This window comes from Streptomyces sp. NPDC001194, from assembly GCF_042896985.1.
Classification (GTDB): Bacteria; Actinomycetota; Actinomycetes; order Streptomycetales; family Streptomycetaceae; genus Streptomyces.
Map to the genome: position 1 here is coordinate 115,343 of NZ_JBIAXU010000006.1, position 57,671 is coordinate 173,013.

Below are 57,671 nucleotides of genomic sequence, written 5' to 3' on the forward strand. Positions count from 1 at the left end.
CATTCCCGGGGACACAGCCGTGAACGAGATGCGCAGCGCCCGTTCCGAAGCTCTTCTCGCCGCAGTCGTCGAGCAGGCCGAGGGGTTGCAGGCCAGCCTCGACAGCGACCGGAACGTAGACCGGCTCTACGAGCAGCTCCTCCAGGCGGGCGCGCCGGTCCCGGTAACCCACAGCCGCGACCAGGAGGGCGAGGACGACGGCTACGCCCTCGTTGCGCACACGGGCTCAAGCGTGAAGATTCGGGCCGCGTCGCCGCCCCGTGGAGCAGCGCTGACCACCATCGCCACGCATGACGTTCTACGCGTCGGCGACCCCTTCGTGCTGGTCCGCGATGGCCGAGAACCATGGGCGCGGACGTCCTCTCCGCGGGCCCGGCGGCGGGTGCGAAGAGGACGTCCGGGCGCAGCGGTCGTGCGGTGGCGCCGGCCGTGCCGGGGTCAGCAGCCGCCGCAGTTGTAGAAGGTCACGTCCCAGTGGCTCCCCTCATCGGCGTAGACGTTTCCGGCGCCGGACTTCCACTGCGGGGCGCCGTCGCCCCGCAGTCCGATGTAGCTGAAGGTGTTCTTGATGTAGGTGCCGAGGCAGGTGTACTTGCTGAAGTCCAGCTTGTAGCCGTTCCAGTGCGAATAGGTACCTGACGCGTGGCCGGTCTCCGTGCCTCCGGTGATGTTCACTGCGCAGCCGCTGGCGCTCTTGAGGGTCTGCGCGCCTTGTGCGGTCGCGAGGTTGAGTTGCTCAAAGGAGGTGCAGGTCGCGTTGTTGCGGTTCGAGCAGCCGCCGGACGACGACCAGGTGATGGCGGAATTGCGGAACATCGAGGTCGCGGTGGCATGGCTGATCTTGGTGGCCGCGTGCGCGGCTGTGGCGCCGCCCAGGACGCCCACTCCGGGCGCGAGCAGCGCGCCCAGGACGACGGTGAGCGCGGTGAGGACCGAACGGAGCTTCATCGAGATTGCCTCCTGCTGGTGGCCGTAACGGATGGAACGGCGGTGCGGAGAGGGCAGGCGTGTGCTGATGGAGCAAGGAGATGGTGGCGCAGTTCTACGCACGTCCGCCAGAGGACGACGGAACGCTTCCGCACATCTCCTGCCCCCACCGGGGCACACGCCACCCGGAGAGCCTCAGCCTGCAGGCCCGGAAGGCGCGCCTGCGGAGTCTGGAGATCCTCGCCCGTGCGGCAGCTGCTCCCGCAGGCGCACCGCACGCTCACCGGTCACTGGGGTCGTGAGCTACTCCGGAAGCATGCCCCAGCGACGCCTCGACGGCATGGGCCCCATACTCTCTTCCGAACCACCCGCGGATCCGGCTCCCCCGCTGCGCCCGAGCCGTGCGGTCAGCGGGCGGTCGGTCCGCTGCTCACGGCTGTCCAACTGCCGCCGCGGACCGCGTACACCGTCAGCTTGCGGGTGAGCGTATCGCCGTTCCCGTCGAAGCCGACGCGACCGGTGACTCCGTCGAAACCCAGCCGTGCCACGGCGGACGGCAGTTCGGCCCGGGCATCACCGGGAAGGGTGCCGCCGTGGGCTTCCACGACCGCCTTCACCGCCTCGATGAGAGCCCAGGTCGCGTCGTACGCGTACGGCCCGTACCAGCCGGCCGCATCCGTGTAGCCGGCCTTCCGGTACCGGGCGAGGAAGTCCTGCCCAGCTGCGGACTCCTCGGCCGCCACGCCGATGTTGGTGGCGAGGTCGCCCTCGGCCTTGGGGTTCGTCGTGAGGTACTGCTGGTCGAAGATGCCGTCACCCCCCATCAGGGGGACGTTCACCCCCGCCTGATCGAGCTGCTGGGAAAGGGGCGCAGCCGTGTCGTAGTAGCCGCCGAAGTAGACGGCGTCGGCTGCCGAGGACCGCACCCTTTCGGCGAGGCCCTCGAAGGCGCGCTCCGCGGGATCGACCTGCTCGGTACCGACGACGGTCCCGCCGAGCTTCGTGAACTCGGCCGTGAGACCGGCGGTGAGAGCGGTGCCGTGGGCGCTCGCGTCGTCCACCACGTACAGCTTGGTCTTCTTCGCCTCGCCGTGCAGGTACCGGGCGGCGAACGGCCCCTGGTCGACGTCCGTGGCGACGGTGCGGAAATAGGTGGAGTGGGGACGCGACGGGGTGCCGGCGGCCCAGGTGGAGCCCAGTGTCAGTACGGGATCGGTGTTGCCCGGTGACACGACGGCCATGTTCGCCCGCGCGAGGGGCGCCACGAAGGTCTTGGCGACACCCGAGTTGAGGGGGCCGACGACTCCCAGCACCTTCCCGTCGGCCACAAACCGGGCGGCGTTGGAAGAGCCCTTGGCGGGGTCGGCCCCGTCGTCGAGCGCCTTGATCTCGAAGGTCACCCCGGGGACGGACTTGGTTTCGTTGGCGGTCCTCACCGCCAACTCAGCCGAGTTTCTGATGCCGATGCCCATGGATGACAGGGCGCCGCTCAGCGGTGCGTCCACCCCGATCACCACGTTGACGAAGGACGCCTCCGACCCACTGCCGGCCGCCCCGCCGCCGCGCGTCGCGCCCTTGTCCCCGGTGAGGGTCCAGGTGAGGACGGAGCCGGTGGCGAGCGTGGCCAGCACCGTGGCCACGACGACGGACCGCCGGGTCAGGCGCCGGTGGCCGGTAGGAGTCCGTTCGCCGGTGCTCATCCCGTACGTACGCGCTTCGGGCAGGGGCGTGGTGGTCGGCCGGTCCGGCACGGGGCGCTGCTGGGCGTCCGCACCGGAAGCGGAGTCCAGGACCGTCGGGGTGCGGGGGGACGGCGGCGGTGAGGTGGGCCGCTCAGGCACTGCCCGGCCGGCAGTGGGCGGCGTGGCATCCGGCGCGGGCACGGGAGTGGTGGCATCCGGCGCGGGTACGGGAGTCGCCCGCGGGTCCGGCTTAGGCGGGGAGGACGGCTCCTGCTCGCTCCCCTCGCAGTCGGGTACGTGGGGCGCAGGCTTGGAGGACCGCAGTACCGATGCCAGCATCTCGGCCGCTTCGCCGGCGCCCACGCGCTGCGCCGGGTCCTTGGTGAGGAGCGCGTCCAGGATGGGCGCGAGCGGGCCGGCGTGGACCGCGGGCCGGTGCGGGCGGGTGAAGACGGCCACGGCGAGGGCGTGGAGCCCCTCCGCGTCGAACGGGGGGCGCCCCTCGACGGCGTGGTAGAGGGTGGCGCCCAGCGCCCACAGGTCATTGGCGGCGGTCGGGCGCTTGCCCTCCAGCTGCTCGGGCGCCATGTAGTGCGGGGTGCCGATGACGATCCCGCTGTGACTCAGCTTGGTCGTGGCGTCCGCGAGGTGGGCGATGCCGAAGTCGGTCAGGACGACGCGGTCCTTGGCCAGCAGCACGTTGTCCGGCTTGATGTCACGGTGGACGATCCGCGCCCTGTGCGCCTCGGCCAGCGCGTCGAGCATCGCGGCGCCGATCTCGGCCACGCGGCGCACGGGCAACCGCCCGCCGCTGCGGATGGCGGCGGCCAGGGACTGCCCGCGCACCAGCTCCATCACGAGGACGGGGGCGCCCTCGTGCTCCACGACGTCATGGATGGTGATGATGCCGGGGTGGCTGAGCGTGACCGCGGCGCGCGCCTCTGCGATGAACCGCCGGACGAGCGCCGCGCGGTCGCCGTCGTCCATGCCTGGCGGAAAAAGGATCTCCTTGATGGCGATCTCACGCCCGAAGAGGTGCTGGTCGAGGCCACGCCACACCCGGCCCATACCGCCTTGGCCAATGCGTTCGACCAGCTGGTACCGGCCGGCGATGAGTTCGGGATTCTGCTCGGTCACGCGGACACTCTAGGTCCTGCTGAGCCGAGCAGGAGCCGGAAGCATGGCTCGATACCGCCCCCCTCGGTGGATAGACCGGGGATGGATTCGATCCCACGCCTGGATCTCGCCTTTGCAGCAGTTCGCGGTCGCCGTGAGAGTGACGACGGGCGGTCCGGGCCGTCTCCGGATCGGGAAAGCGGAACTCCGGCCCGTGCTTCGGTGGCCGACCGCCCCCGGCGGCCACGGACACCAGGCCGCTTCGGCAAGCGCATCACCCGATCACCCCGGACACGACCCGCCAACTCGACGGCAAGGTCCCAAAGGCACGTTTCGTGCGCTCCACATCGCATGATGGAGACATGGGCGACCGCGAGGACTTCCTGACGTGGATCAAGACCGACCTCCACCGGGCGGAGGCCGCGCTGCACGACGGCGACCCGGAGCCCAGACGGGCGCTCTGGTCGCACGAAGAGCCGGTCAGCGTGCTGGGCGCCTGGCACAACGCCCGCGGCCTGGCGGAAGTCGACGCCCTCTTCACCGCCCTCGGCCAGTCCTTCTCACACTGCACCTCCTACGCGTTCGAGCTACTGGCGTATGACGTCGTGGGCAACATGGCCTACACAGCCGGCCTGGAGCACGTCAGCACCTCCGTAGACGGGGAGCCGCGCACCTACACACTGCGGGCCACCCAGGTGTACCGCCGCGAGAACACGGCGTGGCGAGCGGCCCACCGCCACGCAGACTCAGTCACCCCGTGACGCCGGCGCCGCTACATCCGGGCCGCAGCCCAGTGCCCTGCGGCCCGCCGCAGCCTCACGACACCTCGGCCAACAGCCATTGCGTCCCCAAGGCCAGAACCGGTCGACGGCGGGGGGCCGGCGGGGGTGCCGCCGGCCCAGCGCATCTACTTGCCCGATCTGTTGTGCCGGGAGATCGCGAAGCGGGCAGTTCCTTCGGCGTCTTCGGCCGTGGTGGTGTACCGCTCGAAGCCGGCTTTCTCCAGGACGCGGACGGAGGCCGGGTTCGAGACTTCCACGCCGGCGGCCACGGTGTGGACGGCGGGCGCGGTGAGGGCGAAGGCGGCGAGTGCCCGGGTGGCCTCGGTGGCGTAGTCCCGGCCGCGGCGGGAGGCGACGACCCCGTACCCGAGCTCGAGGACCCCATCGGTGGGGGGCCAGAACAGGCCGATCGAGCCGATGACGAGACTGCTTTCTCGTTCGATGATCAGCCGATGGCCGTAGGTGCCGAACCATGCGGGGTTGTCGCCGAGGAGGCTCGCGATGACGCTGTCGCCTTCGGAGGGGAAGTCCCCCGCCCAGTCGGCCGGCCGGGTGCCGACCGCGCAGTCGAGGACGGCCGCGGCTTCGGCCGCGGTCCAGGTACGCAGGACGAGCCGCTCGGTGGTCAGCTCGGTGAGGTCCTTGGAATGGGAGTAATGCACGTGTGACTCCTGGTCGTGGGAACGACCCGGACCGCGTCGCGTCACTTCAGCGCGCGGACCGGAAAAGGGCATGATGAGAAAGGCCACTGACGGCCATATTCATCAACCTCCCTGCACCAGAGTCGTGTTCGCGCGCTTTCCGCGCCGAGCGACCGTAACAGACCAAGCGGAGAGCTCCGAGCGCAGGCCGGAGCGCGTCAGCCCCGGCCGTGCCGGGCGGGGCTTCCCAGCCCCGCCCGGAATGGCTTCGACTCCGAAGACGGTCGAGCCGCTACCGGCGCCCGTCTAGCCACGCCATCGGCGTCACTTCGGCGCTCGGTACGGAGCTTCATGTCCGCCGGTGTGGAGGGTGCTTCAAGGGCCCACGCCTCGGGGCCGGCGCCGCGCCTGCCGGCGTGCCGGCATCTCACCCAGATCTACGTCCTGCCTGCACCGCAGGCCAAGGCCTCAGGCGGCGAACGGGTTGGTGTGGCCGGGCAACTGCTGCCCCGGGCGCAGGAACCGCTGCCCGCCTTGTCCGTCGGGCACCGCGAGGAACCCGGCGTCCGTCAGCCGCTGTGTGATCCTCCTGCGCCGGATCGCGCCCACCTTGAACGCCACGGTGACGAGCAGCGCGACCGCCCCGCCGGAAACAACCGCTTCGACCGGCGACCGGTCGATGAGCAGGATGACGGTCAGGACCGCGCAGCCGAGGTAGCACATCACCTTCTGGCCCCGGTCGGCGACGTACTGCGCCATGACGTCGAAGGTGATGAGATCCTTCAGCACGGCCACGGCGGCGACCGCTTCGGGGAGCGGCTTCAGCGAGCCCTGCTCCAGCCCCGGCACCGTCCCGCCGTTGCCCGCCTGCGGATGGGCGGTGATGGTGGCCGCCTCGCGGACGCGGGCGTCGGGCCGCGGATCCCGGTACATCCGGACCTGGACGAGCGAATTCTTGAACCCGGTCCTGTACGCCATGCCGTAGGTGTAGCCGTACTGCTCCGCCACGTGCGCCAGGGCGGCCGCCTTCGGCGTGGAGCCCTGGGGGGCGATCTCGACGATGTCCTGCTGACGGGCGATCTGTTGGAGCGTCCCCGCTATGTGACGTTCTACGGACATCCTGTTCCCCGCTCTCTGGGACCCCGCCCGCGCTTGGGGCCGACCGGCGCACAGACTAGGGGCTGCGCCACCGATCGGAACACGCGAGGTCCCCCGGCCATGGATCAAGAGACTTCCCGTCCGGCGGTGTCGGGGCCCTGCGGCAGACCCTTGGGCGGACCCGCGAGCGCCTGTGCGGTGTCGGCGAGGGTGTACCTCGGCTGGAGATGGACCACCGGACGGTGGTCGATGCCGTCGTCCGGCTCGGGCTTCCGGCAAACCGCCCCCGGTCCACGGGTGCCCGGGCTCGGCAGCGGCCAGATGCTCGCCGAGCGGGCGGCCGCCTCGGCGCGGCGGCGGATCTTCGCCGGGCCCCGCTGCCGTGGTGGCTGGTCCGGCCGGCCTTGCTCCCCGCCGTGCCCGGCATCCGCGGCCGCACGGTCCGCGTTCTCCGCCGCTTGGCGACTCCACACGTCCCGGCCGTCATGGGGCTGTGGACGCAGTGCTGCGGCTGCCGCCTTTCGACGCCGGCCGGGCACGCGAAAAGCTGGCCGGATCCCGCGCCACACTTCCATGGAGGCGCTGCAGGTTCGCGCATCGGGCCGCTGCCTCACAGCGGCCCGAACAGCGCCTGGCAGGTCGAGATCGGTACGACCGGAGAGGGGCCCGGCCCCCTCAGTCGGCGGCCCGGCGCCTGCCGCGCCGACGGCGCGCGTACGGCAAGAGCCGCGGCGAGCGCTTGGCCGCCACGTCCTCCACCCAGCCGAAGAGCAACAGCAGCAGGCCGAGCAGCGGCATCGCCACCAGCAGCGTGAACCATTGACTGGCCAGCAGCCACTGGAGGTTCGCGTAGAAGAAGTGGACGCTCCAGAGGGGGTCGACCAGCGGAACAGCGGCCACCAGCGCGGTCTCGTGCCACAGGTAGACGCTGACAGCGCGTGCGTTGAGCAGGCTGACCAGGCCGTCCCAGCGTTCCAGCGACCTGGGCCACCGCTCCCAGGACGGGCTGACGTGGAGCAGGATGGCAACGAAGCCGAGGGACCACAGGGCCTGGGCGATCGGCCAGGACTCGATGTCGGTCGCTTCGGTCGGATCGACCGGCCGGGTCCGCAGGTACCAGAGGCCGGCCACCATGATCAGCGGCGCGATGGACGGCAGCACGTACTGCGGGATCTTCTTGAGCAGCCCCTCCTGGTGGGCCATTCCGAGGATCCAGCAGGAGCCGAACATCGCGAAGTCGTTGGCGGTCTCCCAGACCCGGTAGTAGATGAATTCCTGGTCGGGAAAGAACGTGTTCATGACGATCGTCAGCGCCAGCGGAGCGAACAGCGTCACCACCGGGAATCGCCGCAGTGCCCGGAGCATCAGCGGTGAGAGCAGCACGTACCAGAGGTAGGCGCGGAGGTACCAGAGCGGGACGATGACCTGCGCGGCCCAGCTGTGTTCCACGAGATGGTGGAAACCGGGCAGTTCGTCCGCGTACGGCGGGGTGCTCAGCGGCAGGAGCCAGAAGCCCAGCTTGGCCCACCACCAGGTGGGGTGGCCTTCGGATTCGGGGCCCCAGCCGTCGAGTATCTGGAGGGCGACCATGACGGCGCCGAACAGCCACATCGGCGGCAGCAGCCGGCGCAGTCGGCCGCGGATCACCCCGAGGGCGGGACGACTGAGCGAGCGGGCCATCAGCGAGCCGGCCAGCGCGAACATCACGCCCATCGACGGGAAGACAAGGGGCAGCCAGAACCAGCCGAACTGGTGGTAGAACACCACGCGGACCAGCGCCAGCGCGCGCAGCAGGTCGAGATAGCGGTCCCGGCCGCCCTTGCGCGTGGACGGTGCCTCGACCCCCGACTCCGGCTCCGGCTCCGGCTCCGGCTCCGGCTCCGGCTCCGGCTCCGGCTCCGGCCGCGAAGCAGTCAGGACTCTCAACTGGAGGGTGTCCCGGGCGCGCCCGAGGTCGATGGATGCGGTCACGGTCGGGCCTCCACCGGTACAGCGACCTCGCCGGTGCGCCGGAGCTTCTGCCAGCGCAGTCGGCCACCGGTCATCGCCGTGATCGCGGACTGCAGCAGGACGATGTACATCAGCTGCCGGTAGACGAGCTGCTGGATCGGCAGGCTGATCAGGTGCCAGGGTTTCTCGCGGTCGAGCCGGAAGGCGTACCAGGACAGTGCGGCCTGGAGCAGGATGAAGCCGCCCCAGCTGGTGAGGGTGATCGGGGCGTCCCCGAACAGCACGCCGTACAGCAGGAACATGTCGACAAGCGGCGCGAGCAGCGGGGCGACCACGCCGAACAGCACGATGAGCGGAAGCCCGAGCCGGCCGAAGCGACCGGCCGGGCCGCGGGAGGTCACCGCGCCGCGGTGCTTCCACATCGCCTGCATGCTGCCGTAGCTCCAGCGGTACCGCTGGGACCAGAGCTGCTGGAGGCTGGCGGGAGCCTCGGTCCACGCGCGGGCGTACTCGGCGTAGACGATCCGCCAGCCGTCGCAGAGCACCGCGATGGTGATGTCGGTGTCCTCGGCGAGGGTGTCGTCGCTCATCCCGCCGACCCGCTGCAGGGCCTCCCTGCGGAAGGCGCCGACCGCGCCGGGGATGGTCGGGATGACGCCGAGCATGTCGTACATCCGGCGGTCCAGGTTGTGGCCGAGGACGTACTCGATGTGCTGCCAGGCGCCGATCAGGCTGTCGCGGTTGCCGACCTTGGCGTTGCCCGCGACCGCGCCGATCCCCGGGTCGCCGAAGGGCTGGACCAGCTCCCGCACGGTGGACGGCTCGAAGACGGTGTCGCCGTCCATCATCACGATGATGTCGTGCGAGGCGGCCGCGACGCCGGCGTTGAGCGCGCTGGGCTTGCCTCCGTTGACCTTGCGGATCAGCCGGACGAACGGCAGGTCCATCTCCTCGACGATGTCCGCGGTGCCGTCCGTGGAGCCGTCGTCGATGACGATCACTTCGATCGGGTAGTCGCTGGCGGCCAGGGAGTTGAGGGTGTTGGCTATGCACTCGCGCTCGTTGTAGGCCGGGACCAGTACGGTGACCGGCTCGGTGACGGGCGGTCCCCAGGCGTCCCGCCGCTTGGAGCGGCGGGCGTGGATCGGCGCGAGGACGAGCATCAGCGCGAACCGTCCGAAGTTGAGGAAGCCGACGAGGGCCAGCAGCCAGACCAGCACCGGCAGGGTGAGCACGGCGACCTGGGTGGCCCAGATGTATCCCTTGCCCGCCCACAGCTGGAATCCGTGCACCGGCACGGTGGCGCCGGAGGCGCCGAGCGCGTCGGAGATGGTGGTGAAGCGGTATCCCTGGGCCTGCAGCCTCTCGATGATCTGCCCGAGCGCGGTGATGGTCTGGGTACGGTCGCCACCCGCGTCGTGCAGGAGGATCAGCTCACCCGCACCGGGCTTGGACGGCATGGCCGCCTTGACGATCGCTTCGACTCCGGGACGCTTCCAGTCGTCGGTGTCACGGTCGATGAACGCGGTGAGGTAGCCGCGCGCGCCCACGTACTTGATCACCGGGTAGTTCCAGTCGTCCAGCGCCGAGGCGTCGGAGGAGTATGGCGGGCGGAACAGCGCGCTGTGGACGCCCGCGACGCCGGCCAGCGCCAGCTGCGTCTGCGCCATCTCCCAGCTGATGCGGGCGTGGGACTGGTACACGAGGTCGGGGTGGGTGAAGGTGTGCACGCCGAGTTCGTGGCCGCCCGCGACGATCTGCCGGATCAGCTCCGGGTTGCGCGTCGTCATCGCGCCCGTCACGAAGAAGTCCGCCCGGATGTTGCGGGCCGCGAGCACTTCCAGGATCTTCGGAGTCCACTCCGGCGAGGGACCGTCGTCGAAGCTCAGGACCACGGTGCGGTCCGGGATGTGATAGCTCACGGGGTGGTCGTTCTTGGTGCCCCGCGAGTCGATGATCGGGCCGCCCTTGAGCAGGTTGTCCGGCACGGTCGTCTTGTCGACGGAGATCGCGATCCGGGAGTCGTGGAACGCCTCGTTGGTGGCGAGGCCGCGCAGGACGAGGAGCGCGAGCAGGCAAGCCAGCAGGGACAGCGGCATGAAGAAGCGCAGCGGCGGCGCGGCCAGTCGGCGCGGCCGCAGCAGGGACTGTCGGCGGCGCTGGTGGCGGGACAATGACGCTCCTGGAGATGGTGGTACGGGCGATCAGGGGTGCTTGGCCGGTCGCCCCGATGGCCTGGCACCCTGCGGCGCGGTGGTCGAGGCCCTCGAGGTGGTGGCCGAGGGTTCCGATGTGGTGGCCGCGGTCTTCGATGTGGTGGCCGCGGTCTTCGTCCGAGCTGTGGCAGACGGCCTGGCCGTCCGGAGTGAGGGCTGGAAGGGCGACACGGAGGACGCGACGGGCGACAGCGACCGCACGGGTGAGGGCGGCGGGGCGGGCGACCGCGAGGGCTGCGCGGGGATCCCCATCGCCGGGGCGTCCGCCTGCACACCGATCAGGCTGCTCCCCATGGCGACCGCCAGGATCGCGCCGACCACGGAGACCGGCCAGCCGAAGCCCCGCAACAGACGGCCGCGCACACCCGACTGGTCGACGAACACCGGCGCGGGAGCGAACTCGTCAAACCTCGACTCGAACATGTCAGGTTGCGCCTGGCGCGCCGATCCGCGTTCGATGGAAATGCCGACTGGGCGCACCTTGCGGGGCCTTTCATTGCAGGGTACGTAGACCGCGGGACCGCAGTGCGAACGCTAGTGCACCGGGCTGAGGCGACTTGGGTTCGATATGACCATTTGGCACGATCCGTTCAGGGGTCGTGATCGGATCGAAATGGAATTGGTGATACCGGTTAGTAGGCCCGCCGTTTCACCGGGACCGCGGTGGCCGGGGCGCCGAGGTCACCTCTGCGGTCATCTCGGTGGCCATCTCGGTGGCCACCGAGATGGCCATCTCGAACCTAGGATGACCCCCGCATGTGATCAGCAATTGATCTATTCACATAAAGGGCGCGTCCCGGTACCGCCTCTACGCCCCAAGGAGCCCGCGTGAGCCAGCCCCGCCGCACTTCTCGTCGCCGTGCGTGGACCGCGCCCACGCTGACCGCCCTCCTGTCCGTACTCGCCGCGTGTTCCAGCAGCCCCGGTGACGATGCCGCCGCGCCCGCCCCCAGTGCCTCGCCGGCCCCTGCCGGTCCGCCGGGAACCCTGTTCGACGGCTTCCACTACAGCGGCCCCGACGACCCCTCGCTCGCTGCCCACGGCTGGGAGGTCCGTACCGGTGGGGGCGGCCCGGGGATCAAGGACAGCTGGTCCACCGCCCGTGCCGGCTTCCCAGCCGACACGAGCGCCCAGGGGGGCAGGGTCCTGCAGCTGCAGGCCTCCACCGACGGCACCAGGCAGGGCACCGAGCAGGTCGAGGTGCAGAGCACCGGCACCCCGCTCTTCACGGGGACCTACGCCGCCCGGGTCTACTTCGGCGACAAGCCCACGAGCGGTCGCAACGGCGACCACGTCGTCCAGACCTTCTTTCCGATCTCCGCCTCGGACTCCTCGCCGAACTACAGCGAACTCGATTACGAGTACATGGCGAACGGCGGTTGGGGTTCGGTGGGTCCTCAACTCGACACCACGAGCTGGTACCAGGCCGATCCGCCGGACCGGGTCACCCACGCGCTCAAGCGACACATTGAGGGCTGGCACATAATGATGATCACCGCCGTGAACCAAAAGGTCACCTATTCCCTGGACGGCAAGGACCTGTTCACCAGTTCCGGCAAGTACGTCCCGCGCGAGAAGATGGATGTCCACTTCAGCAACTGGTTCATCGACCTTCCCTTCGCCGGTGGTCTGCGCACATGGGACATGAAGGTCAACTGGTTCTACTACAAGGCGGCTGAGGCTGTTTCTCTGGCGGATGTCCAGAAAACGGTGGACGGTTTCTACAGCGCAGGTACCGACTACATCAACACCGTGCCGAAGTCCTGACCGGGTCGGGGCGCGTCGTTCAGCCGCATGCGGGAGTCGCGGGCTCGACGAGCAGCCTTCGGCCACCGCCGCCTCGTCACGCTCGACGGCACGGCGGGCCGGCACTTGGTGACGCGGCCCCACGGCCGGAAGCCTTGCCGGCAACGAGGCAGTCCGGTCGGCGGTGTTTCACGACATCACACAGACCCCGGGACCGTCAGCCCGCCTTCCATACGACCTCGGGCGCGGTGCCGGTCTCCAGAGTCGGGTCGCGGTAGTCCCGGTCACCCTGGAAGCCCACGAACACGGGCTGTACGTTCTCGGGAACGAGGAACATCTCGCAGGTGGCGACGGACTTGCCCTCGGTCAGGTGCGGGTCGGAGCCGGAAGCCTCCTGGCAGGGCTCGAACTTGGCCCCCGGGAGGACGTGGAGTAGTACGCGAGCTGCTGACCGGTGCCGTGCAGCAGCAGCTCGTGGTTGGCAGGCCCCACACACGTGGTTGTCGATCGCGGCAATCAAGTCCTGAGCCGCTGCCTGCACGGCGGGATCCCCGTCACCGGCCAACCTGTCTGCCAACCCTCTGCCCTCGAGCACGGCCCAGTCGGTCGCGCGCTGCTACGGTCGGGCGCTATGAGCTGGCTTCCCAATGACTTCGTCCATCCCGTCCTGGTACCGCTGCCGACCAGTGGTCATCACTTGCGGCCGATCCGGGAGGCGGACGCCCCCCTCGACTATCCGGCTGTGATGGGTTCGCGCGAGCGGCTGTGGACCATCTTCGGCCCAGCCTGGGGCTGGCCCGCGGCCGACATGACCTACGAGGCCGACCAGGCCGATCTGCTGCGGCACGAGAAGGAGATCGCCGCACACCAGTCTTTCAACTACGCGCTGTTCGACGCGGAGGAGACAGCTCTGCTCGGCTGCGTCTACATCGACCCACCGGAGAAGGCCGGCGCGGACGGAGAGATCTCCTGGTGGGTGGTGGACGAACTGGTGGACAGCAAGGTCGAGCAAGCCCTCGACGAGCTGGTGCCGCAGTGGATCGCCGCCGACTGGCCGTTCGAGCAGCCGCGCTTCCTAGGCCGCGAGATCTCCTGGTCAGACTGGCTCGCCCTGCCGGAACACCCCGACGCGTAATCAGCTTTTGTCCTGAACGCTCGTGGGGCTTGGTCCTCGAACGGCCGTCTCGCTTGGGTGGGCGTCAGGTGCTCGGTGCATACGAGGAGGGCCTCCTGAACGGCTCGCTGGTGTCGAATCACCGACCATCAGGAGGCCTTGACGTCGCAGCCTTGCGTGCCGGCGGGGGGAGAGATACACGGCCCGCTTCATGTTCTTGACCCGGCGGCCTGCAAGTGCTTCGTGGGGTGGCGGCTCCGACTACTGCTGATGACGGTCTCGCTCGGCGGAGCCGTCTCCGGCTGCTGCGCGGGCCCGTACCTCTTCCGTGGTGAGGTAGTGGTCCGTGTACTCGAAGTCGCGCAGCGTCCCCGGCTTGTACGTTTGGAAGCCGGTACGGACGAAGTCGTCGCCGGCCACGGCGTTCAGGAGCCAGTTCGTCATCACCCGGGTCTTCGCGGCCCCGGTGCGCAGGGCCGCCCAGTGGTAGCCGCGGGCCACTGCCTGGGCGGGCATCCCGCGCAGGTCGATGCCGAGCGGCCGGGAGACGCCGTCGCGGCCGCCGAGGTCCACGACGAGTCCGAGGTCCTTGTGGACGTACGGACGCAGCGGCGTGCCCCGCAGCGTGGCTGCGACGTTGTCGGCGGCGACCTTGCCCTGGCGCTCGGCGTGCTGTGCGGTGGGCGGGCACACCGTACCGTCCCCGCCGGCGGCGAGGTCGGGCACGGCGGCTGCGTCACCGAGCGCGAACACGCCCTCCAACCCTGGCACCCGCAGGTCCGCGGCGACGACGAGCCGGCCGCTCTTCCCGGTCTCGGCGCCCAGTGTGGCGATGAGCGGGCTCGCGGCGACGCCGGCCGTCCAGATGAGGGTGCGGCAGGGCAGCACGCGCCCGTCCGTGAGGGTGACGTCCTCGAGGCCCGCCTTGGCGACTGAGGTGCCGAGGGAGACCTCGATGCCTCGGCGGCGCAGCACGTCCAGGGCTGCGCGGCCGAGCCGGTCGCCGAGCTCGGGCATCAGCTTCGGGGCCACGTCCACGAGGTGCCAGCTGATCTCGCGGCGGTCCAGCCGGGGGTAGCGGCCGACGGCGTTCGTGGTGAGCCTCTCCAGGGAGGCGGCCGTCTCCGTGCCTGCGTAACCGCCGCCCACCACGACGAAGCCCAGGCGTGAGGCCCGTTCCGCCGAGCCCGGTGCGGCGGCATCGGCCAGGTCGAGCTGCGCGATCACGTGGTCGCGCAGGTGTGCCGCCTCGGCCAGCGTCTTCATGCCGCGGCCGTGCTCCGCCAAGCCCGGGATGTCGAAGGTGCGGGTCACGCTGCCCGGTGCGAGCACCAGGTGGTCGTAGGGCTGGTCCACCAGCTCCCCGGTGATCTTCCGGATGACGCAGACCTTGGCCCGGGTGTCCACGCCCACGGCCCCGCCGGGCACGATCCGGGTCCGATGGCGGCGGCTGCGGCGCAGCGACACCGCCACCGACTGAGGGGTGAGCACCCCGGAGGCCACCTGCGGCAGCAGGGGCAGGTAGAGCTGGTAGGAGAACGGAGTGACCAGCAGGATCTCCGCCTCCCCCGGTGACAGCGTCCGCTCCAGGCGGCGTACGCAGGCGACGCCGGCGAAGCCTGCGCCGATGACCACGATCCTCGGTCGCACCATGGTGTCCGTCCCTTCTCGGCTGTACGGGTCACCGGCACGCCTTCCCCGGCAGGCCCTTCCATGCACGCGGAAAACAGGGCGGACTGGATCCGGAGGACGTTGACGGCCACCGAACCCACGTCATGGGCGACCCCTGCTCGGCGCGCACGGTCTTGTTGCCGTGGTTGCACGCACGCGAAGCAAGCGGTCGCCGTCATTGGCGATATGAGAGACAAGCGCCAAGAGCCGGGCAAGGGCCGCGGGAAGCAGCATGTCCCCAAGCAGTGCAGCCCTCTCCGAAGCCGAGCAGCCCGCCCGGCCGGTGAAGCGGCTCCGCCGGATTCCAATGACCCTCGGATCCCCCCTCTTCAGTCTTGCGCAGTTCAGAGCACCATGGTGGAACCTGGTCCGGCGGCCGCCGCCTCGAACGCGTGGGCGGTGCGGTTCAGGTGTGCAGTCGCAGGCCGCAGCGAGGCCCGTGGTGCTCGCCGGTGTCGAGCTCAACCGGGATGGGGCCAGCCGTGGTCCGAGTGTGTGCTTCCGTCGGCGGCCGGGGGACCGACTTCCTCGCCCCTCTTGGCCCTGACACGGTACGGCTCTTGGAACACGAGCAACCTGAGGATCCTCTGTGCGCGGTTCGGTTCGTGTTTCCGGATGCGAGGCACTGCCTTGCTGGCATACGGGTCTCCGAGCTGGGCAAGTAGCTGCAGGACGCACTGCCGGTGACCGTCGAAGGGGCCCGGGGCCACCAGAGTGTTCAGTGTCCGGAGGAGCTCGGCGGCCTGTGCGTCGCCGAGTTGGACGAGATGCCAAGCAGCCCGAATCTTGAGGTGGTCCGGGAGTTCGGGGAGCACCGCCAGAAGGTGGAGCATGGGGGCTGCCCTCAGATCGCCCAGGCCAAAGAGTGCCACGGCGGCTCTGAACCGGGCTTCGGCGGCGATTTCGGAGGCCTTGGCCAGCATGTGCAGTTGATCGGCTGCCGACGACTCGCCCAGCGCGGCCAGGAGGCCCGCCGCGTACACCCGGGGGAAGGGCCCGACGCTCGTGTCACGGGAGATCGAGAGAAGCAGGGCGGACGCGCGTGGATCCCCGAATTCGGACAGCCGCCACGCGGCGTCGACACGAACGCTATGCGCGAAGGGGCTCATCACTGGAAACTTCGCCTGCGCCGAGGCCAGCAAGTGAAACACCTCGGCGGCCTCGTGCCTGTCGAGCCCCACCAGTGCTTCACCCGCCGCCAGCCGGCCCAGCCAGGTGACATCGCGGGAGTGGCCGAGCGTGCGGAGTCGTTCTGCCCCGCGGAGGTCTCCGGACGAAGCCAGCAGGGCGGCCGCCTTCGCGCGGAGCTCGTCACGGACGGTCGGGTCGAAGGTAAGGGTGTGGAGGAGGTCCAGGGCCCTCGGGTCGCCGGTTGCGGCAGCCAGTTCGGCGGTCTCGATGCGGTCTTGGTCGACGATCTCAGGATCGAGGGCCAGCGCGTAAAGCACGTCAGCGGCGAGGGGGTCCCCGGTCCGGGCCGCCACGGCCGCGGCCCTGGTGCGGACGTCACTGTCGGAGCGTGCATCGCGCGCGATGGCGAGGAGCACGACCGTTCCCCGGGGGTCGCCGTGCTGGACAAGGGCCTCTGCCGCCTTCAGACGGTCGGAGTCCGAGAGGTCGGGTTCCGAGGTGAGGTCGTGGAGCCGGTCGGGGCCCCGGGGGTCGCCGAGTCGGGCCAGGGCTTCGGCGGCCTGTCCGCGGTACCTGTTGCCCTGCGAGGGGGCGGTCACGGCATGGAGTGATTCGGCGACGGAGACGACCACGTCGTCGGGCAGCGGCGTCCCCATGGCTGCGAGGGCGGCGATGAAGCGCCAGCCCGGCAGGCCGCCCCGCGAGGCCAGCTTCTTCAGTGGTGACCGGCGCAGGGTCAGCCTCGCCTCGTGGGCTGCGTCGAGCAGGAACGCGGTAGTGGAGAGGTCGGCGGGCGGTCGGCAGTGCGGCAGGAACCACGGGCGCGGTTTGATGCCCCGCGGGGCATCGGGGAGGTACACGGAGAATGGGACGGGGCCCCGTTTCTTCCTGCTGTACGGATGGAATGCACGTCCGAGGGCCCGTTGGCCCCTTCGTGGATCGCTCATGAGGTGCCGGGCTGCAAGGTGCTCCAGCAGCGTCTGGTGCAGGAACACGAGATCGCCGCCGCGCGGAACCAGCAGGCCGCTGCGCCGGGCGGCGGTGTCCAGGAACACCCGCCAGTCGCCCTCGGGTACGTGCGGAGGCCGTCGGGCATCGGGGTGGGAGGAAAGAAAGTCGATCGCAGGCACTCTGCTGCCCGTGAGGCGTTCTGCCGCGAGGTGGGCAATCATCGCGGGCAGTCGGCCGAGGGCCTCCTCGGCTGCGGTGAGTGCCCCCGCCCGGTAGGGCGGGAGGATCGCGGCGGTCCGAGGCAGAACATCCGGTGCGCCGACCCGGTGCCGGTGCCGGTACAGCAATTCGGTGAAATCGCGGTAGAGCTGGCCCCGGCCGGCCGGCAGTGGCTGTTCCGGGTCGGCGGCGTGGAGCTGGCAGAGCATCGCCGTCATGAGCGGTACGTGGGCCAGTGCCGTGAGCCGCGTCTGCTCCAGCGCCCGCAGGAACCTGCGGGTCGTGCCTTCCGGGTCCGGTACCTTCAGGCACCGGAACCAGCTCCCGGCGACGCGTGGCAGGTCGTCGCGGCCGAACGGCTGGAGTTCGTAGCGGGGGACGTCCTGGCCCAGGAGGTCGATTTCCGGGCCTGGCAGGGGGCGGGTGGCCACGATGAAGCGGTAAAGGCCTAAGCCTTCCCCGCAGGAGGTCTCCGCCAAGCGGCGCAGCACCTTGCGGCGCGAGGCCTCGTCGGTGAGCTCGTCGAGCCCGTCGACCAGCACCATCCAGCCCGCGCCCGGCTGCGGTGCGGTGCTGAAGAAGGTTGCCGGCAGCCTCTCCACCAGGCCGACGAGTTCCTCGTTCACCCAGTCGGATATTGCGTCGGCCAGCGGCGCGTGGACCAGTGCGGCGGCGGGCACCAGTACGGGCACCCACGTACCTCCCCGCCCCTCCAGCCAGAGCTCGGTCCCCCGGCGGAGCCAGGTCCGCAGCAGGCTCGACTTGCCGCCGCCGGGACCCGCCAGCACCACGCAGGTACCCCCGCCCGCCAGCAGGTCGTCGGCAGGCACGGAGCCCGCCTTGAGCGGCCACTCACCGTGCTCCACCCGCTGATCGAGGTAGACCGCCGCCAAGGGCGGTGTAATGCCCGGCAGCACACCGGCATACGGGTGCTCGCGCGCAGCGTTGTGGGCGGACGTGAGGTAGACGTGGATACGGCGCGTGCGCGCGTCCGCGCGCTCCCGCAGCCGGTGCAGCTCCACCAGGTCCGATCCGGTGATGCCGAGGGCGCGGGCGAGGAGGTCGAGGGTCGTGAGGGTGGGAACGGTCTTCGCGTTCAGGATGTTACTCAGAGTCGCGGGCTGGATCGCGGCTTCCTTGGCGACTTCACTCTGTCGGCGGCCGGCCAGCGCCGAGCGGATCTGCGCGATCAGCTCCCGTTGCGCCCCGCCAGGGCCCGCGCCGCTCACACCGTCCACCCGTAACTCCCCTGACCAGGCCTTGCGTTCCGGTTCACATCACCCCAATGAACACGTGTCGAGACTATCCCTGGTACTGCCGGGTCGGCCGGGGCCTTACCCGAACCGACACCTACGGAGTACGAGGAGCATTCATCGTGGACCCCCAACTAGGTCTGATCGCCGCACCCTTCGTTCTCGGCTTGCTCGTGCGTCTGCTGCGGGGGACTCACCGGTCGCCCGCCGCTCTGGCGCGGGGCCTGCGGGACCTGATCACCCTGCGGATGGTGCTGCGCGACACGGACCCGGAGCAGCGCGCCGAACTGCTGGACGCACACCGGGCATGGCGTGGTGAACCGTCGCCGCCAGCCCGGACCCCCGCCAGCCGCCGAGGCGGTCCGGAGCGCCGAGCCTAGGCTGCGTTTTTCCGATCATCTGATCGTTGGCGGACTGGACGCCTCGCCGGGGTGGGCGGTGGCATGAACACCGGCAGGTGATCGACGCGATCGCGTTCAAATATCACACCGGGACGTCATGGATGGACCTACCCGAGCACCTCGGGTCGCGGAACGGCCGCCCACAACCGCCTGCGGGTGTGGGCGGCCGACGGCACCTGGGGAAGGTCTTCACCACGCTGCTCGCGCAGGCCGACGCGGAGGGCGGCCTGGAATGGGTCGTCCACGAAGATCCAGCTCGCCGCCAGCAGCCGTTACAGGCCTCCGGCATTCGTGCTCACGCCGGGCCAGGCCGGTGACGCATCCGCATTCATACAGTTCATGGCCTGCTTAAGGGTGCTCGGCAGACCGACAGACCCAGGATCACCCCGGACATGATCCTGACGAGGCCCACTCGTCGCGGGCGATCCACGGCCATCTGCGGCGCCGTGGACTCCGGGCAGCGATCCCGCACCCCGCCGACCATCCCGCCAACCACAAACGGCTCGGCCGATTCGGCGGCCGCCCACCCGTCTTCGACCACGAGGCCTACAAGCAGAGCGACACCGTCGAACACTGGATCAACACGCTCCAGCAGTGGCGTGGCCTGGCCACTCGCCACGACAAGGCCTGCACCATCCACCTAGCCAGACTCCTCCCGGCAGCCGTCTTCATCTGGTCGGCGAGATGATCCGAAGAAAGGTCCGTCGGTGGGCCTCCCGGCGCCGCCAGGTCACCCACGCGATGCTCGGCCCACGCCCTCTTCGCCGTCACCGCAGCTGTCGAACGCCGCGACCGACCCATCCCTGACAGTCTGGCCCCCAGGACCCGCAGCAAGGTCCAGCACCTGTTCGCAGCACTGATCCGCCCAATCGAAGGCCTCGCCCACCTTCTGCGCCGGTACCACTGGCGACGCCGGCATCAAGCCCGTGCACACCAGTGTCATGACCGCAGGCAGGCCGCCGCCCGGCCGTGAAGATCAAGATCTACGGCTGGAGTACTCGAACGGCCGCATCCTGGGCGCGACTTCCGTCGGCCCCGACGCATGCAGTGAATGCTGCCGTCCCGGAATCGGACCGTACGCGATCTTCCCACCAGGCCGGTTCTGCTTGTGCCACTGCGCCTACCCAGATCGGTGGCAGCCGTCGGCACCGTCACTACGACGAGCAACCCTGTGAGCGGGGTCCGTGCGATGTGACGGGATCGCCTCCTTGTCGGCGGCTGGCGGCGCTGCCACTATGGCGGCCATGTGCCCAGGCGACATACCACGGCGTACCGCAGAGGACCAATGCGGCGGCCCTTCATCGCAGGCAGCACGCCCGCCGGAGCTCGCAGACCAGGCCGTAACGAAGTTCCTGTCGCGAGAAGCTGATTGCCCATCAGTTTTTGTGGTCGGCGGAGTTGCAGTGGATGTGATCGCAGCCGTCTCACGGAGCATTACCTCGGGGGGCTTCACCCAGGCAACGAGCACGACCCAGCGGATCGGCGGGTGCGCAGTCAACATCGCGTGCGGGCTTTCGGACACCGACGTGCCGTGCGTCGTGGTCGGATGCCTGGGAACGGACGAGCGCGCGGCATGGCTGCTCGCTGAGTTGGCCGACCGCGGCCTGGCCACGCACTTGCGCGCGGTTCCCGGCCCCACTGCGCTCTCCATGATCCTGGTGGATCCTTATGGCGAGAGGACCATCGTCGGGCTGACGGACGACCTCATCCGCCACATTGACGTCACGGACATCGCGCTACGACCCGAGGACGTAATGGTCTTCCCACAGTGGAGACCGGGTCTGGCCAACAGCCTCAGGCAGGCCCGGGCTGCCGGTTGCCGTACGGTCGTCGGATTGAGGGCTTTGGAAGATCTCAATCGCCCCGAGGCCGATCTCGCCATCGGCTCCCGTAGCGAGATCGCAGACCCGGCTCTGGTCGTCTTGCAGCAGCACCGCTTCAAGGCCATCGTCGTAACCGACGGCGGGGACGGTTCTCGCGCGTACCTCCGCGACGGAAGCAGCCTGATCCAATCCGCGGTCCCGGCACGTCCGGTTGACGCCACCGGCGCTGGCGACGCCTACCTGGCCGGACTCTTACACGAATGGGTGAACAACGCTCCGCTCCAACGATGCATGGAAGTCGGCGCCGCCTGGGGAGCCCTCGCCACGGAGAGCCGAACCTCCTCTCCACCACCCTGGTCACAGGTCATAGAACGCCTGGGTGAGCGCCCGTGACTCACGCAGTCTCCCGCCACTACTCCCCCGGCCCCATAGGGTTCGGCCTCCCTCGGCTCCTGGCGAGCATGCCGTTCGTCTTGGCGGCGTGGCAGTACGGAAGCTCATTGCGCAGCGACTACCAGCCCGGCCGAAGCGACATCGACATTCTCATCGCCGTCACAGACTCCACACGCACTCCTGATCTACTCGACTGCGCGGCAGCGGTGCGAGGCAGTCTTCCCGGAGCCGAGGTGACGCTCCTGAAACAGCAGGAGATCACCGCCGGCATCCATCCAGGATGGAGTCGCCACTTCTTCACCAACGTCGCCCGATCGGGCATCCGCCTCTACGGGCCCGATTTCCTGGCCGACGTCCCTGCCTCTTCCTTCGGCGAAGCCAGGGCACGTCTCGTCCAGCTGTGCCAGCGCGCCCGCCTCGTCGTCATCAACGCAACCAAGTCCCACGAAAGCCAGTTCTGGCTGGACAAGTACCAGCAGTGGGTACCGCTGTGCCTGATGGAGCTCCTCGACCTCAGCGGCCTTCGCGAGGACAGGCTCCGTCTGGCGCACCAGACCTTCAGGGTCAATTTCCCGCAGGCGGGCACGGAGATCGACTATCCCTATCCGGATCTCGCATCCCTGCATGCCTACCTGGAGGTGCTGCTGCTCTGGCTCAGCCACCACGAGCACCTCTTCAATCGCCAACCGCGCGAAGGCGAAAGGCCGTAGGCGTCATGGCAACCGGGCCGCTGTTCGCCGCCATCACAGCGATGGGCAGGCCCGAGTACGAGCTGCTGCTCCAGGCCGGCCTTTCCCTGGCCGGGCTCAGCAATGTCGCATGCGGCGATCGGCGCGGCGTGGAGTGGATTGTCGTGTCGGACGGGCTGCAATACCCTCCCCGTCCCGCCACGGCACCCCGAGAGCTCACACGAGCCAAAGCGGGGACCCAACCCAATCCGCTGGCGCTCATACGCGATGTGGCACACCAGGCAGGAGTGCCCGTCACCGTCTTGACCAATCCCGGGCCGCCGGGACCGGGGCCCGCCCGTAATGCCGGCCTCGACCGGGTGGCTGCCCCCTGGATCATCACCCTCGACAGCGATGACACAATCCTCCCCCAGGGCATGTGCGCTCTCCTGCAAGCCATCGAAACAACCCCTGAAGCAGCCTGGGCCGCCGGCCGCTGCCCCCATACCGACAAAGAAGGCCGCAGGATATGGGACGGGCCAACGGACCACTTCACCCCTGGCCCCATCGAGCCCCACTCCTTCTGGAAGGCCAAACTGCAGCTTGGCGGTCTGCCCTTTCTCTGCACTGCGACTCTCGCCAGCACGGCAGCAATCCGCTCCGTCGGCGGTTGGCCGCAGGACAACCGCCGACGGGCTGAGGACACAGCCCTGTGGGCGGTACTCACCAGCAGATACCGCGGGGTCTGGGTCCCAGATGACGTCTACCTGTACCGGAGACACCGCGCAAGCGTCACCCACCAGCCCGGCTTCCGAGAAGCCGATGAGCGCCTCGACGCCATCGCCGCCATGATCGCTGCCGGAACAACGCGGCTCAACGACCAACAATGGCGGTGATGCCGCCGTCGGCCCAGCGACACGCTCGCCGACCGCGACGTCGCGGACTGCCAGGGTGTCGACGCCCGGGCCGTTGCGGCGCCGAGGCCGGAGGAGGCGCCGGTGACCAGTGCGCGCTGACCCCCAGTCCTGCTTTGCTGAAGGCCGTTGGAGTGCTGCGGCCGCCGCGCGATGCTGAGCGGCGCCGGTCTGGATCGGCCACGGAGCCGCGGGCTACCGGGCCCCGTGACCGGGGGCCGGCTTGGTCCGAGGCCGCAATCGTTCGCCCTGCGGGCCGAACAAGATCAGGTACTCGACCGGCCCGCCGGCGCCGGCGTTCGCCACCCCGTGCGGGGTGCGGGTGTCGAACTCGGCGACGTCCCCGGCGGCCAGGGCAAGATCCTGGTCGCCCAGCGCGAGCCACAGCCGCCCGTACAGAACGCACAGCCACTCGTAGCCCTCGTGGGAGACCTGCCGGGGCCGCACGGGCGGATCCTCGACGGCGGGCAGTACGTGCTTGTGGGCGTGCAAGCCGCCGACGTACCGGGTGAGCGGCAGCACCGCCTTGGCGTCGCCGAGGCCCAGCGGCGCGAAGGTGCGCGGCTCGGCCACAGGGGCGGGTGCGGTACCGGCCAGCTCGTCCAGGGAGACGCCGTACTCCTTGGCCAGCAGCAGCACCACTTCCAGGGTGGGCTTGCGTCGGCCTGTCTCGATCCGCGACAGCGTGCTCGGCGAGATGCCGGTCGCACAGCTGATACCGGCGAGTGTGGCGCCGTGCTGCTCGCGCGCGGCTCGCAGCCTGGGCCCCATGGCCGCCAGCACGCCGGCCAGGTCGTCGCCCGTCACCGTTCCCGCTCCTTCCAGCCGCACCGTCCACCGCCCTGTCCTGCCAGCTTGCCAGAATGGCAACGCTGATCGCTTCCGACGGCCGCCGCGCCGCATGATCGACGGGTACCCGCCTCCGCCCGCGAACGAAGGAGAAGCCCATGCGGCCCGAGCCGACCATAGAGCTCCGCCACCGCACCATCGAGACCCCGTCCGGGCGCCTGCACCTGGTCGAGCAGGGCAGCGGCCCGCTGGTCCTGCTCGTGCACGGTTTCCCCGAGTCCTGGTACTCCTGGCGCCGCCAGCTCCCGGCCCTTGCCGCCGCCGGCTACCGGGCGGTGGCGATCGACGTGCGCGGCTACGGCCGCTCCTCCAAGCCCGTCGCGACCGATTCGTACCGGATGCTCGACCTGGTGGAGGACAACGTCGCCGCGGTGCGCGCCCTCGGTGCGGAAAGCGCGGTGGTCGTCGGCCACGACTGGGGATCCGGCATCGCCGCGTCCTCCGCTCTGCTCCAACCTGAGGTCTTCCGCGCCGTCGGCCTGCTGAGCGTCCCCTACGCGCCGCCGGGCGGCCCCCGCCCCACCGACATCTTCGGCCGGATCGGCGGCGCTGAGGAGGAGTTCTACGTCTCCTACTTCCAGGAGCCCGGCCGCGCCGAGGCGGAGATCGAGCCCGACGTCCGGGGCTGGCTCGCCGGCTTCTACGCGGCGCTGTCCGCCGACACCATGCCCGCCCAGGGCGAGCCTGACCCGCACTTCGTCGCGCGCGGCGGCCGGCTGCGCGACCGCTTCCCCGCCGGAAAGCTCCCCGGCTGGCTGAGCGAGGACGACCTCGGCTTCTACGTCGCGGAGTTCGAGCGGACCGGCCTGACCGGCGCCCTCAACCGCTACCGCAACATGGACCGTGACTGGGAGGACCTCGCCCCCCACCGCGGCGCCCCGATCAAACAGCCATCCCTGTTCATCGGCGGCACCCTGGACGCCTCCACCGCCTGGATGGCCGACGCCATCAAAGCCTACCCCACCACCCTCCCCGCGTTGTCCGCCTCCCACCTGCTGGAAGGCTGCGGCCACTGGGTCCAGCAGGAACGCCCCGACGAGGTCAACCGCCTGCTGACCGAGTGGCTCAACGCCCTCCAGGGCTGAACCAGAGCGCCGAGCAGCCGGCCCCGGACACCCCACTCACGTAGGCGATACGGCCTTCTTTCGGACAGGTCGGCCACCTTGCCTGTCAAGTTCACAACTCGTGTGACTCAACGCGGTAGATGGTTCTGACCGCTGCTCCGTGAGAGCTCCGCCCAGGTAGGCGCTTGCGGCCATGCCAATGTCGTATCTGCCGCGTATCGGGCATCACTCCCTGGTGGAGAGGCCTGGGATAGTCGAGGTATGGACCCCATTGCACCAAAGCCGGCTGATGAAGTGTTCCTGACGGCCGAGGAGTACGAGGCGGTGCGTGCGGCTGTCCGCACCACGGCTGGCTCCAGGGGAGCTGGGCAGACCCGGACGCTCAACTCGCTCCTTGAGCAGTGGAACGAGTTGGTGCACGAGGTGGAGGAGGGGTACGGATGGTCGGCTCCGGAACTCTCAGACGATCTAGCATTTCGCACGGCGTTGGCCCGCCTTTGGCGCCTCCTGCCGCCACGAGTCCGTGCCATCCGTCAGCCTGAACTTGATGAGATCGACCGCAGGTTTCACTCCACCACCGTGGGCTGGCCGGGTCGGGATGACCAAGAAGGACAGTGGTGGCTGCGGCGCGTGCCACGGCGCCTTGAAGCGGAGACCGCCCAGCGCAGCGCGCACGGCTGGCCCATGGGGTGGGACGTGATGGCGTTCCCCAAGCCGGAGGCGGGACAGATCTCCGACTGAAAGGCGGCAGAACTCAGCGCATCCTGCATCTCAACGGGTTGACCCTCACATCGTGTGAGGGGGTTGGCTGATGCCGCACCGGCAGAGATCCGGTTCGTCCCTCGAAGGGTTACCCGTGCTCGGCTACATCGGTTCCGGCCCGTACTGCTACACCAACTCGCTCGCCATGATGCTGGGTGAGCACTCCCCCTCCACCGCCGTCATCGAGACGCTGACGGGCTCCCCCTTCGGTGCCCAGCTCATAGGTGGTTCGCTGCCGTTGTTCGACCCCTACGGCTGGCACCCCGAGGCCGGACTCGACGCCGCGATCGATCTCCTGGGCTGGAGTTGTACGCGCAGCGACGGCGGAACACCGGGTGAGGCGCTGGAACGGCTGCGCACCGCCTGCGCGCGGGGCCCGGCCCTCGTCGGGCCGGTGGACATGGGTCTGCTGCTGTACCAGCCCGGCACGCCGCACGCCGACGGCGGTGACCACTACGTCGTGGTGCTCGCTGCCGGACCGGACCACGTCGAGCTCCACGATCCCCACGGCCACCCGTACGCGACCTTGCCCATACGGGCTTTCCTCGCCGCGTGGGAGGCGAGGACGGTCAGTTACATCGATGCCCCGTTCGTGCTGCGGACCGGCTTCGTGCGTCATCGCCCGGTCGCCGCTCTCGACGCGCTCAGGCGATCGCTGCCGGGCGCCGATCGGTGGCTGGCCGGGCGTGACGATCTACCGATGCCAGCGGGCTCACTGGGCGGAGCCGCCGCCGTCGAGGCAGTCGCCGACATCGTCGCGCAGGGCACGCCCCCCGGCATCCGTACACTGCTCACGGCGTTCGGGGTCCGGGTCGGAGCACGACGGCTGAGCGACACGGCTTCCTGCCTGGAAGAGATCGGCCTGCCGGGCGCAGCATCCGTCGCCCGGCATCAGGCCAGAATCCTGGGCGGCCTGCAGTACCCGCTGGTACACGGTGACGACCAGACCGCAGCAGCACAGCTGCGACTGCTCGCCCCTGGCTACGCACAACTGCGATCGGCGCTGGACAGTACAACTGACTGCGGGGCCGATGCCGGCTCCGTCTACGGCCCGAACCACTCTCACGCCCGGCCGGCGCCGAGCTCGGCTCCGAGGGCCGCGTAGGGCTGGTCGACGACGCATCGATGGGACCCCGCCCTCGCTCGTCGAGCCTTGGCTTTCCGGTTTTCCCGGGCCAAGTACGGTGATGTGAAACACCGTTGACTTCATCGCCTGGGGCCGGCGAGGAGAGTTACGCCGCCTACGGGATCGACCCGGAGGCCACCGGCCTGGTCCTGGTCTTCACCGACTTCGATGTCTTCGCCGCAGCACATCCGCAGAGCGCGCAGATCATCCTGGACATCGTCGCGGACAACGCCCGCCGGGCCGCGTTGTTCGGACGCCGCGTAATGTGTCTGGTCCACAGCTCCGATCCACAGGTCGAATTCGCACCGGTCGGCGCCATGCCCATCATGTGGAATGACGCTGAACAATCCACCGCCAGTCGGCGGGCGGGCTGACCCACGTCGCTTCGCCATGGCGTAAAGGCTCGAGGAAGCGCTCTTCGACCGCGATAGGCGAAGGATCGAGCTGCACGGACAGCTCGTTGGCCGCGGCAAGAACCCGGTGGAGCTCATCCAGCTGCCATGGCTGGGCTGGCGTGAGCCTCGACGAGGAACTCCTTCAGGGCCGTACCTGGTGTCGCAAACGCCTTGTCATGCGCGTCTAGGTCCCCCTGCCCCAGCCCCAGTGCCGGGCAAGCGCTGGGGTCTTCGGGGCACGGCCGCCGTGCCGCCTGCCCACCCCCACGGTGGAGGAGAACGGCCGGACCTCCAGCCACTCCGTCGCTGAGGCCGTCACCGACGGGTAGCCGTTCCTCTTGGAGTTGATGACGAACAAGCCGTCCGTCGAGGGCCAGGCCCACGGGTGGTTGCCCGGCGGCGGCGACCAGGCAGCACCGCGTTGGCGCGTGCGTGCCGCATGCGACCGGAGTGGACACTCACGGAACCGCTCTGTGAGGAAGGGGCGATTCGACCTGGTTCAGGTGATCCAGAGGAGCAGCGCGTCGCCCTCTCCGGCCGCAGCGCGCAGGTACTTCGCGAGGTCCGCCCAGTGCGCTGCGACCCAGTCCGCTTCCTCGCCGCGCTCCCAGACGGTCGTCGGGTAGATGTTCGCGCCAGCCAGATCCGTCGGAGTGACACCTTCCGTCAGGGTGTCCGGAGCGTGGTCCTCAAGGGCGTCGGCGGCGGCGCGCACCCGGTCGGCGGTCAGGAGCCGGGGCGGACCGTAGCCCCAGTCCTCGCCTTCCGGCCAGGGCATGTCCGCCTCCCCGTAGACCACGTCCACCGGGAAGCCGCGCCGGTTCAGCAGGAAATCGAGGGCGTGCCAGGCCTTGTCGGTCTCATGCACCCGCGCGGTGGCGGCCGCGTCGTCGCGTTCGTACAGCGCGCGGGCGCGCTCGGCCGCCCAGTGCGGGTCCTGGCAAGCGCGCTCGAATTCGGCCCGGGTGAGGCGGAGGTACCGCCCGATCATGCTCATGACCCACACTCTAGGAACGGGCACTGACAGGACAACCGTGTCCGGAGGGTGAACAGGCCAGGCAAGGCCGGCTGCCGGGGCTCGCGGCGGGTGGCCTCCACCTCGGACGTGACTCCCCGGTGTGCTCGCACTCGAGCGCCCCGGTACGCGTGACGGGATCTGCCGGACTCGCGCCGACGTGCGGGAGGCGGTGGCGGAGACCCGGTGGAGGCGGGCGGCGGCCTCGCTGGGCGGTGCACCGAATTGGCGGCGGTACTCACGGCTGAACCGTGAGGGGCTGTCGCATCCGGCTCAGGGCGCTGTGGCTTCCCAGGCCGCCTCGATCATCCGGAAGACCTCGTCCACCGTCGCCCCGGGATCGTCCGCCCAACAGGCCAGCGCGTAGGCGTCGATGACGAACCGCGCGGTCGCCCGGCAGGTTGTCGTGCTCCGGGACAGGCGGGGATCGGCTGCCATCGCCTCGGCCAGCGCCTGCGCGTGACGCAGGCTCATCGACTCCTCGTACTCCCTCAGGGCGGGTGACCCCTCGATCATCCGGCGGACGGGGGCAGTGCCCTCCGCCGTGCAGTGGCGTACCAGGACCTGGACCTCACGGTGCAGCGCCGGGATGAGCGGCTCGTGCGGAGCCCGGTCGGCAACCGCCCGTGTGAGGCGCTGCTCGAAGTCCTGGTCGCGTTCGAAGACCAGGGCTTCTTTCGAGACGAAGTGCGCGAAGACGGTGGTGACGGCCACGTCCGCCTCGGCCGCCACGTCGCGGATGCCCACGGCGTCGTACCCGCGCTCCAGGAAGAGGCGCAGTGCGGTGTCAGCGATTTTCTGGCGGGTCGCGGCCTTCTTGCGTTCGCGGCGTCCGGACGGCTCGATCATGCCATGACACTACCAGGTATGAATCCCTGACCGTTGTTAAACCCTAACTGTTAGGGCTACTGTCGGCCGCATGAGGAAAATCAGCTTCGCCGAGTTCGGCGGTCCCGAGGTCCTGCAACTGGTGGAAGCCGAGGAGCCCCAGGCGGGCCCCGGCCGGATACGCATCGCCGTGCGAGCGGCGGGCGTCAACCCCGTCGACTGGAGGATTCGGGAGGGGCAGGTGCTGGGAGCCCATCCGGTCGAACTGCCCGCCGGGGTCGGACTCGACGCCGCCGGGGTGGTGGATCAGGTCGGCGAGGGCGTGGAGGGAGTCGAGGTCGGTGACCGCGTGTTCGGCGAAGGCTTCGACACGTACGCCGAGTTGGCCGTGCTGTCGGCCTGGGCCCGAATGCCCGAGGGGCTGGCCTTCGAGGAGGCTGCCGGGTACCCCTCGGTGGTGGAGACCGCCCTGCGCATCATCCGCGAGGTCGGCGTCCGGCCCGGGCAGAGCCTGCTGGTCAGCGGCGCGTCGGGCGGTGTCGGGTCGGCCGTGCTCCAGATCGCCCGCGCGCGCGGCATCAGGGTGATCGGCACGGCCGGGGCGGCGAACCAGGACTACCTGCGCGGCATGGGCGCCCTCGCCACGACGTACCACGAGGGCTGGGTCGAACGGGTGCGGCAACTGGGCCGTGTCGACGCGGCCCTCGACCTGGCCGGCTCGGGCGTGGTGCGCGAACTCGTCGAGTTGACCGGAGATCCGCGCAAGGTCGTTTCCATCGCGGACCTCGATGCGCCACAGCTGGGCGTGCGGTTCTCCGGCGTGGCCGGGAGCGTACCGGACGCACTCGCCGAGGCCGTCGACCTCATCAGCCGGGGCAGGCTCCACATCCCGGTCGAGAAGTCGTACTCGCTCGCCGAGGCGGCCGCCGCACACGCCGACAGCCGCGCCGGCCACACCCGGGGGCGCCGGGTCCTGGTCATCTGAGCCGCGGTCCACCGGGCCCGGTCCGCGCGGTGAGCAAGCTCTGACGGGACCGGTGCCCCCTCCTTTCCTGGCCCCGGCGGCATGCCGATGAGCCCGGCAGGCGGTGGAGTCCGCCGACACGGTCCGGTCGATGTCGCCGGGGCGAGCGGGTCCGGCACTCCCCCGCGCGATGATTCGACCGGTCGCGGTCCGCAGGCTCCGCGGGTCAGGTGGTATCCGGCGGGGCCGCGTCCAGGGCGTCGGCGAGGGCGGCGCGGGTCACCGGGAGGGCGGGGTGGTCCGGGCCGAGGAGCTCCTCCTCGTCGGCCAGGAGCTCCGTGAGTTCGGTCGCGGCACGGGCCGGTTCTCCGGCGGCGGTACGCCAGCGGGCCAGGTCCATGCGGGTGCCCAGGGTGTGGGGGTGCTCCGGGCCCATCACACGCAGGCGGTCGGCGAGGAGCGGGCCCAGCAGGGCCACCGCCGTGGCGGGGTCACCGTCACGTCCCGTCCAGTCGGCGATGCGGGCGCGGGTTGCGAAGGTGTCGGGGCCGTCGGGGTCGTCGGCCTCTTGGACTTCGAGGAGGTCCCGCAGGGCGGCGAGCGCGCCCGCCACGTCGCCGAGTTCCCCCCGATGGTGCATGGCGGCCGAACGGGCGCGCAGGACATCGGGGTGGTCGGGCCCGAGGCGTGCCTCGTCCTCGAGCCAGGCCGCTTCGTGCAGGGCCAGGGCTCCGGCGTGGTCTCCCGCGGCGGCGAGGAAGTTGGCGAGGTGGTTGCGGTTGCTGATGGTGTCCCGCTCCGCGGCACGCCCCAGCCTGACGCGCAGTTCGTACAGGTACTTCAGTTCGGCGACCGCCGCGTGGGGGTCGCCGGCCGCGCCCTGCCAGACGGCGGCGCTCTGCCGGGTCTGGAGCAGGCCGGGGTGGTCGGGTGGGTACAAGGGTGCCTGGTCGGCGTAGAGGGAGGCGTACGCGCGGGCCGCGCCCGCAGGGTCGCCCGCCTTCGCCTGCCACCATGCCAGGTGTCCCCGGGTGTCGAGGCTGATCTCGTCGTCCGGCGCGAAGCGGGCGTCGACGATTTCGCGCAGACCGCGGAAATGGCGCAGCGCGGCGCTCGCCTGACCGGAATCGCCGAGGCTGTGGCCCATGCGGTAGAGCACGGGGTGGGGTGCTGGGGAGAGCAGTTCGTCCTGGGCGCGGCCGGCGAGGGTGAAGGCGTTGGCGCGCAGCGCCCGGTCCAGTCGGGCCGGAAGGCCAGGGGTCTGCCAGCCTTCGACGAGGGCCTGGGCGGCGGAGCTCACCGCGGTCCGACGCTCGGGCGGGTCCAGTAGGTCGCGGGTGGCGCGCTGGGTCAGGGTGTGGATGCGTATCGCCTTGCCCGCGAGCGCGCCGCCCTCGCCGGGGCCGGCGCCCGGATCCGTCTCCGCACGCGGTGTGGTGGCCGTGGTGTCGACGGACAACAGGCTCAGGCGCCGCAGGTTGTGCACCGCGTCGTGGACTTCGTCGCGAGCGGCGGACTCGGAGGGGTGCGGGGCGAGCGCGGACAGGGCCGGGGTGGCGAGGAGTTCACCGGGGACGCCCGTTCCGTCCAGCAGGCTGAGGACGTGCATGACGGGCCCGGCGACGCCGCTCGGGCGCAGCGCGTCGGCCCGCTCGACCGACAGCGACCAGGCTGCGGACAGGGGCAGCGGGTAGCCGTCGGGGAGTGCTTCGTCGGGCACCAGGTCGGCGAGCCGGGCGCCTTCCCGGGCGAGACGGGTACGGTACGCGGCCGGGCTCATCCCGTTGTCGAGCAGGAACGTGGCCGCCTGCGCGAGTCCGAGGGGCAGATGGCCGAGATCGGCGGCAAGGGCGGTGAGGTCGGCGAGGTCGGCGAGGGTTTCGGGGGTCGCACGGTGCGGGCCGAGGCGGGAGGTGAGGTATGCCAGGGACTCCTGTTCGTCGAAGAGGGTGAGGTCGACGACGGTGCCGCGGGCTTGGAGGGCCGCGTCCTGTCGGCGCGTCGTCACCAGCGTGACGCCGTTGCGCGAATGAGGCGGCCACAGTCCTTCGAGGTCCTGGGGCCGGGCGAGGTCGTCGATCACCACGCACCAGCTGCGTCGTGCGCGGGCCAGCCACCGTTCGAGCTGGGCGGCGGTGTCCTCGGCGTTCGGGCGGGTGGTGCCGGTGAGTTCGGCGGCGGCTTCGGCGAGGTCGGCCACGAGGTCCTCGCGGGTGGCGGCCGTCGCCCAGACGACGAGATCCAGATCCCCTGCCGTGAGGCGTGCGCGGACGTACTCGGCGGCCGTCTGCGTCTTGCCGACTCCGCCCGCTCCGGTGAGCAGGAACCGTCCGGGTCCCGGGGGCACGCGCAGCGCGGGCCGGGTGAGGAACGCGCTGGCGGGTTCGGGCAGCGGGCCGAACCGGCGGGGCCAGGTGCGCCCCTCGGAGGCGGCGCGGGCGTCCGCGACCGACCGGGTGCCCGTGCGCCGGGCAGCCTCGAGGTCCAGGAGGTACTCGTAGTCGCGCTCCCAGGCGAGCAGTTCGGGTGGGCCGGGCAGCCCCTGCCGGTGATGCAGCGCGGTCACCAGGTTCTGGACGGTCTCCGGGCTCGGGGTGCGCTTGCCGGAGAGGGCGTCGCCGAGTGTCGACCGGGCCACGGGCAGGTGGGCCCGTTCGGTGGCCTCCACCAGTTCGCTGTACGAGCCTCCGCCCCGTTCGCGCACGTGCGCGCGCAGCAGCTCAGCGAACCATTCGCGGGGCGTCTGGCCGGGGGACGGTTCGCGGTGCGGGGCCCGGCCGTTCTCTTCGTCGGTCACCGGTCGATCGTAGGAACGGCGGCGCCCGGGGCACCGCCGTTCCGTCGAATTCGGCGTACGCGTTCAGTCTCCGGCGGGGGTGCGGCCTTCCTCCGGGTTCCGGCTCCGGCGCTCGCTCAGGTAGTGGCGGCCCGCACGGGCGGCCCGGCGTACCGCGGCCACCGCTCCGCCGGCCGCAGCGACGAACTGCAAGTACGGGACGAGATCGGTCAGATGACTCAGCAACGTGTCGGACAGATGAACCAGATCCATCACGGGGCTCCTCCCCGGGCGCATCCGTCCCGGGCGGCCCCCGGTGACGTACTCCAAGGTTGGAGGCGTGCCGGGCGTCCGACACCGAACTCGGACGGCCGTCGGACGCGGCCGGACGGCCCCTCGTACGGCCTTCGTACGGCCTTCGTACGGCCTTCGGTCGACGGGCGGACTCAAGCGGCGAGTTTGCGCCAGTCGGGGCCCGGACAGGACGGGGTGGGTCCCGTAGAGGGCGGGCGGGTGGACGTCGGGGAGGGTGGGCCATGGCGGCTGAGATCACGTCTGAGATGTTCCTGAAGGCCTTCAACAGCGTGGGTGGGGACAGCAGCGCGGCGGCGCGGGGGGCGCTGCGGGCCTGATCGCCCTCAACGCGGCGTACCCGACGTACGCGCAGGCCGTGATGGCGCAGGTCCTGATGAAGGGAGGCCAGACGGGGGTGACGGTGGTGGCGGGCAAGGTGGTCGGCAAATCCGGGGGCAAAGTGGCGGCGAAGCTCGCGAAGCCGTTCCTGCAGGACCGGTTCGCCGACTCGGCCGAGACGTACTACCGGGCGAAGCTCGCGCACGGCAACGGGCCGACCGGCTCACGCGTTCCGGCTTAGGGGGCGCACGGTCCGGGGGTCCGCACCTTCGGGTGACGGCCCCCGGGGCCGTGTCCTCGTACGGGCCGGGGGCGGGGCGGGCGCGGGCCGTGCGGCGGGCGTACGGGGCGCGGATCCGGCTGCCGGTGCGGCGCCCTGCCGGTCAGGAGTGCGACGCTGAGGGGCGTTGCGATCGGCCCTTCGGTCAGCTGCCTGCCTCCGTGCAGTACCCGCGGGCCTCGGCCTACTCTTCGTCGGTCTCTCGGGCGGCGGCTTCGTTGGCGCGGTCGATCTCGGCCATGTGCTCTTCCGCCCAGGTCCGCAGCCCCGCAAGCGCGGCTTCCAGGGACAGCCCGAGTCCGGTGAGCCGGTAGTGGACCCGCGGCGGCACGGTGGGTTCGACGCGGCGCGACACCAGCCCGTCGCGGGTCAGACTTCGCAGGGTCACGGACAGCATCTTCTGCGAGACGCCGGGCATCCGGCGCCTCAGCTCCGCGAAGCGCACCTCGTCCGGTGTGGCATCGGCGAGCGTCTTGACGGCCATGGACGTCCACTTCGTACCGATGCGGTCGAGCAACTGCCGTGTCGGGCAACGGGGATCAAACAGATCACCGAGTGCCCCGTGACCGGCGGCCCGGCTGCCTGGGGTGGTCACCTGCGGCTCACCACCTTCCCTGAAGGTGCCGTCTGGGAAACGGCAGGTCGGTTACCTATCGTTCTGTGGTCACCAATGGTAACCGCCCGGCAAGGAGCCGTCATGCACGTCACCACCGCACACCACCTGCGCCGCATCGCGACGAACGGCGTGCACCTCAATGTCGCAATCGCCGGGCAGGGACCTGCCGTTCTCCTGCTGCACGGCTTCCCGCACACCTGGCAACTCTGGAGAGGCATCATGGGCCGACTGGCCGGTCAGTACCGGGTCATCGCCCCGGACCTCCGAGGCTTCGGCGCCAGTGACCGCGCCGTCGAGGGCTACGACGCAGGCACCCTCGCAGCCGACGTCGAAGGGCTGCTCGCGGCACTCGGCGAGCCTTCGGCAGCGGTGGTCGGCATCGACGCGGGCGCTGGCCCCGCCGTCCTGCTCGCGCTGCGCCGGCCCGGCCTCGTTCGACGCCTGGTCGTCATGGAGGCACTGCTCGGCCGCCTGCCCGGAGCAGAGGACGTCGTCGCGGGCGGTGCCCCGTGGTGGTTCGGCTTCCACGCCGTCCCCGGCCTCGCCGAGACCGTCCTGGCCGGCAACGAGGCCGCGTACGTCGATTGGTTCCTCGACTCGGGGACACTCGGGCGAGGAGTACCCGACGACATCCGTGCATCTTTCGTACACGCGTACACCGGGAGTGAGGCCCTGCGCTGCGCGTTCTCCCACTACCGGGCGCTGCCCACCAGCGCGCAGCAGATCCATGACGCCGTCGCGACGGCTCGGCTGACCATGCCCACCATGGCCGTCGGCTCTCACCCCGTCGGCCGCGGGCTCGAACGCCAACTCCGCCCCATCGCCGATGACCTGGTCGGACACCATGTGGAGGACTGCGGCCACATCATCCCCCTGGACCGCCCCGACGCGCTCTTCGCGCTCCTTGCGCCCTTCCTCCGCGCCGACATGTCGAAGTGAGAAGAGCGGGTCCGGATGTTCATTCCGTCTTCGGCCGCCCCGAAACCAGGGGGCGAGGTGGCGGTGGTGACGCCGACCGGCGCCAAGCGGTACGGGACCGCGACCGCGCAGGCTCAGGAACGGCTGTGTACCCGGCTGACCCGCCGGACGGCCTGGGCCGTCTTCCCCGTGTGGCTGCCCTCGGTTCGGCTCCTACCACTGCACCTACGCCGCCATGTGGGTCGGAACCAAGCCGCACTGGGACCTGGCCGCGGACGAGAACGCGCACTAGGCGCTCCTCGGGATCGCCGAGGACCGATCGCGGAGGCCCCGTCCACGGACCGGTGGCGGCACACCCCGGCCCCCGGCTGGCGCCGGGGGCCGGAGGCCGAACCGGGGGGACCGTCAGCAGTGGCCGACGCTGGTCTGGCCGCCCACCAGGGACGAGTGGACGTAGCCGGTCCCCACGTAGCTGGAGACGCGGAACCAGCGGTTCGAGGCGTAGTTCGAACTCGGCGGGTAGACCCACTGGCTGTCGGTCCAGCACAGCATCGTGACGCCGGTCCCGTTGGACAGGTAACCGAGCGAACCGCAACCGGTGTTGGCGCAAGTGCGTTCGTTCGCCCCGCCGCTGTTGGACGAGATGTAACTGCCGGCCGCGTCGGCGCCGCCGGCGCCGGCGATCAGACCGGTCAGGGCGACGGCGGCCGCGGCGGCGGCCAGTCCGGCCCGGGTCCGCAGGGTGGTGGTCGTCATGCGCATCGTCGTTCTCCTCGGGAGACTCGCGGTGGTGTGCGGCGCCCCGGCGGATCCGGCGGCGCTCCACCAGAGAGCCATCCCGACGGCGGCCGGGGGAAGGAACCAAGCGCAGGTCGACCAGGCCCGTACGGGGGTCCGTACAACTCCGTACAGGCCGGCCGCCGGCCCGTTCACCGGCACGGCGGCGCGTACGGCAGTCCGGGGACGAGCTGGGCCCACTCCTGAGCGGTGATGACCGAACCCGCGCGCTCGCACAGCCTTCGGGCGATCTCCTCCTCGTCGCGGGACCAGAGCAGGGCGACCGGGCCGGCGCCGCCGGCCGCGAGGGAGCGGCCGTCCGGGCTGTACGCGACGGCGTACGCCTTCCCGCCGAGGCCGCTCAGTACGGTGCGGGGCCGCGTCCGCCGCGGATCGGCCGTGTCCCAGAGCCACACGGTGCCGTCCGTACTGGCGGCGGCGAGGGTGCCGCCCTCGGGGGCGAAGGCAAGGGCGTACACGTAGCTGCTCGGCCCCGTCAGCGTCGGCCCGGCGGTGCGCGGGTGGCCCCCGCTCACGTCCCACAGCCACACGTCCCGGTCGGCGGTACCGGCCGCCAGGATCCGGCTGTCGGGACTGAACGCGACGGACATGACGTAGCTGCCCGGGCCCCGCAGGGTCGATTCCAGCACCGGCCGGCCGCCACCCTGCGGGAGCCGCCACAGCAGCACCTGCTTGTCGACCGTGCCGGCGGCGAGCCACCGTCCGTCCGGGCTGAACGCCACCGAATAGACGTAGTTCGTCGGCTCGGACAGTTCCGCCGAGAGCTGCGGGTGCGCCGGGTCCACCGTGTTCCACAGGCGTACGGTCCGCCCCTCGCTTCCCACGGCCAGGATCCGGCCCGTCCGGTCGAAGGCGGCGGACTGGATGGTTCCGGTGCCGCCGGTCAGGGTTTCTCCGTAGGGCGCGGCCCGGTCGGGGCGGGAGACGTCCCAGAGCCACAACTTGCCCTCCCGGCCGCCCACGGCGAGGGTGCGGCCGTCCGGGGAGAAGGAGACCGTCGCGGAGTACCCCGTGGGATTGGTCAGGGGCTGCCCGACCGGGCGCGGGGTCCAGGGGTCGGAGACGTCCCACAGCTGTACGTCGCGCCCCCCGACGGCGAGCAGCTTCCCGTCCGGCGCGTAGCCGATCGCGTTGACCGTCCCCTGGAAGCCGCGGAGCGGGCGGGGAGGCAGCTGCCACAGGCGCACGGTCCCGTCGGCGGCGGCCGTCACCATCTGCCGGCCGCCGGGATGGAAGGAGATCGAGGTGACCGGGCCCGGGTGCGGGAACACGCCGGCGAGGACGCGCGTCCGGGCGTCGTACAAGCGCACCTGGTTGTCCGCGCTGCCCGTCGCCAGCCACTGCCCGTCAGGACTGCAGGCGACGGCGTTGACGTAGCTGGCCGGGCCGTCGGGGGCGGCCGGTGCCCCGCCGATCACGGCGGGCGGGGCGGGCGCGGAGCCGGGGGCGGGTACCTCCCACACCCGCGTGGACCGGTCCTGGCTCCCGGCCACGAGTCGTGCGCCATCGGCCGTGAAGGCCAGCCCGAACACCGGTCCGGCCGCTCCGGTCAGCGGCTGTCCGTACGCGAGCGGGTGCCCGGGATCGGCGAGGTCCCACAGGCGTACGGAGCCGTCCGCGCCCCCCGCGGCCAGCAGGGCCGCGCCGGCGCCGGGGCCGGAGCGGAACGCGACCGTGTGCACCGCCCCGGTGAAGCCGGTGAGGCGCGTCCCGGTGGCGCTGCTTCCGGGGCGGCTTGCCGCGTTGCTCGCGGAGCTTCCTTCGGCGCCCGCCGACGGGGCCGTCACCTCCGGGTCCGGCCACAGGTACACCCCGCCGTCGGCGCCCGCCGCGGCCAGCGTCTTGCCGTCCGGTGCGAAGGCCACCCCGTACACGGCCGAATCCGGCCCCTTGAACGACCGGGCCGCGGCCGCCGCCGGGTCGGGGGCCGACGGCTCCCACACCCGTACGGTGCCGTCCCCGGAACCGGCGGCGAGCCGCCGGCCGTCCGGGCTGAAGGCGAGCGCGTACACCGTGTCGGCGAACGTGACCGGCGCCGCTCCCAGGGCTCGCGGCCGCTGTGGATCGCGCAGGTCCCACAGCGCGACCTGATGGTCCAGGCCGCCCGCGGCCAGGGTGTGTCCGTCCGGGCTGAGCGCAACCGCCTGTACGACGCCACGGAACGCGAGTATCCGGGTCACGGCGGGCAGCGCCGAGGCGTCCATCAGCGCCTCCCGGGCCTCGGCCGTGGGCGCCGTCCGGTACGCCACCAGACCGAGTTGCGCGGAGAGGGCGAGGTCGCTGCCCCGCAGCCGTTCGGCGCGCGCCGCCACCAGCCGGGACAGCGCGACGGCCTGTTGTCTCTGCGCGTCACGGCGCTGGACCACGGCGACACCGGTGAGCAGGCCGGAAAGGACGACCAGCAGCGAGAGCAGGACGAGGAGCCGGCGCAGCCGGCGGGCGCCGCGCCGCTCGCGCCGGACCCGGCCGTCCTCCGCCAGCCGGCTCGCGTCGAGGAACTCGCTCTCCCGTGCGTCGAATTCCGGGGCGTGGCCGCTGTCCCGGGCCCAGCCGGAGGTCACTGCCAGGCGGGTGCCCCGGTAGAGCAGCGAGGGGTCGCGGTCGTGCGCGATCCACCGGTCCGCGTCGCGCGTCAGGTCCTGCCGGACGATCTGTCCGGTCCGGTCGGCGTCGATCCAGCCGCGCAGCCTCGGCCAAGCGGTGAGCAGCGCCTCGTGGGTGATCCTGGCGCCGTCGCCGTCGAGCGTGACCAGGCGGCGGTCGACGAAGCGCTCCAGGACCGCGTACACGTCTCCGGCTCGGTCGGGTTGGCCCACGGGCGGGGGCAGCGGCAGCAGCCTGCGCGCGTCGGGCACGCCGTCGCCCACCGCTACCATCCGCAGGAACAGCTGCCGCGCGCGTGCGCACTCGGTCTGCGAGAGTCCCGCGTACACCTCCTCCGCCGTCTCGGAGACGGCCGCGGACATGCCGCCGCCCGCGCGGTAATCGGCGATGGTCAGGGCGGTGCCGCGGCCTCGTTCCCAGGTCGACAACAGTGCGTGCGACAGGAGGGGCAGGGCTCCGGGGCCGGAGTCCCGCAAGTCGGCGAGGAGTACGTCGATGAACCCTTCGTCCAGGACGAGGCGGGCCTTGGCGGCGGGGCCGCCGACCACGGCGCGGATCTCGTCATCGCTGAGCGCGCCCACGACGGTCTGGCCCTTCTGCAGGGCTGCCGCAAGGGAAGGCTGGTCGAGGGCCTGGCCGTAGAAGTCGGCGCGCAGGCAGCCCGTGACGCGCACGTCGGGGGCGGGGAGGGCCTCGAGGCACCGCAGGAACCCCTCCCGTGCGGCGGGGTCGGGGCAGGCGGTGAACACCTCCTCCAGCTGGTCGACCGCCACGACGATGCGTACGCCCGCACGCCGGGCCACCGCCGCGACACGTGCGGCGAGTTCGAGGGGCTCGTCCACCAGGTCCGCCCACTCCGCGGCCAGTGCGTCCTCGGCGGGCAGGGCGGCCAGGGGGGACAGGGCGGACACCAGGGCGCGCATCGGGTCACGGCCGGGGGCGAGCAGGAGCGGTGTGCAGCCGTGCTCACCGCGGAGGACGGGCAGCACGCCTGCCCGCAGGAGCGAGGACTTGCCGGAACCAGAGGCTCCGACGAGCAGTCGGGGTACGTCGGCGCCCTCTTCGGCGAGGATCCGGTCCACGATGACCGCCCGGAGGTCGTCCCGGCCGAAGAACCAGTCGGCGTGGCGTTCCTCGAAGCCCGCCAGCCCCCGGTAGGGCGACGCGCCTCCCGCCACGCGCAGGACCCCGGACCGTCGCAGCTCGGCGAGCCGTTCCAGCCAGCGATCGATTTCGGCCGCGTCGGTCACCCCGCAGGCATGCAGCACCCGGCGGAACAGGGGCAGGGACCCCAACGACGGCAGGTTCTGGCCGGCGAACCAGCCGCCGATGGTGCTGTGCGCGCCCGGCGCGCCGACGCGGGCGGCGACCGCGCGGACGGTCAGGTCGGTCTTCTCGCGCAGACGCGTCAGCTCGATCGCGAACTCTTCTCGTGTTAAAGGGGGTTGGGTGTGGAACGGGGTGGGGTCCATGGGGCCTCCGGGGTCCGGTTCCGCTGGGGCGGTGATGCCGGTGAACCACCTTCCCGCGCCCATCCGGCCGCGTGGCCGGAACGCCTCGATCCGACCCTTTCGACGCCGCCACACCAGCCTTTTCCGGCCACTCACCACCGCCTCTGAGCCCCCACGCGCCCCGCACCGCCCACGGCCCCCTCGTTGCCGGCCGGCGGAGCCGCCGCTCACCGCGCCGACGGGCGCCGGACCGCACGACTCCCAGGCAACCGTGCGTCCAAGACCACGCTTCGCAGCCCATGCCGTCGGCCAAGCGCCGGTCGTGGCGCCGTACGGCCAACACGGTCACCGGGATCCTCCCGAGTGGGGTCCGCCACCTTGACCGGATCGCTTTCGCACGCACCGCAGCAGAGGCCGGGGCACGTGTTCCGGGTCAGTCCGGCGCCGTTTGCGGTTGCGGCGCAGCACCCCGCCGGATGGGCATCATGGTTTCCGGCGCGTCCAGTCGGAGGTGATCGAGGATCAGCCGGTTGACGAGGTCCGGTTTCTCGAGCGGCGCGAGGTGCGAGGTACCGGGGACGATCGCGAGTTGGGATCCGGCGATCCCCCGGTAGAGGGCGATCGTGTGCTCGAGGGTCGTCATGTCGTCGTCGCCGGCCATCACCAGCGTCGGCGCCGTGATCCGCGCCAGATCCGCCGGCGTCATGGTCGGCTGACCGCGCCACATGTCGAGCACCTTCGCGGCCACGACCGGCCAGTGCCCGACCCCGTCCGGCGTCACGGGTTCGTACAACGCGCGGAAGAATTCAAGGTCGTCGCTGCCGGAAGACGCGGTACGCGGCGGCCAGGTCCGCCCGCTGCGCACCCCACGTCTCGTTGGTGCAGAACCCGCCGTGCATCAGGAGCAGCGGGTCGCCGCTCCCCTCGGCCTCGTACCAGGTCCTGACACCGGGAAGCTCCACGTAGTCGCCCATGGTCCAGACCTCTCCCGAAGCTCACCCGCTCGGTGCCCTGGCCGTCCCCGGTCTGCATTGCCCACCCAGTCTCCGCCGTCCCACACGAGAGGGCAACGCGGGCTCGGCGCCTGCCGGAAGGAACACACGCCGGCCTGGCACGGCACCAGTCGCAGCTCACCCGTTTGGCCGAGCCCCTGTCGGCGGAAACGATTCCGGGCGGGCGCGACGGCGCCGAGCCTCCGTCGCCTCGGCTACCGTCCGGAAGCCGATTCAGCCGCCGCCTGGCCGCGCCGTCGTGCGGTTGCGTCGGCCGTCCGCAGGAGGCGTGCTGGTTCGATGCGGAAGTCCTCGCCCGAGGCAGCACGACTCCCGATCCGAGCAGGAGGACCCCGGATGCCTCTCCTTCTTCGTACGGCCGCCGCCGCGGCCCTCTGCGCCCTCGCCGTCTTCCCCACCGAAGCGGCCGGCGCCGTGCCGACGGCACACGAGACGGGCTCGGACTCCGATCGGAGCGTCACACTCCGCCTCGGCCAGTCCACTGACGTCGTCCTCGATGAGAACCCGACCACCGGCTACGAGTGGCGGATCACGGCCCTCCCCGCCCCGCTGCGCCTGAAGTCCTCCACCTACAAACCCTCGCCCAATCCGTCTCACATGGTGGGCAGGGGCGGCGTCCACACCTTCCGCTTCACCGCCGTCCGACGCGGCACCGGGGACCTGGAATTCGCCTACCGCCGGCCCGGGGAGACCTCCACCGCGCCCGCGCAGACGCTGACCGTCAAGGTCACCGTGCACTGACGGGCTCCGCGCCTCGCACGGGGCACCGAGTACGGGCACGTCGGACCGGGCGGGGCGTGCGCCGCACCGGGGTGGGCGGCGCCGGCGTCCGGTCCGGTACTCAGTGGGTCTGGGTAGGCGCACTCTGTCGCGCGTCGGCGGCGAACAGGATGCTGGGACCATGAACCGTAAGCCGCTGATAGTCGTCCACGTGCTGCTTCCCTTCGTCGTCGCGGTCGCCGCATGGGCCGCCTGGCTGGGCTGGGACCAGCATCGCGACGTGCACCCCGACGGTTCGGTGACGGGCCCGTACGAGGCGTGGCAGGTGGCCGGGCTCGTGCTGACCATCGCCGCCTGCGTCGTCTGGTCCACGTCCCGGGGGCATGCCGCGGGCGCCGTGCTCGGCACCACGGTGGGGATGGGCGCGGCCTCGTACCACGACTGGTCGGACGATTCCAGCGGGCTCTTCGCACTCGGCGTGGCCATGGTCGTGGTGGGCACCCTTGCGGGCACCTCCGCCCTCGCCGCCCTGGTCCCGCACGTGACACGCATTGGTCGTCGCGGAGGACCATGAGCGGCGCGGGCGTCAGCCCTTCGCGCGCGGCCAGACGGCATGTTCGGCCTGGCAGTCCGACTGTTGGGTGAAGCGAGCTCCTACGGACGGATCACGCGGAGGTAGGCCACCTCGTAGGACATCTCCGACACGGCCCGGTCGGGGGCCGGGTGGTAGCGGCCCGCGCAGACCGAGAGGTTGACGATGAGGTACGCACGCCAGCGGCGTCCCACTCCGCGCCGGTCGGCGAAGACCTGCTTGCCGTTGACCCACCACAGCACCGAGCCGGATCCGAACTCCACCTTGAGGTCGACCCAGCGGCCGGGGCCGATCGCCGGGTCGCGGTGGTAGTGGGAGGCACCCTTGACGTGGTTGGACAATTCGAGGAGGTCCGGGTTGTCCGGGTGGTACTCGAAGACGTCGATCTCGTTGTCGCCGTCCAGCCAGGTCCAGATCGCGGGCCAGGCCCCGCGCTCGGCCGGTAGCCGCACCCGTGCCTCCAGCACGTCCCCGGTCCGCACCATGAACCCTTCCTCGCTGCCCTCGGTGGTCAGCAGACCGGTGTTCCACTTGCCGTCGGGGCGGCGAGTGGCCCGGAAGGTGCCGCTGCGGCTGAAGGACGCGTCCGACACCAGATAGTCGAGCTTGTTGTCGCCGGGATTGGTGGGCCCGCCGTTCGGATAGGCCCAGGAACGGCCCGCGACCCACTGTCGGGTCGAGCCGAAGTCCGCCGTGAAGACCGGGGCCTGGGCGCTCGCCCGGGCGGCGCCGTCACGTTCGGGAGCGGATGCGGGAGTCGGGGTGGGGGTGGGGCGTCCGAGGAGCCGTCGGATCCGGTCGAGAACCTGAGTGAGCACATCGCTCCTTCCCGAGAACACGATCCCATGCAGCATGCCCGATTCCGGTTAGATGCATACCGGGCCACCGGTTTGTGATTTCGCCCGGCAGCGAGCGGCCGCGGAGTCGGCACCCCGATGATCGAGGAGAGCCGTCCCGCTGCTTGTGTCCGGCCCGGCTGGGCAGGCGGGCATCGCGCGTGTCGGGATCAAGTGCGCGCGGTCGGCAGGGGCGAGGGGTGCGAGCCTTTGGTGCTCCGGTTGTCGTTCGCTGCGGCTGTGGGGAACCTCGGAGCCGCTCCCCCACCGGCGACACCCGCCGTCGGCACCCGCTCCCTCGAGAACAGCGTGCCACCAGCCGGATCCACCTGTCACGGGATCGCGGTACCGAGGATTTCCCCGGGCTCATCGGGCGTCGTCAAGAGGCGTATTAGTGGGACTTTCGGGACCGTCCGGCCGTCGCGGACAGTGGCCTCACGTCGTCGTTGATCGACCGATCCGACTGAGGAGACTGACCACCGCATGGCCACTCACGACCGCGGGCCGCTGCCCCTGACCCCGCCGCAGAACGGCGTCTGGTTCGCACAGCAGCTGGACCCCACCCGCCTCGACTACACCATCGCCGAGTACCTGGAGATCCGCGGGGCGGTGGATCCGGAGCTGCTCGCCGAGGCGGTGCGCACGACGGTGGCCGGAACCGAGACGCTGTGCGTCCGCTTCGCCGAGGTGGACGCGGTGGTGCACCAGATACCCGCCGGGCCGCCGCCGCTGCGGATGGAGACGGTCGACGTCAGCGACCACCCGGACCCGGACGCCGAGTCCGAGCGGTTGATGCGCGCCGAGCTGGCCCGGCCGACGGACCTGGCATCCGGAGACGTGTGCCGGCACCTCCTGGTGCGGACCGGTCCGGCGACGTACCGCTGGATGCAGGGCTACCACCACCTCGTCGCGGACGGGGTCACCGGCTCGATCCTCGCGCGGCGGACCGCGCAGGTGTACTCGGCACTGGTCGCGGGCGAGCCCGTGCCGGCCGTCGACAGCGCACCCTGGCAGCGGATCGTGGCCGAGGAGGAGGAGTACGCGGGCTCCGAACGGTGCGCGAACGACCGGGAGTTCTGGCGGGCCCACCTGGACGGGGCCCCCGAGCCCGTCTCCTTCACCGGCAGCGTCCCGGCGCCCGCCTCGGGTACGACGGTGCGGGTGAGCGGCGACCTCGACCCCGCCGACGCCCGCACCCTGCGCGAGGCGGCGCGCCGGCACGGCACGCGCTGGTCGGCGCTGGTGATGGCCGCGGCCGCCGCCCACCTGCACCGCGCGGGCGGCACCGAGGACGTGGTCCTGGGGCTGCCGGTCACCGGCCGCACCACCCCGGACGCCCGCCGGACGCCCGGCATGTTCTCCAAGGTGCTGCCGCTGCGGCTGACGGTCACCGCGGACACGACGGTCGGCGAGCTGCTGCGCGCCACCTCGGCCGGCATCAAGGAGGCCCTGCGCCACCAGCGGTACCGCATCGAGGAGTTCACCGGCAGCGGACCCCGGCTGTGGGACGCCGCCGTCAACCTCATGTCCTTCGACTACGAGCTGTCCTTCGCCGGTGCTCCCGCCTCCGCGCACAACCTCTCCGTCGGCCCGGTGGAGCACGTCTCCCTCAACGTCTACGACCGCGGCGGCGACAGCCCGCTGACCGTGCAGGCTGAGGGCGACGCCGCCGACCTCGATCGGGTCGAACTCGAGGCGCTGCGGGACCGGTTCACCCGCTTCCTGGTCGCCCTCGCCTCGGCCGAGGACGAGGCTCCGGTCGGCTCGCTGCCCTTCCTGACCGCCGAGGACGAGGTGCGGCTCGCCGCCTTCGCCGAGGGCGGCGTCGACCCCGTGGCCGGGGACGCGTCGCTGCACACGCTCTTCGAGGAGGTCGCGGCGCGCACCCCCGAGCGGGCCGCCGTGATCTGCGCCGGCCGGGAGGTCACCTACCGGGAGCTCGACGCCTGGGCCGAGGACATCGCGGACCGGCTGCGGGCGGCCGTCGAACCGGGCACCCCGGTCGGCGTCTGCGTGGAGCGCTCCCCGTCGATGGTCGCGGCCCTGCTCGGCGTCCTGAAGGCGGGCGGCTGCTACGTACCGCTCGACCCCGGCCTGCCGCCCGAGCGCATCGCGTACATCGTGCGCGACTGCGGGCTGCGCACGGTCGTCGCCGGGCCGGGCAGCCGCGACCGGCTGCCGCACGACCTGCCGAGCGTGGTCGACGCGAGCGCGCCCACCGACGGATCCGCCTTCGGCCGGAGGTCCGCACCGGTGCCGGCCGCGTCCGCCGCGTACCTGCTGTACACATCGGGCAGTACGGGCGAGCCGAAGGGCGTCGTCGTCCCGCACGCGGCGGCCTTCGACTTCGTACGCGGCCACCTCGCGCTGTGCGGCGCGGGCGACGGCCTCGGGTCCGGCGACTCCGGGGGTTCCGGGGGTTCCGGGCGCACGGAACGGTTCCTCGGGTTCGCCTCGCTGTCGTTCGACGTGTCGGTCCTGGACGTGTTCGGTTCTCTGTTGAGCGGTTCCACCCTGGTCCTCGCCACCGACACCGAGCGGGTCGACGTCGACCGGCTCCAGGCGTTGCTCGCCGAGCACGCGGTGACGGTCGCCGACCTGCCGCCGGCGCTCCTGCCGCTGCTGGACCCGGCGGGACTGCCGGCGCTGCGGTTCCTGTCCACGGGCGGTGAGGCCCCGTCCGGCGACGCGGTGGACCGCTGGGCCACGGACGGCCGAGAGGTCTGGAACGCGTACGGGCCCACCGAGGCGGCCGTGTCCGTGACCATGCACCGGGTGGTTGCGCCCTCGCACGGCCGGATCCCGCCGATCGGGCGCCCGATGGTCAACCACCGTGCGTACGTGGTCGACCGGGGGCTGCGGCTGCTGCCGCCGGGAGCGACCGGCGAGCTCTGCGTGGCCGGCGCGGGTCTCGCCCGGGGGTACGCGGGGCGCGCGGCCATGACCGCCGACCGTTTCGTGCCGGACCCCTTCTCCGGTGTGCCCGGTGCGCGGATGTACCGGACGGGCGACCTCGTGCGCTGGACGGCACGGGGCGAACTGGAGTTCCTGGGGCGGGTGGACCGCCAGGTCAAGATCAATGGCCACCGGATCGAACTGGGCGAGATCGAGGCGGTGCTCGGCCGACAGCCCTCGGTGGGGCAGGCCGCGGTCGTCGTGCACGCCCCCGCGGGCGGAGCCCGCCGGCTCGTCGCCTTCGTGGCACCGCCGGGCGACGGCGGCCCGGCGCCCGAACCGCAGTCGCTGGCCCTCGAGTTGGGTCGGGTCCTGCCGGGCTACATGGTGCCCCGCACCTTCGTGGCGGTGGACCGGCTGCCCCTCACCCCGGGCGGAAAGGTCGACCGCGCGCGGTTGCACGTACCCGAGGCCGCGGCCCGTCCGGAGCACCCCGAGCGCGTGTACGGCGCCACCGAGCAGACCCTCGCGGCCCTGTTCTCCGAAGCCCTCGGCGTGACCGCGACCCCGGACGACAACTTCTTCGAGCTCGGCGGCGACAGCATCACCGCCCTCGGCCTGACCAGCCGCGCGCGGGCTCGGGGCTTCTCCTTCACCCTGCGCGAGGTTTTCGCGCACAAGACCCCGGCCGCCCTCGCCGCGGCCGTCGGCGAGCCCGGCCGCGGGACCTCCGCGGCCACCGCCGGTCCGGCCGTCGCGGAGTGCGGTCCGCTCCCCGCGACACCGGTCATGCGCTGGCTCCTCGACGGGCCGGGGCCCATCGGCCGGTTCAGCCAGTCCATGGTGCTGACCCTGCCCGAGGGCGCGGACGACGCGACGCTCGTACGGGTCCTGCAGTCGGTCGTGGACCGGCACGGGGCGCTGCGCCTCGGCGTGGCCGTCGGCCCGGAGGGCCGGCTGTGCACGGTGGGCGAGCCCGGTTCGGTCGACGTGTCCCGGCTGTACCGCACCGTCGACGTGGCCGGGTCGGACGAATCCGCGCGCGTCGCGATCATGGCGGAGGCGGCCCGGGAGGCGTCCGGACAACTGGACCCCGCGACCTCGGCGATGCTCCGGGCCGTGCGCTTCCACACCGGTGGGGCGGCGCCGGACCGGCTGCTGCTGTGCGTGCACCACCTGGCGGTGGACGGGGTGTCGTGGCGGATCCTGACCGCCGACCTGGCCACGGCCTGGGAGGCCGCGGTCGCCGGGCGTCCGCTTCCGACCGCGGAGGGGGAGGTCTCGTTCCGGGCGTGGGCCCACCATCTCGCACTCCAGGCAGGTTCCCCGGAGGTGCAGGCCGAGCTCCCCTTCTGGCGCTCGACGCTGGACTCCCCCGGGGAGGCCCCGGACCCGCAGGAGCCCTGGCAGCGGATCCCGGACCCGGTGCGGGACACCGCCGGCGCCACGCGCACGCTGACGCTCGCCCTGCCCGCCGAGGTCGCCGGCCCGCTGCTGGCCGGGGTGCCCGGCGCCCTGCGCACCGGCCCGGCCGAGGTGCTGCTCGCGGGACTGGTCCTCGCGGCCCACCGCCTGCGCTCCCCCGGCAGCGCCCCGGGGTCGCTGCTGGTCGACCTGGAGGGCCATGGCCGCGTCGACCGCACCGGCCGGCACGACCTGGCGCGCACCGTGGGCTGGTTCACCACCCAGTACCCGGTCCGGTTCGACCTGGCCGGCCTCGACCTGGACGCGGCGGCCCGGGGCGGTGACGCGCTCGCCGAGCTGGTCGCGCGGATCCACTCGACGGTCGCGTCCGTACCGGACCACGGCACGGGGTTCGGTCTGCTGAGCAGGCTCGATCCGCGAACCGCCGCGGAGCTGTCCGGGCTCCCGCGCCCCCGGATCCTGTTCAACTACCTGGGCAGGTTCGCCGGGGGCGGCGAGGCGCCGTGGAGCCCCGCCCCCGAGGCGGGCGGCCTGCGGGCCGAGGTGGATCCGGCGATGCCCGTCGAGCACGCCCTGCAGATCGACGCCATGGCCGTGGACGGCGCCGGCGGTCCCGCCTTCACCGCGGTCGTCACCCATCCCGCGGACCTGTTGACCGAGGCCGAGGCGGACGCCCTGGTGACGGCCTGGGGCGAGGCCCTGCGCCTGTTGGCCGGCTGGACGGGCGCCCCCCGACCCCGCCGCCTCACCCCCCGTGACCTGCCGCTGGTCCGGCTGACGCAGTCGGAGACGGACGCCCTGGCCGCGCGCTACGCCGGGCTCTGCGACGTGCTGCCGCTCTCGCCGCTCCAGGAGGGGCTCTTCTTCCACTCCGCCTTCGACACGGGGGCTATGGACGCCTACACCGGCCAGATCGTCCTCACCCTGGACGGCGCCCTGGACGGGGACACCCTGCGGGCGTCCTGCGACCGGCTGCTGCGCCGCCACACCGCGCTGCGCTCCGCCTTCACCGACCAGGGGCTGGACGGGCCGGCGCAGATCGTCGTCGAGTCCGTCGAGGTGCCCTGGGAGGCCGTGGACCTGGGTGGATTCGGCTCCGCCGACCGGGAGCGGAAGTGGCAGCGGCTGCTCGCGGCCGACCGGGCCCGCCGCTTCGATCTGGAGCGGCCGCCGCTGGTGCGCTTCACCCTGGTCCGCTTCGGCGCGGCCGAGCACCGACTGGTGATGACGAACCACCACATCGTCTGGGACGGCTGGTCCTCGGCGGTGCTGCTGCGCGAACTGCTCACCGGATACGCGGAATGCGGCGGCCCCGGTGGCCCGGGCGCGGCCGGTCCGGTCGGCGAAGGGGTCCCGTACCGCTCGCACCTGGACTGGCTGGCCCGCCAGGACGACGGCGCCGCCGAGACCGCGTGGAGCACCGCGCTGGCGGGGCTGGAGGAGCCGACCCTGCTGGGCGCGGCCGATCCGAACCGGATCGACGCGCTGCCCGAGCGGGTCGCGGTGGAGCTGTCGTCCGAGCTGACGGCCCGGCTCACCGCGCGGGCCCGTACCGCGGGCGTGACCCTCAACAGCGTGGTCCAGGGCGTCTGGGCGATGCTGCTGGGCCGGGTGACCGGGCGGGACGACGTGGTGTTCGGCGGGACCGTCTCCGGGCGGACCGCGGACGTCGCGGGCATCGAGGACATGGTCGGCCTGCTGATCAACACCCTGCCCGTGCGGTTCCGGATCCGCGAGGACGAGCCGCTGCTGGCCGCGCTCGTCCGGTTCCAGGACGAGCAGGCGGAGCTGATGGACCACCAGCACGTCGGGCTCGCCGGCATCCAGCGGGCGGCCGGGCTGGGCGCCCTCTTCGACACCACGGTCGTCGTCGAGAACTACCCGCTCGACCTGGAGTCGATGCGGGAGCTGGCCGGCGGACCGCGGCTGGCCGGGGTGGAGGGCTCGGACGCCACCCACTACACCGTCAACCTCATCGTGCTGCCCGGGGAGCGGCTGCGGCTGCACCTCGACCACCGTACGGACGTCCTCGACGCGCGGACGGCCCGCAGCCTGGGCGAGGCGCTGGAACGGCTGCTCACGACCGTCGCCGACGCCCCCGCCACCACGGTCGGGGAGGTGGACCTGCTGTCCGCGGAGCAGCACCGGCTGATCCGGGAGTGGAACGGCACCGCCGTGCCGGTCCCCGACACCACGCTGGTGGAGCTGTTCGAGCGGCAGGTGGCCCGCACGCCGCAGGACCCGGCGACCGTCTTCCGCGGCGAGCGCCTGACGTACGGCGAACTCGACTCCCGTGCCGAGCGGTTGGCCCGGACCCTGCGCGCCCGGGGCGCCGGTCCGGAGGAGATCGTCGCGGTCGCCCTGCACCGCTCCACCGAGATGGTGGTCTCGCTGTTGGCCGTACTGAAGGCGGGGGCAGCCTACCTTCCGGTGGACCCCTCGCTGCCGGCGGACCGGATCGCGTACCTGCTGTCCGACGCCGCGCCGGTGCTGCTGCTCGCGGACGACGGGGTGGCGGCGACGCTGCCGGTCTCGGCGGACCTGCCGCGGCTGGATCCGGGGGCCGTCCACGACGGGGACCCCGGTGCGGTGGGGCCGGCGCCGCTGCCCGCGCACCCCGCGTACGTGATCTACACGTCCGGGTCGACGGGGCGGCCCAAGGCCGTCGTCGTGGAGCACTCGGCCATCGTCAACCGGCTGCTGTGGATGCAGGACCGGTACCGGCTGGGCGCGGACGACCGGGTGCTGCAGAAGACCCCGTTCGGCTTCGACGTGTCGGTGTGGGAGTTCTTCTGGCCGCTGATCACCGGCGCGGCCCTGGTGGTCGCCGAGCCCGGCGGGCACAAGGACCCCGCCTACCTCAGCCGGGTGATCCAGGAGGAGGCGGTCACCACCGTCCACTTCGTCCCGTCCATGCTGGCCGCGTTCGTCGAGGATCCCGCGGCGGGCCGCTGCCGGTCGCTGCGCCGGGTCGTGTGCAGTGGCGAGGCCCTGCCGGAGGAGCTGAAGAACCGGTTCCTCGATGTGCTCGACGTTCCCCTGCACAACCTGTACGGGCCCACGGAGGCGGCCGTGGACGTCACGCACTGGGACTGCCTCCGCGAGGACCTCGGGCCCGTGCCGATCGGCCGGCCCATCTGGAACACATCGCTCTACGTGCTCGACCCGCGGGGCCGGCCCGTCCCGGTGGGGGTCGCCGGCGAGCTGTTCCTGGCGGGCGCGGGCCTGGCCCGTGGATACCTGCGGCGCCCGGCGCTGACCGCGGAGCGCTTTCCGCTCGACCCCTTCGGCCCGCCGGGCTCGCGGATGTACCGCACAGGGGACCTGGCCCGCCACCGGGCCGACGGCTCGGTGGAGTATCTGGGCCGCACCGACGACCAGGTGAAGATCCACGGCTTCCGGATCGAACTCGGCGAGATCGAGACGGCGCTGGGCCACCTCGACGGTGTCGGCCGGGCCGCGGTCGTCGTGCGCGAGGACGTCCCGGGCGAGCGCAGGCTCGTCGGGTACGTCGTCCCGGAGCCCGGGGCCGACCCGGCGCCGGACACCGAACCCATGCGCGCCGAACTGGCCCGCTCCCTGCCGGAGTACATGGTGCCGGTGCTGGTCGTCGTGGACGGGCTGCCCGTCACGCCGAACGGCAAGCTCGACCGCAGGGCGCTCCCGGCGCCCGCCGCGGCGGCCGCCACCGGGTACGAGCCGCCCGCCGGGGAGACCGAGGAACTGGTCGCCATGGTGTGGGCCTCCGTACTGGACGCGCCGCGGATCGGCCGCCACGACGACTTCTTCGCCCTCGGGGGGCACTCGCTGAGCGCCACCCGGGTGGCGGCCCGGCTGCGCCAGTCCCTCGGCCTGGACCTGCCCCTGCACACCCTCTTCGAGCAGCGGACCGTCGCCGCCCTCGCCATCGCCGTCGAAACGGTGCTGCTGGCCGAACTGGAGGCCGAGCCGGCCCCGTCCGCGACCACCGACGCCGCCGTTCCTTCACTCGTACTTCAGGGAGAGACCTCGTGACCACCCAGGAGAGCCTGCCGGCCACCGGCACGGACAGCCGCCTGGCCGCCGCCCGCGAACTGCTGCGCCGCCGTGTGCGCGCCGCACTGGACGACACGGCGGCCGGTCCGGCCGCCGCGCCGGCGCCGGTCCCCGCTGCGGCCGCCGACGGGCCGGACACCGAGCCCGTCGCCTCGTTCGCCCAGGAGCGGATGTGGCTGGTGGACCGGATGGCGGACGGCACCCCCGGCTACGCGATCCCCGAGGTCGTGCGGCTGCGCGGCCGCCTCCACCCGGAGCCGCTGCGCCGCGCCCTGACGGCCGTCGTGGCCCGTCACGCACCGCTGCGCACCGTCTTCGAGGAGCGCGACGGCGCACCGCACCCGGTGGTCCTGCCCGCCCCGGCGGACGTCCCGCTGCCGGTGCTGGACCTTGGCGACGCCCCCCTCGCCGAGCTGGAGGAGCGGGCCCGCGGCCTGGCCCGGGAGGAGGTCCGCAGACCCTTCGACCTCGCGGCCGGCCCGCTGCTGCGCGCCCTGCTGATCCGGCTCGGCGCCGAGGACCACCTGCTGGTGCTGGTGGTCCACCACATCGCCACCGACGGCTGGTCGATGGGTCTGCTGTGGCGGGAGGTGTCCGAGGGCTACGCGGCCCTGCTCTCGGGGCGGCCCCTGGCGCAGGCGCCGCTGCCCCTGGACTACCAGGCGTACGCCCGTACCCAGCGCGACCGGTTCGCGAGCGGCGCGATGGACGGTCAGCTGCGCTGGTGGGAGGAGTCCCTTGCGGGGCTGGAGCCTCTCGAACTGCCCGCGGACCGGCCCCGTCCCACCCGTCGCAGCGGCGACGGCGCGAGCCTGGAGTTCACCCTTGACGCCCACCTCACCACCCGGCTGCGCGGGATCGCCGAGGGCGCCGGCGCCACCCTCTTCATGACGCTCCTGGCCGGCTTCCAGGCCGCCTTGGCCCGTTGCGCAGGCAGCACGGACATCGCCGTCGGCACCCCGGTGGCCGGGCGTGACCGGGTGGAACTGGAGCCCCTCGTCGGGTTCTTCGTCAACACCGTGGTGCTGCGCGCCGACCTGTCGGGCGAGGTCGGCTTCCGTGAGCTGCTCGGCCGGGTCCGCCGGGCGACGGTGGACGCGTACGACCACCAGGAGGTGCCCTTCGACCGGCTGGTGGAGCACCTGAGCCCCGAGCGGGTCGGCGACCGCAACCCGCTCGTGCAGGTGATGTTCGCGTCGGCCCAGGACGAGACGGCCGGGCTGCGACTGCCGGGCCTGGACGCGCGGGCCGTGCGGACCGACTTCGGCGGTTCCCTCTTCGACCTGAGCGTCTTCGTCTCGGAGGGCGCCGAGACCTGCTCCGGCTCGCTGGTCTTCGACACCGACCTGTTCGACCGGGCCACGGCCGAACTCTTCCTCGGCCACTACCTGGAACTGCTGGCCTCCGCCGCCGAGGAGCCCGACCGTCCCGTGGCCGAGCTGCTGCCCTCCGCCCTGACCGCGGCCCGGCTCGCGGCCGAGGGGCACGGCACGGTCCGCCCGGACCTGGCCCCGGCCTCCCTGGTGGAGCTGTTCGCCGAGCAGGTCCGGCGCACCCCCGGCGCCGAGGCCGTGGTCTGCGGGGCCGACCGCCTGACCTTCGCCGAACTCGACTCCCGGTCCGACCTGCTGGCGGCCCGGCTGGCCGCCGCCGGGGTGGAGCGCGAAACCCCGGTCGCCGTGCTGATGGAGCGCTCGGTCCACCTCCCCGTGGCGATCCTGGCCGTGCTGAAGGCCGGCGGACTCTACGTCCCGCTCGGCGAGGGGTTCCCCGTCGCCCGGCTGCACTGGATGCTGGAGCGGACCGGCGCCCGCCTGCTGCTCGCCGATCCCGCGACGGCCGGCCACGAGGCGGTCCGCACCTCGCCCGTTCCGGTTCTCGACGCGACGGCCCCGGCGGAGGGGGCCGCGGCCGCCGCACCGGTCCCGCACCCGCCGTGCTCGCCGGACCAGTTGGCCTACGTGATGTACACCTCCGGTTCCACGGGCGAGCCGAAGGGCATCGGCGTCACCCACGCCAATGTCGCGGCGCTCGCCCGTGACACCGCCTTCGGCGCCGCGCACCGGCGGGTGCTGGCCCACTCCCCGCTGTCGTTCGACGCCTCGACGTACGAACTGTGGGCGCCTCTGCTGTCCGGCGGGCTGGTGGTCATGGCGCCGCCCGGCCGGGTGGACACCGCCGCCCTGGCCCGGCTGGTGGAGGAGCACCGGATCACCTCGATGTTCCTCACGGCCGCCCTGTTCAACCTGGTGGTCGAGGAGTGCGTGGAGCTGCTGACGCGGGTGCGGGAGGTGTGGACGGGCGGCGAGGCCGCCTCCCCCCACTCCTTCGCCCGGGCCCTGGAGCAGGCTCCGGACACCGTCCTCGTCAACGCCTACGGGCCCACCGAGACCACCACCTTCGCCACGCGCCACCGGCTGGACCCCCGCGCCGGCGCCGTCGTGGACGGCCGGGTCCCCATCGGCACCGCCCTGGACGACACCCGCCTGTACGTCCTGGACGGGCGCGGCCGCCCGGTCCCGCAGGGCGCCGTCGGCGAACTGTGCGTCGGCGGTACCGGCGTGGCCCGCGGCTACCTCGGCCGACCCGGCCTGACCGCGCGGCAGTTCACCCCCGACCCGTACGGCGCTCCGGGCGCCCGGATGTACCGCACGGGCGACCTGGCCCGGCGCCGCCCCGACGGCACCGTCGACTACCTCGGCCGGAGCGACCAGCAGGTCAAGATCCGCGGCCACCGGATCGAGCCGGGCGAGATCGAGGCCGAACTGGCCCGCAGCCCGCGGGTCGGACACGCCGCGGTGGTGGTCCGTGAGGACAGCCCCGGCGAGCAGCGCCTGGTCGCCTACGTGGTGCCGGCGGAGGGCGGGGTGGCGGACCCGGCGGAGCTGCGCCGGGGGCTCGCCGACCGGCTGCCCGCCTACATGCTGCCCTCGGCGATCGTGTCGCTCGCGGCGCTGCCGGTGACGCCGAACGGCAAGCTGGACCGGCGCGCGCTGCCCGCTCCCCCCGAGGAGGGCGTGCTCCGGGCCGAGTTCGCGGCGCCGGCGACCGCGACCGAGGAGCTCGCGGCGGCCGTGTGGGGCGAGGTGCTGGGCACCGGGCGGATCGGCCGCCACGACGACTTCTTCGCCCTCGGCGGCCACTCGCTGCGGGCCACGCGCGCCGTGTCGCGGCTCGGCGCCCGCATGGGCACGGCCGTGCCGCTGCGGCTGCTGTTCGAGCACCCCACGCTGGAGCGGTTCGCGACGGCGCTGGACGCCCTGCACGGCGACGGCCCCGACGCCGCCGCGCCGGCGGCGACCCCCGTCACCGCGATCGGCGCCCGGCCGGCCGGGGGGCCCGCGCCGCTGTCGTTCGCGCAGCAGCGGCTGTGGTTCCTGGACCAGCTCCAGCCCGGCCGGCCCGACTACAACATCCCCGTCGCGGCCCGGCTGCGGGGCGTGCTGGACGCCGACGCCCTGGCTGCCGCGCTGTGCGCGGTGGTGGCCCGGCACGAGGTGCTGCGCTCGCGGATCACCGAGGGCCCGTCCGGCCCCGTACAGGTCGTGGAGGCGCCGGAGGTCTTCGTCCCCGTCCGCACCGACCTGGGGGACCTGCCCCGCGAGGAGGCCCGTTCGCGGGCGCTGGGCCTGGCCCACGCCGACGCCGCCGCGCCCTTCGACCTGGGCTCGGCGCCCCTGCTGCGGGCCCGCGTGGTACGGGTCGCGGACGACGAGCACCTCCTCGTCCTCGTCCTGCACCACACCGTCGGCGACGGCTGGTCGATGCCGGTGCTGTGGCGGGAGCTGTCCGGGGCCTACGCGGCCCTGCGCCGCGGCGAGCGTCCGGTGCTGCCGGAACTGCCGGTCCAGTACGGGGACTTCGCGTACTGGCAGCAGCGTCGGCTGGCCGACGGGGAGGCCGACGCGGGCATCATGCACTGGCGGGCGGCCCTCGGCGGGCTCCCGGCCCTGGAGCTGCCCACCGACCGGCCGAGGCCGCAGGTGCGCTCCGGCGCGGGCGACGCCTTCGTCTTCGAGGTCCCGGCCGAGCTCGCCCAGCGGCTCGGCGCGCTGGCCCGGGAGCGCGGCGCCACCCTGTTCATGGTGCTGCTGGCCGGTTTCCAGGCGCTGCTGGCCCGCTACACGGGCCAGGTCGACATCGCGGTGGGCTCACCCATCGCGGGCCGCGACCGCACCGAACTGGAGCCGCTCGTCGGCTTCTTCGTGAACACCCTCGTACTGCGCACCGACCTGTCCGGCGACCCGGCCTTCGGCGAACTGCTGGGGCGGGTGCGCCGGACCGCGCTGGCCGCGTACGAGCACCAGGACGTTCCCTTCGACCGGCTGGTGGAGGAACTGCGGCCGGAGCGCGACCTCAGCCGCAACCCTCTCTTCGACGTCCTGTTCCAGCTGCATCCGGAGCAGCTCGACGCGCTGCCGCTGGAGGGTGTGGAGGTCGAGAGCCTGGACACCTCCAACGGGACGGCCAAGTTCGACCTCAGCCTCGCGATGACCGAGCACCCCGGCGGACTGACCGGCACCGTGCAGTACGCAACGGACCTCTTCGACCGGGACACGGTCGAGCGGTTCGGCGCGCACTACCTGCGGCTGCTGGCCGGTGCGGCCGAGACCCCCGACGCGCCGCTGTCCCGGCTGGACGTCCTGTCCCCGCGCGAACACGCCGCCCTGCTCGGGGAGGAGTCCGCGCCGGGGACGGACCGGCCGGCGCCGCGGACCCTGCACTCCCTGGTGGCGGAGCGGGCCCGGCTGCGGCCGGACGCCCCGGCCGTGACCTGCGAGGGCCGCACCACCGGCTACGGCGAGCTCGACGCGGCCGCCAACCGGCTGGCCCACCGCCTGCGGGAGCTCGGGACCGGCCCCGAGACCCGGGTGGCCGTAATGGCCGGGCGCGACCCGCGCATGCTGGTCTGTGTCCTCGCGGTGCTGAAGGCCGGCGGCGCCTACGTACCCCTGGACGTGGGCCACCCGGCCGAGCGGATCCGCACCGTCCTCGCCGACAGCGGCGCCCACCTGGTGCTGACGGCGGGCCTGCCGGACGGGCTGCCCGCCGGCCTGACCGGGGACCTGCCGGTCCTGGACCTGGACACCGAGCGGCAGCTGATCGACGCACTGCCCGCGACGGAGCCGCCCGTCGCCGCCTCCCCCGCACACCTCGCCTACCTGCTGTACACCTCCGGCTCCACCGGCCGCCCCAAGGGCGTGGCCGTCACCCACGCCGCGATCACCGGCTACCTGGCGGCGCTGACCTCCACGTTCGGCCTCGGCCCCGAGGACGCCGTGCTCGCCCGTACCGCGCTGACCTTCGACCCTTCGGTGCGTGACCTGTTCGCCCCGCTGACCACCGGCGGGCGGATCGTGCTGGCCTCGCAGGACGAGGCCGGGGACCCGGAGGCGCTGGCCCGGCTGCTGCACGACGAGGGTGTCACGGCGCTGCTGTCGATCGTCCCGTCGATGCTGGAACCGCTGGTCGCCGCCGTCACCGAACCCGCGGCCGCCCTGCGGCTGGTGATGACCACCGGCGAGGCACTGACGCCCGGACTGGCGCGCGCCGCCCACACCTTGGGCGTGCCCGGGCGGCTGCGGCTGGTCAACCAGTACGGTCCGACCGAGTGCACGAACACCACCACGTACCACGTGGTGACGGACGCCGACATCGAGGCGGGCCGCATCCCCATCGGGCGGCCGCTGCCCGGCGCCCGGGTCCTCGTGCTCGGCGAGCACCTCGAACCGCTCCCCCGGGGCGCGATCGGTGAGCTCTTCATCGCCGGCCGCGGGGTGGCCCGCGGCTACCTGGGCGATCCGGCGCGCACCGCCGAGGCCTATCCGCCGGACCCGTACGGGCCGCCCGGCGCGCGCATGTACCGCACCGGCGACCTGGCGCGACTGCGGTCCGACGGGGTGCTGGAGTTCCACGGCCGCCGGGACAACCAGGTCAAGGTCCGGGGCCACCGGATCGAACTGGGCGAGGTCGAGGCCGCCCTGCTGCGCCACCCCGACGTGGCCCGGGCCGTGGCCGCCGCGCACGGCGAGGGCGCCGACCGGCTGCTCGCCGCGTACGTGGTGTGGCGGGACGGGAGCGGTGATCCGGCCGCCGTACTGGACTTCGTACGCGCGGCCCTGCCGGCCGCGATGGTGCCCTCCGCACTGGTGGTGCTGGACGCGCTGCCGCTGACCCCGAACGGGAAGACCGACCGCCGCGCGCTGCCCGCGCCGGAGGCAGGCACGACCGGCGGGCACCGGGCGCACGTGGCCCCGCGCACCCCGTTGGAGCGGACGGTCGTCGAGGTCTGGGAGGAGGTGCTGGGCGAGGGCCCGATCGGGGTCCGCGACCACTTCTTCGAGCGTGGCGGACATTCCCTGCGCGCCACCCGGGTCATC

General features: G+C 72.1%; 37 protein-coding genes and 2 pseudogenes (1 of these 39 cut by a window edge). 19 read left to right on the forward strand and 20 right to left on the reverse strand.

The annotated features are described in order from the left end of the window. Positions 1 to 438: 438 nt before the first annotated feature. Both ACFY1T_RS16345 and ACFY1T_RS16350 read right to left on the reverse strand, forming a co-directional pair. A complete protein-coding gene (locus tag ACFY1T_RS16345) occupies positions 439 to 948 on the reverse strand; it encodes a hypothetical protein (protein ID WP_390788696.1) in 510 nt (169 codons plus the stop codon). Between the two features lie 386 nt (positions 949 to 1,334). Continuing rightward, positions 1,335 to 3,746 (reverse strand): ABC transporter substrate-binding protein, encoded by a 2,412-nt coding sequence (locus tag ACFY1T_RS16350; protein ID WP_390788697.1) that lies wholly within the window; start codon positions 3,744 to 3,746, stop codon positions 1,335 to 1,337. A gap of 341 nt (positions 3,747 to 4,087) precedes the next feature. Here ACFY1T_RS16350 and ACFY1T_RS16355 point away from each other — a divergent pair, with 341 nt between their 5' ends. Beyond that, positions 4,088 to 4,486 carry a nuclear transport factor 2 family protein gene (locus ACFY1T_RS16355; RefSeq protein WP_390788698.1) on the forward strand — a complete coding sequence of 133 codons (399 nt, stop codon included), beginning with the start codon at positions 4,088 to 4,090 and terminating at the stop codon, positions 4,484 to 4,486. 146 nt (positions 4,487 to 4,632) lie between these two features. Here ACFY1T_RS16355 and ACFY1T_RS16360 read toward each other — a convergent pair whose 3' ends face one another. The 4 genes from ACFY1T_RS16360 to ACFY1T_RS16375 all read right to left on the reverse strand — a co-directional run bounded on the left by ACFY1T_RS16360 (position 4,633) and on the right by ACFY1T_RS16375 (position 10,307). After that, positions 4,633 to 5,169 (reverse strand): GNAT family N-acetyltransferase, encoded by a 537-nt coding sequence (locus ACFY1T_RS16360; protein WP_390788699.1) that lies wholly within the window; start codon positions 5,167 to 5,169, stop codon positions 4,633 to 4,635. Positions 5,170 to 5,616: 447 nt separating this feature from the next. Then, positions 5,617 to 6,267 (reverse strand): hypothetical protein, encoded by a 651-nt coding sequence (locus ACFY1T_RS16365; protein ID WP_390788700.1) that lies wholly within the window; start codon positions 6,265 to 6,267, stop codon positions 5,617 to 5,619. Between the two features lie 654 nt (positions 6,268 to 6,921). Then, on the reverse strand, positions 6,922 to 8,217 hold the full coding sequence (locus ACFY1T_RS16370) for an acyltransferase (RefSeq protein WP_390788701.1): 1,296 nt from the start codon (positions 8,215 to 8,217) through the stop codon (positions 6,922 to 6,924). Further along, positions 8,214 to 10,307 carry a bifunctional polysaccharide deacetylase/glycosyltransferase family 2 protein gene (locus ACFY1T_RS16375; protein WP_390788885.1) on the reverse strand — a complete coding sequence of 698 codons (2,094 nt, stop codon included), beginning with the start codon at positions 10,305 to 10,307 and terminating at the stop codon, positions 8,214 to 8,216. The genes ACFY1T_RS16370 and ACFY1T_RS16375 overlap by 4 nt, the downstream gene beginning before the upstream one ends. A 142-nt stretch (positions 10,308 to 10,449) precedes the next feature. Between ACFY1T_RS16375 and ACFY1T_RS16380 the strand changes: the two genes are divergently transcribed. Further along, positions 10,450 to 10,923, forward strand: a complete 474-nt coding sequence (locus ACFY1T_RS16380; protein WP_390788702.1) for a hypothetical protein — start codon at positions 10,450 to 10,452, stop codon at positions 10,921 to 10,923. Positions 10,924 to 11,240: 317 nt separating this feature from the next. Beyond that, complete coding sequence (locus ACFY1T_RS16385) at positions 11,241 to 12,179, forward strand: glycoside hydrolase family 16 protein (protein WP_390788703.1); 939 nt, start codon at positions 11,241 to 11,243, stop codon at positions 12,177 to 12,179. A 196-nt stretch (positions 12,180 to 12,375) separates the two neighbouring features. On the opposite strand, the gene ACFY1T_RS16390 is transcribed toward ACFY1T_RS16385, so the two are convergent. Next, positions 12,376 to 12,699 (reverse strand): hypothetical protein, encoded by a 324-nt coding sequence (locus tag ACFY1T_RS16390; RefSeq protein ID WP_390788704.1) that lies wholly within the window; start codon positions 12,697 to 12,699, stop codon positions 12,376 to 12,378. 90 nt (positions 12,700 to 12,789) lie between these two features. On the opposite strand from ACFY1T_RS16390, the gene ACFY1T_RS16395 reads away from it, so the two are divergent. Further along, complete coding sequence (locus ACFY1T_RS16395; protein WP_390788705.1) at positions 12,790 to 13,293, forward strand: GNAT family N-acetyltransferase; 504 nt, start codon at positions 12,790 to 12,792, stop codon at positions 13,291 to 13,293. A 240-nt stretch (positions 13,294 to 13,533) separates the two neighbouring features. On the opposite strand, the gene ACFY1T_RS16400 is transcribed toward ACFY1T_RS16395, so the two are convergent. Together ACFY1T_RS16400 and ACFY1T_RS16405 are read right to left on the reverse strand one after the other, a co-directional pair. Beyond that, positions 13,534 to 14,925 (reverse strand): NAD(P)/FAD-dependent oxidoreductase, encoded by a 1,392-nt coding sequence (locus tag ACFY1T_RS16400; protein ID WP_390788706.1) that lies wholly within the window; start codon positions 14,923 to 14,925, stop codon positions 13,534 to 13,536. Positions 14,926 to 15,404: 479 nt separating this feature from the next. Then, positions 15,405 to 18,482 (reverse strand): NACHT domain-containing protein, encoded by a 3,078-nt coding sequence (locus ACFY1T_RS16405; protein WP_390788707.1) that lies wholly within the window; start codon positions 18,480 to 18,482, stop codon positions 15,405 to 15,407. Positions 18,483 to 18,619: 137 nt separating this feature from the next. Between ACFY1T_RS16405 and ACFY1T_RS16410 the strand changes: the two genes are divergently transcribed. From ACFY1T_RS16410 to ACFY1T_RS16425, 4 genes are all read left to right on the forward strand, one after another. Then, positions 18,620 to 18,877: a hypothetical protein gene (locus ACFY1T_RS16410; RefSeq protein WP_390788708.1), complete on the forward strand. Its 258-nt coding sequence runs from the start codon at positions 18,620 to 18,622 to the stop codon at positions 18,875 to 18,877. A 1,265-nt stretch (positions 18,878 to 20,142) separates the two neighbouring features. Beyond that, entirely contained in the window at positions 20,143 to 21,114 is a 972-nt protein-coding gene (locus ACFY1T_RS16415; protein WP_390788709.1) for a carbohydrate kinase family protein, read from the forward strand. Positions 21,115 to 21,182: 68 nt separating this feature from the next. Next, the gene (locus tag ACFY1T_RS16420) at positions 21,183 to 21,824 is read left to right on the forward strand and encodes a hypothetical protein (RefSeq protein ID WP_390788710.1); all 642 of its coding nucleotides are present in this window, start codon (positions 21,183 to 21,185) and stop codon (positions 21,822 to 21,824) included. A 5-nt stretch (positions 21,825 to 21,829) separates the two neighbouring features. After that, the gene (locus ACFY1T_RS16425) at positions 21,830 to 22,678 is read left to right on the forward strand and encodes a glycosyltransferase (protein WP_390788711.1); all 849 of its coding nucleotides are present in this window, start codon (positions 21,830 to 21,832) and stop codon (positions 22,676 to 22,678) included. A 213-nt stretch (positions 22,679 to 22,891) separates the two neighbouring features. Here ACFY1T_RS16425 and ACFY1T_RS16430 read toward each other — a convergent pair whose 3' ends face one another. Then, positions 22,892 to 23,503: a helix-turn-helix domain-containing protein gene (locus ACFY1T_RS16430; RefSeq protein WP_390788712.1), complete on the reverse strand. Its 612-nt coding sequence runs from the start codon at positions 23,501 to 23,503 to the stop codon at positions 22,892 to 22,894. 140 nt (positions 23,504 to 23,643) lie between these two features. Here ACFY1T_RS16430 and ACFY1T_RS16435 point away from each other — a divergent pair, with 140 nt between their 5' ends. From ACFY1T_RS16435 to ACFY1T_RS16450, 4 genes are all read left to right on the forward strand, one after another. Beyond that, the gene (locus ACFY1T_RS16435; protein WP_390788713.1) at positions 23,644 to 24,630 is read left to right on the forward strand and encodes an alpha/beta fold hydrolase; all 987 of its coding nucleotides are present in this window, start codon (positions 23,644 to 23,646) and stop codon (positions 24,628 to 24,630) included. Between the two features lie 240 nt (positions 24,631 to 24,870). Beyond that, positions 24,871 to 25,350: a hypothetical protein gene (locus ACFY1T_RS16440; protein ID WP_390788714.1), complete on the forward strand. Its 480-nt coding sequence runs from the start codon at positions 24,871 to 24,873 to the stop codon at positions 25,348 to 25,350. A 115-nt stretch (positions 25,351 to 25,465) separates the two neighbouring features. Further along, the gene (locus tag ACFY1T_RS16445; RefSeq protein ID WP_390788715.1) at positions 25,466 to 26,476 is read left to right on the forward strand and encodes a hypothetical protein; all 1,011 of its coding nucleotides are present in this window, start codon (positions 25,466 to 25,468) and stop codon (positions 26,474 to 26,476) included. Positions 26,477 to 26,571: 95 nt separating this feature from the next. Then, positions 26,572 to 26,871: a hypothetical protein gene (locus ACFY1T_RS16450; RefSeq protein ID WP_390788716.1), complete on the forward strand. Its 300-nt coding sequence runs from the start codon at positions 26,572 to 26,574 to the stop codon at positions 26,869 to 26,871. Between the two features lie 520 nt (positions 26,872 to 27,391). Here the strand turns inward: ACFY1T_RS16450 and ACFY1T_RS16455 are convergent. The 3 genes and pseudogenes from ACFY1T_RS16455 to ACFY1T_RS16465 all read right to left on the reverse strand — a co-directional run bounded on the left by ACFY1T_RS16455 (position 27,392) and on the right by ACFY1T_RS16465 (position 28,756). Further along, positions 27,392 to 27,889: a DUF1877 family protein gene (locus tag ACFY1T_RS16455; RefSeq protein WP_390788717.1), complete on the reverse strand. Its 498-nt coding sequence runs from the start codon at positions 27,887 to 27,889 to the stop codon at positions 27,392 to 27,394. 204 nt (positions 27,890 to 28,093) lie between these two features. Next, positions 28,094 to 28,177 (reverse strand): annotated as a pseudogene (locus ACFY1T_RS16460) (AraC family transcriptional regulator); the annotation flags it as partial. Positions 28,178 to 28,180: 3 nt separating this feature from the next. Then, entirely contained in the window at positions 28,181 to 28,756 is a 576-nt protein-coding gene (locus tag ACFY1T_RS16465; protein WP_390788718.1) for a TetR/AcrR family transcriptional regulator, read from the reverse strand. Between the two features lie 70 nt (positions 28,757 to 28,826). Here ACFY1T_RS16465 and ACFY1T_RS16470 point away from each other — a divergent pair, with 70 nt between their 5' ends. Continuing rightward, positions 28,827 to 29,720, forward strand: coding sequence for an NADP-dependent oxidoreductase (locus tag ACFY1T_RS16470; protein ID WP_390788719.1), 894 nt, complete (start codon positions 28,827 to 28,829; stop codon positions 29,718 to 29,720). A gap of 205 nt (positions 29,721 to 29,925) precedes the next feature. On the opposite strand, the gene ACFY1T_RS16475 is transcribed toward ACFY1T_RS16470, so the two are convergent. Then, positions 29,926 to 32,496, reverse strand: a complete 2,571-nt coding sequence (locus ACFY1T_RS16475; protein ID WP_390788720.1) for a tetratricopeptide repeat protein — start codon at positions 32,494 to 32,496, stop codon at positions 29,926 to 29,928. 63 nt (positions 32,497 to 32,559) lie between these two features. Next, positions 32,560 to 32,748, reverse strand: coding sequence for a hypothetical protein (locus ACFY1T_RS16480; RefSeq protein WP_390788721.1), 189 nt, complete (start codon positions 32,746 to 32,748; stop codon positions 32,560 to 32,562). A gap of 397 nt (positions 32,749 to 33,145) precedes the next feature. Here ACFY1T_RS16480 and ACFY1T_RS16485 point away from each other — a divergent pair, with 397 nt between their 5' ends. Next, positions 33,146 to 33,349, forward strand: coding sequence for a hypothetical protein (locus ACFY1T_RS16485; RefSeq protein ID WP_390788722.1), 204 nt, complete (start codon positions 33,146 to 33,148; stop codon positions 33,347 to 33,349). Positions 33,350 to 33,572: 223 nt separating this feature from the next. Here the strand turns inward: ACFY1T_RS16485 and ACFY1T_RS16490 are convergent, their stop codons facing one another. Beyond that, positions 33,573 to 33,983 (reverse strand): winged helix-turn-helix transcriptional regulator, encoded by a 411-nt coding sequence (locus tag ACFY1T_RS16490; protein WP_390788723.1) that lies wholly within the window; start codon positions 33,981 to 33,983, stop codon positions 33,573 to 33,575. Between the two features lie 102 nt (positions 33,984 to 34,085). On the opposite strand from ACFY1T_RS16490, the gene ACFY1T_RS16495 reads away from it, so the two are divergent. Continuing rightward, positions 34,086 to 34,943: an alpha/beta fold hydrolase gene (locus ACFY1T_RS16495; RefSeq protein ID WP_390788724.1), complete on the forward strand. Its 858-nt coding sequence runs from the start codon at positions 34,086 to 34,088 to the stop codon at positions 34,941 to 34,943. A gap of 384 nt (positions 34,944 to 35,327) precedes the next feature. Here ACFY1T_RS16495 and ACFY1T_RS16500 read toward each other — a convergent pair whose 3' ends face one another. The 3 genes and pseudogenes from ACFY1T_RS16500 to ACFY1T_RS16510 form a co-directional block, all read right to left on the reverse strand. Further along, the gene (locus tag ACFY1T_RS16500) at positions 35,328 to 35,678 is read right to left on the reverse strand and encodes a hypothetical protein (protein WP_390788725.1); all 351 of its coding nucleotides are present in this window, start codon (positions 35,676 to 35,678) and stop codon (positions 35,328 to 35,330) included. Between the two features lie 173 nt (positions 35,679 to 35,851). Next, the gene (locus tag ACFY1T_RS16505) at positions 35,852 to 39,796 is read right to left on the reverse strand and encodes a helix-turn-helix domain-containing protein (RefSeq protein ID WP_390788726.1); all 3,945 of its coding nucleotides are present in this window, start codon (positions 39,794 to 39,796) and stop codon (positions 35,852 to 35,854) included. A gap of 412 nt (positions 39,797 to 40,208) precedes the next feature. Then, positions 40,209 to 40,749: pseudogene (locus ACFY1T_RS16510) on the reverse strand (alpha/beta fold hydrolase). Between the two features lie 375 nt (positions 40,750 to 41,124). Between ACFY1T_RS16510 and ACFY1T_RS16515 the strand changes: the two are divergent. Together ACFY1T_RS16515 and ACFY1T_RS16520 are read left to right on the forward strand one after the other, a co-directional pair. Then, entirely contained in the window at positions 41,125 to 41,529 is a 405-nt protein-coding gene (locus ACFY1T_RS16515) for a protease inhibitor I42 family protein (RefSeq protein WP_390788727.1), read from the forward strand. A 160-nt stretch (positions 41,530 to 41,689) separates the two neighbouring features. Next, positions 41,690 to 42,082: a hypothetical protein gene (locus ACFY1T_RS16520; protein WP_390788728.1), complete on the forward strand. Its 393-nt coding sequence runs from the start codon at positions 41,690 to 41,692 to the stop codon at positions 42,080 to 42,082. Between the two features lie 80 nt (positions 42,083 to 42,162). Here ACFY1T_RS16520 and ACFY1T_RS16525 read toward each other — a convergent pair whose 3' ends face one another. Continuing rightward, the gene (locus ACFY1T_RS16525; RefSeq protein WP_390788729.1) at positions 42,163 to 42,918 is read right to left on the reverse strand and encodes a beta-glucanase; all 756 of its coding nucleotides are present in this window, start codon (positions 42,916 to 42,918) and stop codon (positions 42,163 to 42,165) included. 501 nt (positions 42,919 to 43,419) lie between these two features. On the opposite strand from ACFY1T_RS16525, the gene ACFY1T_RS16530 reads away from it, so the two are divergent. Both ACFY1T_RS16530 and ACFY1T_RS16535 read left to right on the forward strand, forming a co-directional pair. Beyond that, positions 43,420 to 51,270 carry an amino acid adenylation domain-containing protein gene (locus tag ACFY1T_RS16530; protein WP_390788730.1) on the forward strand — a complete coding sequence of 2,617 codons (7,851 nt, stop codon included), beginning with the start codon at positions 43,420 to 43,422 and terminating at the stop codon, positions 51,268 to 51,270. Beyond that, positions 51,267 to 57,671, forward strand: partial view of an amino acid adenylation domain-containing protein gene (locus tag ACFY1T_RS16535; protein WP_390788731.1) — the 5' portion only. 4,104 nt of this gene lie beyond the right edge of the window; only the first 6,405 of its 10,509 coding nucleotides appear in the window; it begins with the start codon at positions 51,267 to 51,269; the stop codon falls past the right edge of the window. Before ACFY1T_RS16530 ends, ACFY1T_RS16535 begins: the two co-directional genes overlap by 4 nt.

What these genes read in the sequence shown, in the direction of transcription:
- ACFY1T_RS16355 (WP_390788698.1), top strand. Translation starts at nt 4,088, where the DNA reads ATGGGCGACCGCGAGGACTTCCTGACGTGGATCAAGACCGACCTCCAC.
- ACFY1T_RS16345 (WP_390788696.1), bottom strand. Translation starts at nt 948, where the DNA reads ATGAAGCTCCGTTCGGTCCTCACCGCGCTCACCGTCGTCCTGGGCGCG.
- ACFY1T_RS16530 (WP_390788730.1), top strand. Translation starts at nt 43,420, where the DNA reads ATGGCCACTCACGACCGCGGGCCGCTGCCCCTGACCCCGCCGCAGAAC.
- ACFY1T_RS16415 (WP_390788709.1), top strand. Translation starts at nt 20,143, where the DNA reads ATGTGCCCAGGCGACATACCACGGCGTACCGCAGAGGACCAATGCGGC.
- ACFY1T_RS16395 (WP_390788705.1), top strand. Translation starts at nt 12,790, where the DNA reads ATGAGCTGGCTTCCCAATGACTTCGTCCATCCCGTCCTGGTACCGCTG.
- ACFY1T_RS16495 (WP_390788724.1), top strand. Translation starts at nt 34,086, where the DNA reads ATGCACGTCACCACCGCACACCACCTGCGCCGCATCGCGACGAACGGC.
- ACFY1T_RS16425 (WP_390788711.1), top strand. Translation starts at nt 21,830, where the DNA reads ATGGCAACCGGGCCGCTGTTCGCCGCCATCACAGCGATGGGCAGGCCC.
- ACFY1T_RS16465 (WP_390788718.1), bottom strand. Translation starts at nt 28,756, where the DNA reads ATGATCGAGCCGTCCGGACGCCGCGAACGCAAGAAGGCCGCGACCCGC.
- ACFY1T_RS16480 (WP_390788721.1), bottom strand. Translation starts at nt 32,748, where the DNA reads ATGGATCTGGTTCATCTGTCCGACACGTTGCTGAGTCATCTGACCGAT.
- ACFY1T_RS16435 (WP_390788713.1), top strand. Translation starts at nt 23,644, where the DNA reads ATGCGGCCCGAGCCGACCATAGAGCTCCGCCACCGCACCATCGAGACC.
- ACFY1T_RS16365 (WP_390788700.1), bottom strand. Translation starts at nt 6,267, where the DNA reads ATGTCCGTAGAACGTCACATAGCGGGGACGCTCCAACAGATCGCCCGT.
- ACFY1T_RS16440 (WP_390788714.1), top strand. Translation starts at nt 24,871, where the DNA reads ATGGACCCCATTGCACCAAAGCCGGCTGATGAAGTGTTCCTGACGGCC.
- ACFY1T_RS16400 (WP_390788706.1), bottom strand. Translation starts at nt 14,925, where the DNA reads ATGGTGCGACCGAGGATCGTGGTCATCGGCGCAGGCTTCGCCGGCGTC.
- ACFY1T_RS16515 (WP_390788727.1), top strand. Translation starts at nt 41,125, where the DNA reads ATGCCTCTCCTTCTTCGTACGGCCGCCGCCGCGGCCCTCTGCGCCCTC.
- ACFY1T_RS16505 (WP_390788726.1), bottom strand. Translation starts at nt 39,796, where the DNA reads ATGGACCCCACCCCGTTCCACACCCAACCCCCTTTAACACGAGAAGAG.
- ACFY1T_RS16500 (WP_390788725.1), bottom strand. Translation starts at nt 35,678, where the DNA reads ATGACGACCACCACCCTGCGGACCCGGGCCGGACTGGCCGCCGCCGCG.
- ACFY1T_RS16420 (WP_390788710.1), top strand. Translation starts at nt 21,183, where the DNA reads ATGCCGTTCGTCTTGGCGGCGTGGCAGTACGGAAGCTCATTGCGCAGC.
- ACFY1T_RS16455 (WP_390788717.1), bottom strand. Translation starts at nt 27,889, where the DNA reads ATGAGCATGATCGGGCGGTACCTCCGCCTCACCCGGGCCGAATTCGAG.
- ACFY1T_RS16470 (WP_390788719.1), top strand. Translation starts at nt 28,827, where the DNA reads ATGAGGAAAATCAGCTTCGCCGAGTTCGGCGGTCCCGAGGTCCTGCAA.
- ACFY1T_RS16520 (WP_390788728.1), top strand. Translation starts at nt 41,690, where the DNA reads ATGAACCGTAAGCCGCTGATAGTCGTCCACGTGCTGCTTCCCTTCGTC.